The sequence below is a fragment of the Pseudomonas abyssi genome, assembly GCF_003444685.1.
Taxonomy (GTDB): Bacteria; Pseudomonadota; Gammaproteobacteria; order Pseudomonadales; family Pseudomonadaceae; genus Halopseudomonas; species Halopseudomonas abyssi.
On the sequence record NZ_LMAZ01000001.1, the window covers coordinates 55590 to 111279 of the forward strand.

Here is a 55690-nt window from a genome sequence, read left to right on the forward strand (position 1 = left end):
GCTTACCTGGTGCCGTTTTTCTGCATCATGGAGTTTGCGCTGGTGCTGCCCAACACTTCCTTTACCGTGTTTGCCTGGATTCAGACCATCCCCATTATTTCCTATCTGTTGCTTGGGCGGCGCGGTGGTTTCTGGATGTCTCTGGTATTTATCAGTCTTGGCGTGGTGGCTTTTAACGTGCGCTATCTGACCGGTGACAGTGCCCTGCTGCAGATGGTTGTGGTCGCCAATGTGGGCTTCAGCAGTCTGGCCATGATGGTCTTCTCGCATATCTACGAGCGTAGCCGGGTCGATAACGAGCGGCGGCTGATCGAACTGGCCGGTACCGACAGCCTGACCGGACTGGCCAACCGCATGCGCCTGGCTGACGAATTTCGGCGCATTCGCAGCCAGGTGGAGCGCAGTGATCAGGATCTGTCGCTGGTGGTCCTGGACCTGGACTGGTTCAAGCGGCTGAATGATCGCTTTGGCCATGAGGTGGGCGATTGCGCGCTGCAGCACACGGCGCAGCTGTTGGCAGCACGTTTGCGAGACTCGGATCTGCCCTGCCGCATCGGCGGCGAGGAGTTTGCCTTGTTGCTGCCGGGGGCTAGTCTGGCGCAGGCCGCTGAGCTGGCCGACGGGTTGCGCGCCCAGCTGGCACATACGCCGCTGCAGGTAGGGCAGGAGCAGGTGGTGATCACCTTCAGCGCCGGCGTTGCCACCTTGGGCGAGGACGGTGTCGACCTCAGCGCCCTGTTGCGCACGGCAGACCGGCGCATGTACGAGGCCAAGCACAGCGGTCGAGATCAGGTTGTTGCCGCCGGCCAGCGCTACCCGCTGGGTGCCGAGCTGCCGGGGGCCGGGGCGACTGCGCGTGTGGCGGAGGCGGACGATGGCGCGTCGAAGGATGTGTGAGCGCGTCTGCACCGGGGTTGTGCCGGCCTGAGGCTCTTCTACACTGGGGGTAGATTCCTGCTGAGCAGTGAGGAGACGAGCAATCATGTATATCGGTGTGCCGACTGAGATAAAGAACCATGAATACCGCGTGGGGCTGACGCCTGACTCGGTGCGTGAATTGACGGCCCATGGGCACCAGCTGCTGGTGCAATCCGGGGCAGGCAGTGCCATCGGGTTTAGCGATGAGCACTACCGTGAAGCTGGCGCCCGACTGGTGTCACGCGAGCAGGTCTTCAGCGACAGTGAGCTGGTGGTCAAGGTCAAGGAGCCCCAGGCTGAAGAGCGACGCCTGCTGCGTCCCGGGCAAACGCTGTTTACCTATCTGCATCTGGCCCCAGACCCCGCCCAGACCCGCGACCTGCTGGCTTCTGGTGCAACCTGTATTGCCTACGAAACTGTTACCGACGCACAGGGACGGTTGCCGCTGCTGGCGCCGATGTCCGAAGTGGCTGGTCGTATGGCCATTCAGGCTGGTGCCGGCTGTCTGGAGAAGGCACGCGGTGGTCGTGGCGTCCTGCTGGGCGGGGTGCCGGGCGTGCCGGCGGGCCGCGTCGTCATCCTGGGTGGCGGTGTGGTGGGCAGCAATGCGCTGGCCATGGCGGTGGGCCTGGGCGCGCAGGTTATGGTGCTGGACAAGAGTCTAGATGTGCTGCGTCGGCTGGACGCCCAGTATGGCAATCGCATCGAGACCCGCTACGCCACGGCGACGGCGGTGGAGGCGGCGCTGCTGCAGGCCGATCTGGTGATCGGTGCGGTGCTGGTGCCCGGCGCTGCGGCGCCCAAGCTGATCAGCGCCGAGCTGATTCGCGCGATGCCGGCCGGCAGCGTGCTGGTTGATGTGGCGATTGATCAGGGGGGCTGTGCGCAAACCTCAAAGCCAACTACCCACGCGGAGCCGACCTATCTGGTTGACGAGGTGGTGCACTACTGCGTGGCCAATATGCCGGGAGGCGTCGCTCGGACCGCGACCCAGGCGTTGAATAATGCAACGCTGCCCTTTGTGCAGGCGCTGGCCGAGAAAGGTGTGGCGCGAGCGCTGCGCGAGGACGCGCATCTGGCGAACGGCCTCAACGTGAGCCACGGTGCGCTGTGCAACGCCGAGGTTGGCGCGGCGCTGGATATGCCGGTGCAGACGCTGGAAGAGGCGCTGGCCACCCTCGGAAGCGCGTCCTGAGCAAGGCACCGGCAGGCGGCGCTCAGCCGTCTGCCCGGGTGCTCTCGGCGCGCAGGGCGCTGATGCGCTCGTCCTTCGCCTGCCACAGGTCTGAAACCCACTGCTGAAAGGCAGCCCGGTACGCCGGGTCGTCGCTGTAGTTACCCTGCAGCAGCTCGCCGGGCAGCTGACACTCGCGGATATCGACGATGACGCGCGCAACCTGGCCACTGACCAGGCGCCAGAAGCCCGGCGGCTTGGCCTCCGGGTAGACGATGGTGACATCCAGTACGGTGCGCATCTGAGCACCCAGCGCGGCGACTACAAAGGCGATGCCGCCCGCCTTGGGTTTAAGCAGGTGGCGGTAAGGCGACTGCTGTTGCTGTTGCTTGGCTGGCGTGAAGCGCGTGCCTTCCAGGTAGTTGACCACGGTCACCGGCAGGCTCTGGAATTTTTCGCAGGCGCGGCGGGTTATTTCCAGGTCTTTGCCACGGTCTTCGGGGTGGCGGTCCAGGTGCGCCTTGCTGTAGCGCTTCATGAAGGGGTAATCCAGTGCCCAGAACGCCAGCCCGAGAAACGGCACCCAGATCAGCTCGCGCTTGAGAAAGAACTTGAAGTACGGCGTCTTGCGATTGAACGCCTTGACCAGAGCGGGGATGTCTACCCAGGACTGGTGGTTACTGATAACCAGGTAGGAATGTCGGCTGCTGAGCGGTGTATCGCAGCGGATGTCCCAATGGGTGGGGGTAAGCAGGGCAAAAATGGTTTTGTTGCCCTCGGCCCAGGTCTCGGCGATCCACATGACGCCAGCCGAGCAGGCTCGCTGCAGGGGCGGCCACGGCAGCAGCTTGATCAGCCCCAGCAGCAGCATCGGGCCAATACCGATCAGGGTGTTGAGCAATATCAGCAGGCAGGTCAGCAGGCCTGTCATCCAGTGGGGCATGGCGGGTTCCTTGTCGCTGGCAAGCGCCAAGCATAGCGAGTTTTGTGGCCGAGCGGCCAGCCGGCGTTCACCCGTACAGGGGATGGGCAGCGTGGTAAGCGGTTTCTATCGTCAATGTCCGGGGACGCAAGCCCTGCAGACGCGCTGACTAATCCGCCGGAGAGCGCACCGGCACGGCTCTGGAGCAGGTTGTTATGGCGGCGGTGGGTAAGCCCGAGCTGAAATACGCGGCATCGGCTGCGCTATGTGCGGGACTGCGTCAGCGCAGCCTGACCCGGCTGCTGCTGGCGTTGCTCTCGGGGGCGTTGCTGTCGCTGCCCTGGGTTGACGGTGGTCTGTACTGGAGTGGCTGGGTCGGCTGGGTGCCTCTGCTGTTTGCGCTGCATGGCAGCAGCCTACGTCAGGCCACCCTGATCGGCTGGTGCTGCGGTACCGTGTTTTACCTCGGAACGGCCTACTGGATGGTTGACTTCGCCATCCACCTGAAGGGGCTGTCGCTGCCGGTCAGCCTGCTGTTGGCATCGTTGTTCTGGCTTTATGCCGGCGCCTCCCTCGCCGTCGGCTGCCTGCTGTTTCGCCTGATTTCGCGGCGTTTGCCGCAGCTTGATCTGATCAGTTTTCCGCTTGCGATCGTCATGTGCTGCGCGTTGTACCCGACGTTGTTTGACCTGCGCTTCAGTGAAACCCAGGCAGCCTTTTTACTGGCGCTGCAGGGCGTTGACCTGGTCGGCGCGCAGGGGCTCGACATGCTTATGCTGTTGAGCAACATGCTGCTGTTTCAGTGGCTGCAGCGTGATATCGCGGGGGCGAAAGGGGGGCTGGCCGCGGTCGGCGCGACGCTGATACTTGCCTGGTTTGTCTACGGCTGGTTTGCCCTGGGCCACTGGGATCGCCAGGCCGCATCATGGCAAAGCATGCGGGTCGGACTGGTACAGCCCAATGACGCGCCGACCCGGCGTATTCCTGAGCCGCCTGAAGGCTACTCGCGCGAATACCCGGAAGAAATGGAAGCCACGCGCCGGCTGTCGGCGGCGGGGGCGCGCTGGGTGGCCTGGCCGGAGGCGCGCTACAAGGGCTACTTTGACCAGCAAAGCGTGCGTCAGGCCTGGGCAGACCAGATATTGGGCATGTCGTCAGACCTGTTCTTTCATGACGTGGAAACCCGTAACCGGCATGCCTCGCCGATCAGTTACAACACCCTGGGCTGGCTGGGGCAGGATGGCTCGTTAGTGGCTCAGTATCGCAAGATGCAGCGCGTGCCGTTTGGCGAGTACCTGCCGACGTTCTGGACGTTGCCGGGCATCAACTGGCTGACCACCCGGTTTCTTGGCGACTATCTGCGTGAGGTCGGGGAGGGGCAGGAGCATGTCGACTTCCCTATCGAGGGCATGCGCGTAGTGCCCAAAATCTGCTACGAAACGGCCTTTCCCGAATTTATCGCGGAGGCCATCGGCAGCGATGCCGGTGGTAAGGTGCTGCTGTTTGTCTCCCAGGACAACTGGTTCGGCGAAAGCTCTCAACCCTTTCAGCACCGCGCGATGTCGATCGTGCGCGCGGTTGAGAATCGCGTGCCCATGCTGCACCTGATCAACAATGGCCCTTCTGTGGCGGCCCTGCCCAGCGGTCGCGCGATCGCCGGTACGCCGGCCTTCAGTCGTGCCGAAATGCTGGTTGATCTACCCTATTCGCCAACCAGCGGCGGCAGCTTTTTTACTCGTCATGCGCAATACCTGAACGGGGTCTGGTACACGGCGCTGGCCGTCTTGCTGGGCTGCGCGCTGTGGCCGCGTCGGCGGCGCTGAGGCCGTCTGCTCAGGCGAACTGGCCGGCGGTGTAGCCTGAGGACCAGGCCCACTGAAAGTTGAATCCTCCCAGATGCCCGCTGACATCCAGTACCTCGCCAATAAAGAACAGCCCCGGGCAGGTTTTGGCTTCCATGGTTTTGGAGCTGACGTCGTCGGTACTGACGCCCCCCAGGGTGACCTCCGCGGTGCGGTAGCCCTCGGTGCCTGATGGTTTGAGCTGCCAGCCGTTGAGCAGAGCGCCAATCTCCCGCAGCTGGCGGTCCGGCATCTCGGCCAGCGCGGTGTCGTCGTCGGCAGGCCACCAGAGCGTTTGCAGTTCCGCCACCAGTGACTTGGCCAGGTGAATGCCGAGGCGGGTTTTCAGCCGGCTGCGCGGTTGCTGCTGCTTTTCATCCAGCAGCCACCGGGCGGCGTCCAGGCTGGGCAGCAGGTCGATGCGCAGTGTGTCGCCGTTGTGCCAGTAGTTGGATATCTGCAGCATTGCCGGGCCACTCAGGCCGCGATGGGTAAACAGCATCGCTTCGCTGAAATGGCGCCCGTTGCAGCTGACCTCGACATCCAGCGCCAGGCCGGCCAGCCGCTCGCAAACGGCCTTGAACTGGTCGCTGAAGGTAAAGGGCACGAGGCCTGCGTGGCGTGGCGTCAGCTTGAGGCCGAACTGTTCGGCGAGCTGATAGCCGAGACCGCTACCGCCCAGTGTCGGGATCGAGAGGCCGCCGGTGGCGACTACCAGCGACTGGCAGCGAAGGGTAACCGCGCGGCCCTGCTGTTCAACCTGCAGGATGAAACCGCCGCTCTCCTGGCGCGCTACGCTGGTTAGCTCACAGCGGGTACGAATGTCCACCTGGGCTTGCAGGCACTCATACTCCAGCATGTCGAGAATCGGCTTGGCCGAATCGCGGCAGAACAGCTGCTGATGTTTGCGTTCTTCGTAGTCGATGGCATAGCTGCCGACCATCGAGATGAAGTCCCATTGGTTATAGCGTTTGAGTGCCGACTTGCAGAAGTGCGGGTTGGCGGAAATAAAGTTGTCGGCTTCCACGCTGTAATTGGTGAAGTTGCAGCGCCCGCCGCCGGACATCAGGATCTTTTTGCCGATGCGGTTAGCCCGCTCGAGCACCAGCACCCTGCGTCCGCGCTGGCCTGCCGTTGCGGCGCACATCAGCCCGGAGGCGCCGGCGCCGAGTACGATCACGTCAAAGTCGGAGGCTGGCTGGGGCACGTCAGGAGTCCGCGAATGGATGGCTGGAAGCGGCGAATTCTAGCATTGTTGGGGAGCCTGCGTAGAATGCGGCCTTATCGGCTATTGGAGGAAAACGGTATGTCATCGAACCACCGCCCGGGCTCTGCAGACCCCTTGCACGGCGTTACTCTGAAGGCGTTGCTGGAGTGGCTGGTAGAGCACTATGGTTGGGAGGAGCTGGGACGTCGGGTACCCATCAACTGCTTCCTGCATGAACCGAGCATGAATTCCAGTCTCAAGTTTCTGCGTCGCATGCCCTGGGCCAGAGAGAAGGTGGAGGCCCTGTATATCGCCGCTCAGCGCTAAGCCATCCAGCCCAGTGTTGCGGCGCTCAGCAGCAGGTAGCGCCCACCTTTGGCTACGGCCACGATCAGGGTAAAGCGCCAGAGCGGCTCTCGCATGACCCCCGCGACGATGGTCAGCGGGTCACCGACGAAGGGCGCCCAGCTCAGCAGTAGCGACCAGTAGCCCCAGCGGTGGTAGGCCGCCTGGGTACGGGCCAGGCGCTCGGGTGTCAGCGGAAACCAGCGGCGTTGCTGGAAGTGCGTAATGTAGCGCCCCAGCCACCAGTTGAGGATGGCCCCCAGCAGGTTGCCGGCGGTGGCGACCAGCAGAACCGGTAGTGGATCGTAGTGACCGCTCAGCAGCATGGCGACCAGCGCAAACTCCGACTGCAGCGGCAGCACGGTGGCGGCGCCAAGGGCGATCAGGAACAGGCCAATATAACTACTCAACTCCCACATGGCGGCTCCGGCGCGGTTCGGCGCCCCAGCATAGCAGTCGAGGCTGGCGGCTGACCGCGCACCGCCAGATGATTGTGTGTCGTTGTGCGTCTGGGCCGGTGGCATTGCTGGCAGGCGGGTTGATGCCAGGGATTTATTTCTAATTTCCATAAATATCGAATCAATGCTTCACCGTGTCAGGCAAAGCAGGAATAATGGCGCGTTTTTCCCGCCGTACTGGAGTGTGCATGTCCGAGTTGTCTGCAGACCTGACCGATGTTTCCCCCGCTCACCCCGCTGGCTCGTTATCCTGGCTGATCCTGCTGGCGCTGGCCGTGGGCGGGTTTGGCATTGGCACCGGCGAGTTCGTGATTATGGGGCTGATGCCCACCATTGCCGCGGATCTGGCGGTTACCGAGCCGCAGGTTGGGCATGTGATCAGCAGCTACGCCCTCGGTGTGGTGGTTGGCGCGCCGATTCTGGCGATCTTTGGCGCCAGACTGTATCGCCGGCATCTGCTGTTGCTGCTGATGGTGTTTTTTGCACTGGGTAACCTCGCCAGTGCGCTGGCTCCGGACTACCACAGCCTGCTGCTGGCGCGCTTTGTTGCCGGCTTGCCGCACGGCGCCTACTTTGGCGTGGCGGCACTGGTGGCGGCCTCGCTGGTGGCACCGAACAAGCGCGCGGCGGCGGTCAGCCTGGTCATGCTGGGGCTGACGCTGGCGATCCTTCTGGGCAATCCGCTGGCGACCTTGCTCGGGCAGCAAATCGACTGGCGCTATGCCTTTGTTGCCGTGGCAGTCATTGCGCTGCTAACGGTGCTGCTGATCGCGTTGTTTCTACCGCTGGATCGGGGCGTGGTGCGCAGCAATCCGCTGGCCGAATTGCAGGCCTTTCGCCGTATTCAGGTGTGGTACGCGCTGGGTATTGGTGCCATCGGTTTTGCCGGCATGTTCTGTGTGTTCAGCTACCTGGCGGTGACCCTGCTGGAGGTGACCGGTGTCACGCCATTGGTTGTGCCACTGGCGGTGGCGACCTTTGGTGCCGGTACGCTGCTGGGCAACCTGGCCGGGGGCTGGTTGTTTGAGCGGCTGCAGTTTGCTGCGGTAGGGGTGGTGTTGCTCTGGAGTATCGGCGTGCTGCTGCTGTTTCCCTTTGCCGTGCAGACCCTGTGGAGCGCACTGCTGGCGGCATTTTTGGTGGGCACCATGGTGGCGCTGTCACCCCCGCTGCAGACGCGCCTGATGGACGTGGCCGCCGATGCGCAGACGCTGGCCGCCGCCTCCCATCACGCGGCCTTCAACGTAGCCAACGCGCTGGGCCCCTGGCTGGGTGGTCTGGCGATCGGCGCCGGACTGGGCTGGACGGTCACCGGCTATGTTGGTGCGTTGACCGCCGTAGCTGGCCTGGGCCTGTTCCTGCTCTCCTGGCAGCGTCAGCGTCGCCATCCGGAAGAGCTCAGCCCGCCGGTCTGACCTCAGGCGCTGGTCAGGTACTGATCGTTGAAGGCCTTGGCGCGCAGGGCCGCCGGGCGCTGGAACGCAGTGGCGACAAAGTCGGCAAAGCCTGGACGCTCGGGCACCACACCCTCGCTCATCGCCCAGCCCAGCTGGGCTGCCAGGTACAGGTCGGCGGCGGTGAAATGGTTGCCACATAACCAGGGGCCGCCCAGCAGCCCCTGCTGCACCGTGTTCAAGGTGTCTTCAAAGGTGCCAAAGCCGACCATGCGTGTGCGCTCTTCGGGCACCTCCCAAGCAAGCTTGCGGGCGGTAATCGCCTGTTCCAGCGGCCCGGCGGCAAAGAACAACCAGCGCAGATAGGCGGCGCGCCGCGGGTCGTCGACCGGCGGCGCCAACTGGGCGCGGGGGAAGCGATCGGCCAGATAGGCGCAGATGGCGGCACATTCGGTAATCAGCAGGTCGCCGTGCATCAGTGCAGGCACCTTGCCCATCGGGTTGATAGCCCGGTAGTGGTCGCTCTTCATGTCGTCGCCGTAGTCGATCCAGACTGTTTCATACGGCATCTGTAGCTCTTCGAGCATCCAGTGAACGAGACGACCGCGCGATTGCGGGTTGCTGTACAGGGTGAGTCCATGCATGGGTGTTTCTCCTTTTTGGCCAACACCCAGCATAGCCCTTGCGGCGGCGTCAGGTCATGAAAACCTTACCCAGCCCCACCGCGCTGGTCACCAGCAGGGTGACGCCGAGCACGCGGAAGAACTGGCCGCTGTCGTTGTGCAGCATGCGGTTATGAAAGCGCAAGCCAATCAGGTGGCCTACGGTGACGCAGGGCAGCAGCCAGAGATGGTGGATCAGTTGCAGGTCTACGCCGGCCCAGACAAAGGCGGCCATCTTGATCGAGACCAGCACGAACCAGAGTACGAACAGCGTATCGCGCAGTTGTTCGCGGGCAACATGCTGCGCTGCTACAGCAATGATCAGCGGAGCGCCGATCAGCGAAGTGCCGCTGATGTAGCCGCCGAGCATCAGGAACAGGGTATCGACTACCCGGCTGTTGCTGCGAAAGGGGCGGTTGAAGATGTACGACAGGGCGTAGCCTGAGACGATCACAAAGATGATCAGGCTCATGATCTTCGGCGGCAGGGTCAGCAGGCCGAATACCCCGATCAGCTTGGGGACCATCATTACCAGCAGCATATGGCCAAGGTAGCGCCAGTCGACCGAGCCACCTGCGTTGCCCTGCTGCTGCGTTGTCCTGGGTTGTCGCCGGTTGTTCATGATCACCGTTAGCGAGGAGAACAGCAGCAGGTGGGCGGCAATCAGGGGCAGGAATACCAGCGGATCGTCGTGTATCAGCAGCAGGAAGGGGAGTGCCAGTACTGCGCCGCCAAAGCCCAGTCCGGAACGCACAAAACCGCTCCAGACAAAGACCAGACCGATTAATACGTATTGCCAGAGACTCAAGTCGGTCATGGGTGCCCGCCGGATCAACAAAGCCGCTCAGTATACCGATCTTGCTGCCAGGTTGGCGTTGCGCTGCGGCGGACGCTCTGTTGCCCACGCGGATCAACGCGCGATTCAGGCGCTGCGGTCCAGCGCCAGATCGGTATGGCTGTACAGGCGAAAGCTGCGGCTGGTGTCGGCGTAATCCCAGCGCGCCACCGAGCAGGCGTGAAACGGGCCGTCGGTGCTGTGCTCGATCAGATTCACCGAGTTGGGAATGTCGCCGCGCACACGTGACGACAGCGCGGTGCCGGCCTGCGCAGTCCAGGCCTGGCGCCCGCTGGTCTGCCCGTTCAGCGGGCGCACGTAGGGCAGGTGAATGTGCCCGGCGAGCAGCAGGTCCAGCCCGGCATCGACCCAGCGCGGCACCACGGCCTCGCCGCCGATCAGCAGGTTGCTGCGGTCCGAGCTTTCCACCGCGCGCACCGGATGGTGCTGCATGACGAGGCGCAGCTGGCGCGCACTGGCCTGGCGCAGGCGATTCTCAACGCGTTCGATCTGCTCAGCGGTCAGCTCGCCGTTCTTGTGCCGGTCGGCGCGCGAGGAGTTGACGCCGATTACCAGCAGGCGCTCGGTTTCCAGCAGGGGTTCGAGGTCGGCGGCAAAGTTGTCCTGATAGTGGCCATAGGGACGCAGCAGGCGCTTGAAGGGGTTGAACAGCGGCATGTCGTGATTGCCGGGTACCGCCAGCATCGGAATGCCGAGCTGTTCCATGAACAGCCGGGCACGGCGGAACTGATCTGGCCGGGCGCGCTGGGTGATATCTCCGCTGAGCAGCGCCAGGGTGGGCCGCTGTTCCTCTACCAGCTGCATCAGCGCGGTCATGACGGCTTGCTGTTCGGTGCCGAAGTGCGGGTCGGAGAGGTGCAGGATACGGGTCATGCACGCTCCCGCAGACGGTCGTCGCGCGGCACCAGCAGAGGCAGCGGCTGCTCGGCAACGCGAAACTCCAGCGGTGACTGCATCCAGCATATCTCGCCATCCATCGCCACCTTGACGCGCCGACGACGATGGCTGAGGTGTATCCGCAGCCGCTTGAAACCGAAGCTGATGACGTGTTCGTCCTCGCCCATGCGGCTCAGCAGGCCGCGCAGGACCAGCCCGTAGAGCGCCAGTGTGCCAAGTGGGCGTGCGGTCATGGCGACCAGCTCGCCCTGCTGCAGGCGTGTCTGCTCGTGAATGCCGATGTGCTCCAGCTGCAGCTCGTTATTGCCGACCACGATGGTCTGGGTACGCAGCTGGCGTGTTTGTTCGCCATTGTCTAGTTGCAAGTTGAGCTGGCGGTGTGCGCGTAACAGGGTGACCAGTGCTGACCACAGCGCGACCCAGTGGCTGCGTCCGTAGCGCTGCTTGTAGTCTTCACGGTCCTCAAGCAGGTCCGGATACAGACCCAGACTGGCGTTGACCAGAAACACGCGGCCATTGAGCTGACCTACCTGCACCGGCTCGATGACCGCGTCCAGCAGGCAGCGTGTCGCCGTTTCGGTGTCCTGGGAGATGCCGTAGGTACGGCCGAAATAGTTGAAGGTCCCCTGGGGAAGGATGCCGAAGGGTACATCGGCGCCGAGCACCACGTTGCTGACGGCGTTCAAGGTGCCGTCGCCGCCCGCTGCAATCACCGCGCCGCCCTCGCTGCGAGCGCGTTCCAGCGCCTGTTGTGCGGCGCTTTCCAGGCCACTGCCGGAGCCAACCTTGAACAGCTCGTAGCGCCGTCCGGCCGCGTCCAGTACGCGACGGATGCTGTCCTCCACTTCATTGCCGCGGTGATTGCCGGAGCCGGTGTTGAGCACGATAAACAGCGGTGTGTCCGCTGCCAGTGGCGTCCTTGCGGTTGTGGGCATGGTCGGTCTCTAACCTGATGATAAGGTGGGTTTGGGTTTTAGTCCTGATTCGCCGCCGGAAGGTTCAATGTCAGCGCTTCGGCAGGCCAAGCCTTAAGGCTGGGTTAAGGTGGTGAGCGTAACGTCGCGGCCACTTCTCCAAATTGCTTACAGGTACCTGCCATGCACGCGTCGCCACGCCGTTATCACGGCCTTTCCATTGCCCTCCACTGGCTCATGCTGCTGCTCATTGCAGCCGTCTACGCCTGCATCGAGCTCAAGGGAAGCTTCCCGCGTGGCAGTGAACCCAGAGAGCTGCTCAAACAGTGGCATTTTGCGCTGGGCATGCTGGTCTGGGCGCTGGTCTGGGCTCGGCTGTTGGCACGCATGCTGTTGCCAGCGCCACCCGCCACGGTCGCCGCTGGCTGGCAGAACAAGCTGGCAGCGGCGATGCACCTCGCATTGTATGGCCTGATGATTGGCCTGCCGCTGCTCGGCTGGCTGGTGCTCAGTGCGGCGGACAAGACGCAGGTTCTCAGCTTTACGCTACCGCCATTGCTGGCGCCGAACCAGGCGCTGGCCGGTCAGCTAAAGGAGATTCATGAGTGGCTTGGTGTAGCTGGCTACTGGCTGATTGGCCTGCACGCGGCTGCGGCGGTGCTGCACCACTATGTGCTGCGCGACGACACGCTCCGGCGCATGCTGCCGGGCCGGCAGCTGCGCTGACATTGACTTGCCCCTAGGGACCTCAGGGCTGCTGGCGGCAACCGGGTAGCCTGCTCACCAGTAGCGTCAGCGCAATGCCTAGGGTTGCGCCGGTGAACACGTCACTCGGCCAGTGCACTCCCAACGTCAGGCGCGACAGGCCAACCAGCGCGATCCAGCCTAGTGCCAGCCCCCACCAAGTGCGGCTCTGTGCCGGGTATACCCTGCACAGGACAGCGGCCAATGCGCTGGCGCACGCGGCCGTGCCCATGGTGTGGCCACTGGGAAAGCTGAAGCTGGCCAGCTCCAGGGTGTCCCACAGCGCGGGGCGTGGACGGGCAAAGACAGCCTTGAGCAGCACCACCAGCAACGCCCCGCCGAGGCCGCTGAGGCATAGCAGCAGGGCGTCAGCGCGCCTGCCCTGGCAGACTAGCCAGCCGCTCAGCAGGGCGATCAGCGGAGTAAGGAAGAACGCCGAGCCACTATGGGTAAACAAGCCAAAGCCGGACATCAGCAAGGGTGTCAGGCTGGCTCGCAGGCTCAGCAATAGCTGCTGGTCCAGTTCGGCGACCAGGCCGCTCAGCATCAGTGCCGTGCTGATCAGCGCCAATGTGAGCAAAAACAGCGGCAGGTGCAGCGCGGGCATAGGGCCTGCGGGCGCAGTGCCGTCAGCGGGCCGCCGCAGCGCCAACCAGAGGCCGTACCCGGTGGCGAGCAATAGTGGCAGCGTCCATGGGTTGGGCATCGATTATGCGCCGTAGCGGGCTGCCCAGAGGCGGGCAGCGGGTGGATCAGAAGGTGTAGGTGCCGGGTGTCGGGTCCAGCACGGGCGGCAGCGAAGGTGTGAGCGTTGGCTCGGGCGTCGGCCTGGGGGCGGGCGGCGCGACCGGTTCTGGTTCAACGACTGTCAGGTGCTCAGCCAGGGTGGCTTGCCAGAGACGCTCGAACTCGCCAACAAAGCTGTGAAAGCTCTGCGCTTCGGCGCGCTGACGTGCGGAGTCAATGGCTTCCCGGCTGTTCCATACGGTCGCGCGCTGGGATTCGCGCTCGGTGGCCTCGGCGGCTCCGTATACAAAACCGGTGCGGACATCGACCAGCAGGGCTGACGTTGTGGCGCTGACAAAGGCCTGCTTGTTCGGCAAAAAGCCCAGGGTAATAGCCGACAACGGACCCAGTGCCGTGCTCTCGACGTTGAAGCTGGTGTCCAGCGTATAGACCAGCAGCAGATCGGCCTTCAGGCGCGCCGCACCCAGGCGCAGGTCGCGCAGGGTGTTGAGTTCCTGCGGCAGGATCAGGCGGGTCATGGGCGCGACCGCGCTGAGCTGGTCCTGGCTGGCCAGCCGCTGCAGATCATCGGCACTTTCGATATCACGGGTGGTGACCACGCTGAACTGGCCGCTGCCATAGCTGTCTGCTGTCAGCGAGTGGTAGCCGGAGGACTGCACGCGCACGGTAGCCAGGCGCGCGGGAAACTGTACCGCAGGCTCCAGGGACATCAGTGCGCTGATGTCTCCGTCGCCCAGGGCGGCCATATTGACCCCCGCAGCGGGGGTGGTGTAAGTCGCACAGCCTTGCAGGATCGACAGACCCAGCGCAAGGAGGGAGACGAGTATACGTCGGTTCACGGCGTAACGTTCCTTGGGAAATAGAGTGGCGGACCGACTAGGATGTCAGTTGACAGCGGTCTGGCGGACCGCAAATGGTATCGCGTTGAAGGCGGTGCAACAATCTGCAGCAGAATCTTTCTTGGCTCGCCGAGCGGCATTGATGCGCGTGGGGCGCCAAGACACGTACACTAGTCTCTTCGCATGTCGTCAGGGTAACAGCCAGTGAGTGAACTTTTTCGTATCGAACATCGTGCTCCCGACACCTTCAGAAGCGAGACCCGGCGCAGCAGTGTGATTGTTGTGGTGGTCTTCGCGGTGCTCGGTATGGGGTTACCGGCCCTGCTGGTTGCGTTGTTTGGCGGCGCCGATGGCAGCAATTTTGGCTGGAATCTGACCGGCGTCCTGCTGGCGGTCGTATTGACTGTGACCTTGGTGCGCACGGTGTTTCTGAAGCAGCGCTGGATGGCGTCGGCGGCCTATGGTTGGCGGCTCAAGCGCGCGCTGATGCGGGTCACCAACCAGATGCATCAGGTCAAGGACGGGGTACAGGCCGGCGACGAGAACGCGCTGCGGGTGCTGCGTTTCTACCATCTGGGGCTGCAGGAAATGCATCACCTGGAGGGTAACAGCAGCGATATGCTGGAGCTGGTTGCCGAACGCGAGCAACTGCGTAAGACGTTGCTCGCCCGTGGTCTACCTGCAGATCAGCCAGCCCTGTATAGCGAGTGGCTTGAGGCGCTGAAGGCATAAGGGCCGCTGCGGCCGGGTTTGCCGGGCTGAGTTCGGGCCGGCAGCGGTCACTTGGGCGGCATGACTACCCATTCAGGCTCATCAAACTCACCGATCAGGCGGATATCGCAAAAGCGTGCGGCGCCGCGAATGATGTCGGCCACCTCGGCGTTTGGCTTGCCTTCCATCGCGTCGCGCTGGGCCTTGCTGTCCCAGTGGGCGATAGCAATCAGCTTGTCCGGCGATTGCAGGCTGCGGTGCAGCTCGGTGCCCCGCGCACCGGGGGCCTGCTGGATCAGCTCGCTGGCATGTACCCAGGCTTCGGCATAATCCTCGGCGCGGTAGCCGGGCTTGATGGTCACCTCGAATATATATTTCATCTCTTGCTCCCGGGCTCAGCGTCGCGTGCTCTCGATATCGACCAGACGCCCGTCAATAAAGCGCAGCTCGCGGACCATGCCGTTGCTCGGCCCATAGACCCAGTGCTCGACCGTGACGCTGCCTTCGGCCGGGTAACCATCGGGGTCGATATGGCGCGGGGTCAGTTGGCGCGAGTCAGGCTCGCCGCACTGTTCAAGCACTTCGGCCTGCAGGGCGCCGGTCGCTATGATGCCGCGATCACAGCGCATGGTTGCGGCCTGTACGGCCGAGGCAGCTAAGACGCTAATTAGTAACGCAGCAACCTGTCTGGCTGACATTGGCTTTCTCCAGTGCTGAGTATCAATGCTTGTATCATGCCCGTGTTATCCCGCGAGGTCGAATCAGCCAGTAGCGGTATCGGTTGTGCAATCAGTTGGCTCAGCGAAAGCCTGGTAAAGCAGTTTGCTTTAGTCGGAGAGTTGTCGGGCCGAGGCTCGCTGCCCAGGCGGTCGGCACGTGCTCGAACCTGGCAAGCTTTGTGGCTTGCCAGGCGGTGTGGTGAGCTTAGTCGCTGTGGTCGCGGAAGTGCACGGAAATCGATCTGATCTGATCCGACGGCCAGTTTGGAACGTTGATAGTGCGAACTGTACCGTCGCCTCGGCGGGAGTTTAGCGAGATGCTTATTACGCCGTTAGGCTCGCTGGCTGCCGGTAAGTACAGATCTAATCCTGACATGAAAGGGATGGCGTGGAGCACCGGGTCGGGCGTATCCAGTTTGCTTATGCCGTCTGCGTTGCGGTCATGCAGGAAAATATTGCTCAAGCGATTGAGCAGTGGCGCGGTCTGCGCGGTAACTACCAGGGTGCCATTGACTGTCAGTTGATCATTGCGGTCTCCTTGGTCACCCCATAGCTCCATGTCTCGGCTGATGCTGAGGTTGCTGTGCCGCGGGCTGCGGCTGAGCAGCGCACCCACGCCTTTGCCGGGTTCGGAGGTGTTCAGGCGAACCTGGAAGCTGTCCTGATCATAGGGCTCGCGGTAGAAGTAATGGTCAGCATTGGGCGTGCCGGGCCGATGGAGCAGGAATGAGTAGCTGGCTCCCTTGCTGAGCCGCACTGGCCCCCATTGGCCATCACTGTCGATTGCCTGGCTGTATCTTGGCTGACTGCTCAGCTCGCGCCCGCTAGACGGGTCTACCTCGGTAATCTCCAGAATTGTGCCAACTGCGCCGCTATTGGCCGGGAATAGATTGGCTCTGCCTGCAATCCAGACGTCTTCGCCTGCCGCTTCGCTAATGCTTGTTGTTGCCGGTGCTTGGCCATTGAAAAACGCATATACCCGAGCAAAGGAACTGGCTGCGGTTGCGACCTCAATATGGCCTATCGGGTCCTCGGGGTCTGGGTAAACATTGGTCGCGCCGGTCACTTCCTGTGTAACGTATTGGCCCCACATAACCAGATTGGGCACGCCGCCCGGTGGCTCGTCTCCGCCGCGACCATCAAAGTTGACATAGGCGGCGATCTTGGCTGCACGGGCCGGGTCTGCCAGGTAAATGCGGCTTACCTCGGTCCCCATGGAGTGCCCCATCAAGTTGACCTGATCAAAGCCGGTGCTGGCGCGTAGGCTGTCAATTGCTGCGTCGAGCTCCTGGGTGGTCCGGGTGAAGTCGGGTGGGTTTGTGTCGTATTCGTAGGTGGCTAGATGGCTGCGTGGGTAGCCGTTGGCGATAAAGCGCTGGGCTTGAGACTCGAATTGTGAGGCGGACCCGGCGCCACCGTGTACAAAAATGACCGGTCGCAGCGAGAAGTCAATGTCCGAGCCTTGACTCTGCTCCATGTAGTCGCGCAGGTGTAGCCAGGCTGCCAGTCGCGGGCGGGGCTGTCGCGGTGTTGCTCCGAACGTCTCGGCGGCGTTCAGGTAGTCGAGTAATGCCTGCATGGCAGCTTGGAATGCTGCGTCATCATCCAGCGCCAATTCAAATGAGGGGTTTTGCTGTTGGAAGTCGCTTAGTGCGTCGCTGACTGCAGGGCTGAGTTCGATGCCGTTGTTCAGGTTCTCGTCGGCATCCAGGGTCTGTAGCAACCTAGCCACATTGATCACCGCCGGGTGGCTGCTGTCCTCTGCTGCGTCGATGATGTCTTGGGGGCCGATAAGAGCTTGGCCAGGGGCACTGCCCAGCGGCATCCCCGCCAGCGAGAAATACACCCGTTCACCAGGCTTGTAACGAAATTCGCCATCGCTATTGGTTTTACCATTGCCGCTGGCGCTGCGGTACTCAAGGCCGCTGACTGGGCCGTCGATAAAGCGCCCAACTTCTTGATCGCTCCCACTTGAGCCAGAGCCGGACAGGCACCCGCTCAGGGCGAGCGGTATCAGAGCCCATGTGGCTACGCGAATGTGTTGTTGTTTGAACAGGGGGAACATTGCAGCGACCTCCGTTTTTATTGTCGTTATCGTTTTGCTGTGCTGCGCCTGTCAGCGCTTGCTGAGGCGGGAAGACCGGGATGAGATTATGAGGGCGTGACTTGCTAGTCAATATAAAATGATTATTCATTCCGCTTCTGGTTTCGCTGCTCTGCGGATGTGTAAATGGAGGCGATATCTGCGTTGGCGGGCATAGAAAGCACAACGCCCCACACGGCTGGAGCCGTGTGGGGCGTTGTAATGGCGCTCTATACCAGTTGGTAACAGATGCGCGTCTTGAGGTACGGCTTACAGGCCGAACTTGGCCTTGAACTCGCGGCGGCGGCGGTGCAGGACCGGCTCGGTGTAGCCGTTCGGCTGCTTGGTACCCTCAACGCACAGCTCAACGGCGGCCTGGAAGGCAACGCTGTCGTCAAAGTTCGGCGCCATCGGCTTGTAGGCCGGGTCGCTTTCGTTCTGACGGTCAACCACTGCAGCCATGCGCTTCATGGTTTCCATCACCTGCTCTTCGCTGCAGATGCCGTGGCGCAGCCAGTTGGCGATGTGCTGGCTGGAAATACGCAGGGTGGCGCGGTCTTCCATCAGACCTACATCGTTGATGTCCGGAACCTTGGAGCAGCCAACGCCCTGGTCGATCCAGCGTACAACGTAGCCGAGGATGCCCTGGGCGTTGTTGTCCAGTTCCTGCTGGATGTCGGCAGCGGACCAGTCGGTGCTAGGCGCCAGCGGGATGGTCAGGATGTCGTCAACGGAGGCCGGGGTGCGCTTGGCCAGCTCGTCCTGACGCTCGGCCACGTTGACCTTGTGGTAGTGCAGGGCGTGCAGGGTAGCGGCGGTCGGGGACGGAACCCAGGCAGTGTTGGCACCGGCCATCGGATGACCGATTTTCTGCTCCAGCATGGCAGCCATCAGGTCGGGCATGGCCCACATGCCTTTACCGATTTGCGCGCGGCCTTTCAGGCCGGTGGCCAGACCGATGTCGACGTTGTTGTTCTCGTAGGCACCGATCCAGACTGCGCCCTTGATCTCACCCTTGCGGATGAAAGCACCGGCTTCCATAGAGGTGTGGATCTCGTCGCCGGTACGGTCGAGGAAGCCGGTGTTGATAAACACAACGCGCTCGCTGGCGGCCTTGATGCAGGCTTTCAGGTTGATGGTGGTGCGACGCTCTTCGTCCATGATGCCGACTTTCAGCGTGTTGCGGGTCAGGCCCAGCATGTCTTCAACGCGGCCGAACAGCTCGTTGGTGAAGGCCACTTCTTCCGGACCGTGCATTTTCGGCTTAACGATGTAGACCGAACCGGTGCGGGTGTTCTTGCGGCTGGTGTTGCCGTTCAGGTTGTGGATCGCGATCAGGCTGGTAACCGCTGCGTCCATGATGCCTTCCGGCACTTCGTTGCCGTCCTGATCGAGGATCGCATCGTTGGTCATCAGGTGGCCAACGTTACGCACGAACAGCAGCGAGCGGCCGTGCAGGGTCAGGGTGGAACCGTCGGCCTTGGTGTACTCGCGGTCCGGGTTCATGGTGCGGGTGAAGCTGCTGCCGCCCTTGCTGACGGATTCGGCCAGGTCACCTTTCATCAGGCCCAGCCAGTTGGTGTAGACCACGGTCTTGTCGGCGGCATCAACGGCGGCAACGGAGTCTTCGCAGTCCATGATGGTGGTCAGCGCGGACTCCATCAGCACGTCTTTGACGCCGGCAGCGTCGGTCTGGCCGATGTTGCTGGTCGCATCGATCTGGATTTCGAAGTGCAGGCCGTTGTGTTTGAGCAGCACGGCAGTCGGGGCTGCGGCGTCGCCCTGGAAGGCGATGAACTGGGCGGCGTCTTTCAGGCCGGTGGTGCTGCCGTCTTTCAGGGCAACGCTCAGCTGGCCGTCCTTGACGGTGTAGCTGGTGGAGTCAACGTGGGAACCATTGGCCAGCGGAGCTGCCTCATCAAGGAAGGCACGGGCAAAGGCGATGACCTTGTTGCCACGGATTTCGTTGTAGCCCGGGCCCTTGGTGGCGCCGTTTTCTTCGGAGATGGCGTCGGTACCGTACAGTGCGTCGTACAGCGAACCCCAACGGGCGTTGGCGGCGTTCAGGGCAAAACGGGCATTCATGACCGGCACAACCAGCTGCGGGCCGGCCATGGTGGCGATTTCTTCGTCAACGTTCTGGGTGGTAGCCTGGAAGTCAGCCGGCTCGGGCAGCAGGTAGCCGATTTCCTGCAGGAAGGCTTTGTACTCGGCGGCGTTGTGGGCTTGACCGGCGCGGGCCTGGTGCCAGGCATCGATCTGCGCCTGGAAGTCGTCGCGCTTGGCCAGCAGTGCCTTGTTCTTGGGAGCCAGGTCTTTGATCAGGGCTTCTACACCGGCCCAGAAGGCGGCTGCCTCGACACCGGTGCCGGGGATGGCACGCTCGTTGATGAAGTCGTGGAGAACCTTGGCTACTTGCAAACTGCCAACTTGGACGCGATCTGTCATGTTACACCCTCACTGTGCTGACAACCTGCGCGCTACGCGCATCAGGACGTGGAAATTGGAGACGCGGTATGTTACACGATGATCTGTTGCAAAGCATGCCTGACGGGCGCAATTGTGCCGGGGCCACCGCAGATCAGGGAGTGACTCGCGGGTCATACCACCAGACGAGACACTCGATGGATCAGGCTTTTTTTTCTTCCCTTGCCGACTCCCTGCCGCAGCTTGAGCCTGGCCGCGCTGCCGATGAAGCTGCGCGCCGTTATGCGGGTTATTACGGTATCGACTTTCACGACCGCGCGGCCCAGCACCTGGGGCGCATCGAGGTGGACGGTTTCAGCGTTGCCACGCAGATATGGAAGCCGCCGGTGGCCCGCGGCACGCTGCTGATTCTGCACGGCTATTACGATCATATGGGGCTGTATCGGCATCTGATCCAGTGGGCGCTGGAGCAGCACTACGCGGTGCTGGCCTTCGATCTGCCCGGGCACGGCCTGTCGAGTGGCGAGCGCGCCAGTATCGACTGCTTTCTGCGCTACCAGAAAGTACTCGACGGGGTGCTGGAGCAGGCGCTGCTGTGGCAGCTGCCGGCGCCCTGGCACATGCTGGGACAGAGCACCGGTGGTGCGATTTTGATCGACCGTCTGTTGCACGGTGAGCTGCCCGCACAGCTGGGGCGCACGGTGCTGATGGCGCCGCTGGTGCGCCCGCGCCAGTGGCTGTTCTCGCAAATGGGGTTGAAGCTGCTTGGCGGGTTCGTGCAGCAGCTGGGACGACGTTTTACCGATAACTCCACCGATGAGGCCTTTCTCGAATTCATTCGCTCGCGCGATCCGCTGCAGCCCCAGGTGCTGCCGGTGGCCTGGGTGCAGGCGCTGGAGCGCTGGATTCCGCGCATCGAATCGGCCGCCGCGGTAGAGCATCAGCCGCTGATCATTCAGGGGCAGGAAGACGGCACCGTGGACTGGCAGCACAATATTCAGGTGCTGGAGAGCAAGTTCGCCGGCCTGGACACCTTCTATCTGCCGACCGCGCGTCATCATCTGGCCAACGAGCACCAGAGCCTGCGGCAGCAGTATCTGGACTGGCTGGCACCGCGTCTGCTGTCCTGAGCAGATGCGTTTAGCGACGGGTGACGCTAGTCGGCGGCCGGCAGGCTGAGACGCAGGGTGCTCGGCAACGCGGCGTCGAAGCTGACGCTGCCGCCGGCGTTTTCGATCACCCGTCGAACAATCGGCAGGCCCAGCCCTGTCCCGCTGCTGCCCTGTCTACCCTTGCGAAAGCGCTCGAACATCGCCTCCTGGTGGGCCTGCGGCACGCCCTGGCCCTCATCGCCGACGCTGACCTCAACCCATTGCCCGTTACGCCTGGCCTGTAGCCATACCTTGCCCTGGCCGTGCAGCAGTGCGTTCTCCAGCAGGTTGACCAGCGCCTGACGTAACTCCTCGGCCTGTCCATTGCACTGCAGGCCATCCTCTACCGCCACCTCCAACGCACGTTGTTGCTCCTCGAACAGCGGCAGCAGTGATGCCGCTACCTCGCGCACCAGGCGCGACAGTGCGGTGCGCTCGCCCGATGTGGTCATGCGCTGCCCCTCATCCTGCCGTGCCAGTGTCAGCATCTGCTCGACCAGGCGGGTGAGTTGGCGCATTTCCCGTTCCAGCGCTGGCCAGTCCGGGTGGCCGCTGCGGCGCGCGTCCTGCAGGCGCAGGTCCAGCACTGTCAGCGGTGTGCGCAGTTCGTGAGTGGCATCGGCAATAAAGCGCTGGGAGGCGTCGTACGCGCTGGCCAGGCGGTCTAGTGCCCGGTTCGCGGCATCGGCCAGGGGTTGTACTTCTTTTGGCAGGTCGGCCAGCGGGATGCGCTGGTCCGGTGCTTGCGGGCCGATCTCCGCTGCCAGCGCGGTGGCCCGGCGCACGGGGCGCAGAGTCCAGTGCAGCAGGGCCAGAATCAGCCCGGCAGCCAGCAAACCGAGGGGGATGACAAAAAGCACACTGTGACGCAGGCGATCCAGCAGCAGATGGTTGAGCATGGCGCGCTCCGCCGCGTCGTTGCGCGAAACCATCAAGACCGAGCCGTCGGGCAGGGCAACGGGCACATTGATTACCTGCCCGCCAAAGGGGCTCCAGTGCCACCAGCTGTCGTGATCCTCGGGGGCGGGCAGACGCAGACGCCGCGGTCGCGGCATGTAGTCGGCGAAGCTCTGCAGGCTGCCGTCGGGGGCGTAGAGGGTGTACTCCATTTCGCTGCCAGCGTGGTAGCGCGGCAATGCGCTGATCGGTTGGTCGGCACTGTAACCCTCGCTGACCGTGCGCGCCTGCAGCAGCAGAATGCTGCGCCGCAGATCGTCCCGGGTGCCGTAGGTATGCACCGCTGACAGGCTGGAACCCAGTACAAAGACCAGCAGCAGGGCGACGAGGATGCGCAGACGCAGGCTGCGCCGAGATCTTGTCAGCTTGCTGTCAGCTAGCGCTGGCATAGTGGCGCCCGCCAATAATATTGAGAATATTTATCATTTGTATTTTTCATCAGGGGAGTCAGCACGCATGCCAGCACAAAGCACACATCTGCACAAGCGGTTTAGCCCAGCGCTCTTGGCGCTGGCCGTGGCCGCAGCGCCGGCCTTTGCCGAGGAAGATGACAACAGCAACGTGGTCGAGCTCAAGGAGGTCGTGGTCACGGCGGCTGGTTATGAGCAGCAGCTGATCGATGCGCCGGCGTCTATCACGGTCATTACCCAGGAAGACCTGGAAGGCAAATACTACCGCGATGTGACTGACGCTCTGCAGGATATTCCCGGTTTGTCCATCGAAGGGGGCGCTGGCGGCAAGCTGGAAAGCACCAGCATCAATATTCGTGGCCTGGGTGAGAGTTACACGCTGTTCCTGATCAACGGCAAACCGCTGGGCGCCTCCACTGAGGCCTACTACAACGGCTTTGGCAGCGCGACTCAGGTTGGCTGGCTGCCGCCGCTTAACGCGATCGAGCGGATCGAGGTGATTCGCGGCCCGATGTCCTCGCTGTACGGTTCCAGTGCGCTGGCCGGGGTGATCAACATCATCACCAAGGAAGTGGCAGACGCGTGGAACGGGCGCATCAGCTATGACCACCTGCTGCAGGAAAATGACGACGCCGGCACGGCGCGTCAGGCCAACTTCTACCTCAGCGGTCCGCTGGTCGAAGATCGCCTGGGTTTGACCCTGTATGGCTCCAGCTATGAGCGCGACGAGGATGAAATCCAGGGTGGCTACACCGCCAAGGAGCGCATCGATGGCACTGCTCAGCTGAACCTGAAAGTCAATGACGCTAACAGCCTTGAGCTGGAGGGTGGCCGTGCCGAGCACGACAACGAGCGCACCGCCAAGTCCGGCTCCCCGGGAGAGATGAACAACATTCGCACCCATTACGGCCTGACTCACACCTTGCGCTGGGGCGAGCGATTCGAGACGCGCAGCTTCCTGATCGATGAGGAAGTGGAGATCGAGAATGGCAGTGTCGAGTCCGCCTACACCAGCACCCTGGCCAACACCAAGACAGTGCTTCCGCTGGCAAATCAGACCATGACCCTGGGCGCCGAGTACAAGTGGGAAACCACCGATCACGACGCCAGCCGCTTCTACGGTGGCGCCAACAGCCTGTCGCTGGAGCGCTGGCAGCGCGCGCTGTTTATCGAAGATGAATACTATGTCACCGATGATCTGTCGCTAACCGGCGGCCTGCGCTACGACGAAAACGAGCACTATGGTGAAGAGCTGATTCCTCGTCTGTATGCGGTCTACCGCATGACTGACCACTGGGTGCTCAAGGGCGGGGTGAGCGGTGGCTACAAGGCGCCAACGCTGAAACAGGCAGATCCGAACATTGTTGAGAACGCCGCTCGCAGCCGCGCCTTTGACATGGGCAACGCCGACCTCAAACCGGAAAGCAGCATCAACTACGAAGCCGGTCTGATGTGGGACGCGGCTAACGGCATCAACGCTGGTGCGACCGTCTACTACACCGAGTTTGAAGATCAGATCGGCCGCAAGGTGATCTGTGATACCCGCGACGGCTCGGACCCGGTCTGCGAAGTTAACGGGGTGCAGCGCCAGTACATCAACCAGTACACCAACCACGACTCCGCCGAGCTGCACGGGGTGGAGCTGTTCTTCAATGTGCCGCTGGGGCCGGTTGATCTGAAGACCAACTACACCTACTCCGACAGCGAAATCACCGAGTCCAAGGATTCGCCGGAGAGCGTTGGTCAGCCGTTCAACAACCTGCCCAAGCATATGGTCAACGTGGGGGTGGACTGGGCCGCAACCGAGGCGCTGGGCGTTTGGGCCAAAGCCCGATACAAGAGCCGTACGGTGGAGGACTCCAGCAGTCAGCTGCCGTCTTACACCCTGGTTGACGTCGGAGCGCTGTATCGCGTGAGCGACAACTTTGATGTCTATGGCGGGCTCTACAACCTGTTCGACAAGGAAGTGACCGCCGAGGATTACGGCAAGACCCTGGATGGTCGCCGCCTGAACCTGGGTGTTGCTTTCAACTTCTAGGTCGCGGCGCGCCGAGTGGCGTCGGGTCTCAGAGTGCCTGACGCTGTGTGAGCCGGTAGCCCAGCCCGCGCAGGGTTTCAATACTGGCGTCGGCACCTGCCTTCGCCAGTTTGCGGCGCAGTCGTGATACCGCCGCCTCAATGGCATTGGGCGTGACGGCTTGGTCCAGTGCGTACAGGCGCTCCTCCAGATGATCCTTGACCACGACCCGTGGCGCGCAGCGCAGTAGCTCTTCGAGTAACGCCAGTTCGCGCTTGGGTAGCACCAGCGGGCGGGCATCGACCTGCACATCGCGGTGCTGCTCGCAGAAGCTCAGGTTGCCTATGTGCAGGCGGCTGTCGGGGCGCGGCCCCGCGCGACGCAATATGGCGCGCAGGCGGGCTTCGAGCTCGGCCATCTCAAAGGGTTTGAGCAGGTAGTCGTCGGCTCCGGCGTCCAGGCCGGCGATGCGGCTGTCCAGTGCGTCGCGGGCGGTGAGAATCATGCAGGGCAGGTGAAGGTTGCGGCTGCGGCTGCGCTGGCTCAACAGCTGCAGGCCATCCATGTCCGGCAGCCCCAGATCCAGCAGCATGGCGTCGTACTGGCTGAGTTCCAGCATCGCCAGTGCGGCCTTGCCGTCCTCGGCGCTGTCGACGACAAAACCGCTGCGGCGCAAATGGCGACCGAGCAGATCGCGCAGGGAGGGATGGTCTTCGACGATGAGTAGCTTCATAGCCTGGATTTCCTGTCGGCGTGTCAGTCTGTGGTCAGCCGGGTTTACGATAGTGATAGGCATTCTTATTCAGCGCCTGTGCTGGGCGCAAGTCATGGAACCTCCCGATGAGTGATCTTTCTTCGCCGACGCCCTGGCTGTCGGTCGTGGCGCGGCGGCGTATGGATGTCGCGGCACGCTGTCTGTTGGCGGTGCTGGGCGGCTATGTGCTGACCGCGCTTTGCACCGCCAGTCTGGCACGGCTGCTGCCTGGCGAGCCGGCACAGGCGGTGCTGGCGGCAACCCAGCTGTCCTTTCTGATCTACTGCGTACTGGTGATCTGGGCGTTTTCTGCCGGGAGTGCGCTGCGCGCCTGGTTGGTCGCGTTGCTCTGCTGCCTGACGCCGCTGGCGCATCTGCTGTCGGTGGAGGTGTTGTGAACGGCATGGGTTTTCGTCAAAGTAATGCCTGGCTGCACACCTGGGTCGGGTTGCTGCTGGGCTGGTTGCTGTACGCGGTCTTTCTGACCGGCACCCTGAGTTTTTTCCAGGATGAGATCAGTTACTGGATGAAACCCGAGCTGCACGCGGCCACACCGGGCCCGCAGAGCGCCCAGTTGGCGCTGGAGCAGTTGCAACGCCGTGCGCCTGATGCGCAGCTCTGGCAGATCGATTTGCCGGATGAACGCGATCCGGAGCTGCAGGTTCAGTGGTTTGCTCCGGGTGAGCATATCGGCAAAAGGGGAGGCGAGCGGCTGACGTTGGACGCGGCAAGCGGTGAGCCTCTGCAGGTGCGTGAAACGCGGGGCGGGGGCTTTCTTTATCGTTTTCACTTCGAGCTGTATGCCATGCCGCGCCAGACCGCGCGCTGGATCGTCGGCATCGCGACCTTTGTGATGCTGGTGGCCATTGTCAGTGGGGTGGTGACGCACAAGAAGCTCTTCAAGGATTTCTTCACCTTCCGCCCGGCCAAGGGGCAGCGCTCCTGGCTGGATGCCCACAATGCCACCGCCGTGCTGGCGCTGCCTTTTCATTTCATGATCACCTACAGCGGCTTGTTGCTGTTCATGTTCATGCTGATGCCCTGGGGTGTGCAGAGCCAGTATCAGGGCAACATGCAGGCGTTCTTCGGCGAGCTGCGCAGTCGCGGTGAGCCTATGGCCCAGGTGGTTGCCGAGCCCGCTGCGCTGACCCCGTTGGCGTCGCTGCTGGAGCAGGCTGACGCACGCTGGGAGCGCGGGGTGGCAAGCATCCGCATTACCCGGCCCAACACCTCGGCGGCGCAGATCGAGCTGCGCGCGCAGGGCGGTGACAGCCTGCTGCACCGGGGCGGTGCCGAGCGACTGCTGTTCGATGGCGTCAGCGGCGCTGCACTGGAGCAGCCGGCAGACAGCGCGCCGGCGGTGGCCAGTGCGGTTTATAATGTGTTCTCCAGCCTGCACCTGATCCGCTTTGCCGGCCCGCCGCTGCGCTGGCTGTTCTTTGTCAGTGGCCTGCTGGGCACGGCGATGATCGCTACCGGCCTGGTGCTGTGGGTGGTCAAGCGGTTGCCGCAGCGTATCAAGGCCGGGCATACACCACTGGGGCATCGCCTGGTTGAGGTGCTGAACGTTGGCACCATCGCCGGTTTGCCCTGCGCCATCGCGGCCTATTTTCTGGCTAACCGGCTGCTGCCGGCACAGTTGTCGGGCCGGTTGGACTGGGAGATCAATGCGTTCTTTCTGGTCTGGGCGCTGTGCCTGCTGCATCCGCTGCTGCGTACGTCGCGGCAGGCCTGGTTGGAGCAGCTGGCAGTTGGGGCCCTGCTGTTCGCTAGTCTGCCGCTGCTCGGTCTGCTGACGGCTCACAGTGGGCTGCTCAGTAGCTTTGGGCGCGGTGACTGGCTGTTGGCCGGCATGGACCTGACCCTGCTGGCAACCGCGACGGGGTTGGCGTTTGCTACCTGGAAACTGGCCCGACACCAGCCGCTCGTGCGCGTTGCCCGCCCGCGCCCTGCGCCACGTCAGAAGGAGGTCGCGCTGTGATTCTGTTGACGCTGTTGCTGTGTCTGCTGGGCATGGCCTGTCTCTGCCTGGCCATGCCCAGGCATTTTGAGGCGGCCTGTGGGGGCAAGCCGGCCGCCGCTCAGGGGCGAGCACTGCGGCTGCTCGGCTGGGGGCTGTTGCTGCTGGCGCTCTGGCCTGCTGTGCGTGCGGCGGGCCCGTCGGTGGGGCTTGCGCTCTGGGCTGCCGCGCTAACGCCGGCGGCGGTGCTCAGCTTGCTGCTGCTCAGTTACCGACCGCGCTGGCTGGCGCCGTTACTGCTGCCGTTGCTGGTTTGGGCGCCCGGAGCGGAGCGCGGGCGCAAGTAGGCCTATGGGCCGGGTGAGCTATCAGGGATTCAGCGCGTCGCGCGCCGCTGCGCTGCTGGCCCGGAAGAACGCCTGGCCGCTGTCGGTTTCGCTCCAGTCTGCGTAGGCATTGAGCTGCGCATCTGTCAGGTCGCGATAAACGTAGGCCAGCGTCTGCGGCAGATTGGGTTCCATCTGCGCGCGGATGCTGCCGCGGCGCTGGTTGGCCAGGCCGTCCGGGATGGTCAGCAGGCCGCCAAGCATGTCGTTGGCACTTTGCGTGGCCAGGCTGGCCAGCGCGAGGGAAACCTCCTCGCCCATATCCAGCGCCGGCAGCTGCTGGCCAAGGCGTTGCAGTGTGGCTTCGCGCTCGGCGCTGAGGGTCAGCGGTGGCAGGCCGTTCTGCATCCGGCTGACTTCTGCTGGAGAGGTGGCGCGGGTCTCGGCAGCAACCACTGCCTGGCCCAGCTCTGAGCGATAGAACTCGCGGGCGTCGGTCAGCTGCTCATCGGACAGGTTGACCGCCAGGCTTGCCATGGCACGGGCGTGCATGCGCTCGGGCTCAAAGCGTTCGTTGCTTTTGCGCAGCAGGTTCTCGGCGACGGCAGCCGGCAGTTGTGCAGCATAGCGGCTGCGCGCTTTTTCCAGCGCCTGCTGAAAGTGCGCCTGATGGGTTTCCATGCCAGAGGCACGGTACAGCTGGGAGGTGTCGGCCTGAGCGCTCATGCCGAAGCTGAGCAGGCTGACAAACAGGGCACCGCAAGTGGCGCGCAGTAAAAGTCGGGTCATGGTGGTCTCTGTTGAAGTGCGGGAGCTACATAACAGCCGCGTGAAATATCTTGCCTGCAACCGGCATTGGCATAACAATGCGATGTTGCCTTCGTTGCTGCTCACTCGGGCGGATGTTCATCCGTGCGCGTGATTAGGCCCTCCGTATCAGTGACGAACAGGCGTCCTTCCCTTTGAGTAGTGTCACTATGCCCGAGTTCCCTTTGGTGCCGGCCCGTCGCTTCGTGAGCATGGCCGATGAGTTGGCCGAGCGCGGCTGGTCGGTACAGGAGCAATTGTTGCCTGAGCCTCTGGCGCAGGCGTTGGAGTCTGATTGTCGTGCCCTGTGGCAGCAGGATGACCTGAGCCCGGCCGCCATCGGGCGGGGTGACGGCCAGCTGGTGGCGCCTGGCATTCGTGGTGATTACACGCGCTGGCTGGATGACTGTCCGCAAACCTCCGCCGGTCGCACCTACCTGGCGCTGATGGACGGCGTGCGCGAAACCCTCAACCGCAGCCTGTTTCTGGGGCTGGATACCTTTGAGACCCACTATGCCTTGTACCCGCCGGGTGCAGGGTATCAGCGCCATCTCGACCGTTTTCAGGATAACCCGCTGCGTACCATCTCGGTGGTAAGCTACCTGAATACGGCCTGGCAGCCGGGTGATGGCGGTGAGCTTCGTCTTTACCTGCCGGACGGCGAGGTGGATGTGGCGCCTCGCGCCGGCACTGTCGTGGTCTTTACCAGTGCCGACATCGAGCACGAAGTGTTGGCTTCGCGCTTTGAGCGCGCCAGCCTGACCGGCTGGTTTCGCCGTCGCCCGGATAATCCGCTGCTGCGCTGACCCCCCAGTCGCGCAGCGTCGACAGGAGTTTGCGTGGAAAAAATTCTGGTCAGCGCCTGCCTGCTTGGGCAGCGCGTTCGCTATGACGGCGGCGGTTTTCAGCCGCTGCAACAGCTGCTGGCGTGGCAGGCGCAGGGGCGTCTGGTGGTCGTCTGTCCTGAAGTGGTGGGTGGATTACCAACGCCGCGCGCGCCGGCGGAAATTCCGGGCGGGCAGGGCGCGCTGGTACTGAACGGCGAACGGCCCGTGCGCACCGATCAGGGCGAGGATGTGACCGAGGCCTTTGTTCGCGGTGCCGGGCAGGCCGTGGCTCTGGTACGTCAGCACGGCATCCACTACGCGCTGCTCAAGGCGCGCAGCCCTTCCTGTGGCAATGTCGAAAATTACGATGGCAGCTTTTCTGGTGTGCGGGTCAGCGGTGAAGGGGTTACCGCGGCTGCGCTGCGGCAGGTGGGGGTGCGGGTTTTCAATGAAGAGCAGGTCGCTGAGCTGGCGGCGTTGCTTTGAGTTGGCCGCAGTCCATGAGCGGGGCTGTGCGGCGTAGCGAGCGAAAACCAGCAGGAGTGCAGGCACCAGAGGCGCGGACACGCCTTTGGCTTAGTCCGCCCTACCGCGCCGTGCCTTCTCAGAGCGGTTGATCGTGCTACCAGTCTTGGTTTTGGCAGCGAAACGCCCGGCGAGAATCCTGCTATTACGCGGAAAAAAGGGACGCAACCCTGTGGTTGCGCCCCTTTTTGCGTTGCTGCGAGCTGCTTAGAACAGTACGCGAACGCGGATGGTGCCTTTGACCTGCTGGATTTTCTCCAGTGCCAGGTCCGAGTACTCGGCGTCGACGTCGATGACGACGTAGCCGACTTTCTCGTTGGTCTGCAGGAACTGACCGCAGATGTTGATACCGTTGGCGGCGAACACCTGGTTGATCTCGCTCATGACGCCCGGCACGTTCTCGTGGATGTGCAGCAGGCGATGCTTGCCCGGGTGCGACGGCAGCGCCACTTCCGGGAAGTTGACCGACGTGATGGAGGTGCCGTTGTCGCTGTAACGTACCAGCTTCTCGGCGACTTCCAGACCGATGTTGGCTTGCGCTTCCATGGTCGAGCCGCCAATGTGCGGGGTCAGGATGCAGTTCTGGAACTCGCGCAGCGGGCTGACAAATTCTTCACCGTTGGCGCGTGGCTCAACCGGGAACACGTCGATAGCGGCGCCGCTCAGGTGCTTGTCGCCCAGTGCGGCGGCCAGCGCGTCGATGTCGACCACGGTGCCGCGGGCGGCGTTGATCAGGATGCCGCCCTGCTTCATGGTGCGGATTTCCTTCTCGCCGATCATCCATTTGGTCGCGGCGGTTTCCGGTACGTGCAGGGTGACGATGTCGGCTTCGGCCAGCAGTTCTGCCAGCGAGCCTACCTGCGTAGCATTACCCAGCGGCAACTTGGTCACCACATCGTAGAACAGTACCTGCATGCCCAGGCCTTCAGCCAGCACGGACAGCTGCGTACCGATCGAGCCGTAGCCGATGATGCCGAGCTTCTTGCCGCGGATCTCGAAGGAGCCCGTTGCGCTCTTGCTCCAGCCACCTTCGTGACAGGCAGCGTTCTTTTCCGGAATGCCGCGCAGCAGCAGGATTGCCTCGGCCAGCACCAGTTCGGCAACCGAGCGGGTGTTGGAGTAGGGGGCGTTGAATACGGCTACGCCACGACGCATGGCCGCGTCCAGGTCTACCTGGTTGGTGCCGATACAGAAGCAGCCAACCGCGACCAGTTTGTGCGCCTGCGCAAAGACCTCTTCGGTCAGTTGGGTGCGCGAGCGAATGCCGACGAAATGGGCGTCGGCAATGGACTCCTTCAGCTGCTCTTCAGGCAGCGAGCCGGTGTGGTACTCGATGTTGGTGTAACCGGCTGCCTTCAGTGTGTCAACGGCGGTCTGGTGTACGCCCTCGAGCAGCAGGAACTTGATCTTGCTTTTGTCCAGCGAGGTGTTGGCCATGGTGTGAGTTACCCGGGTGCTGATATCGGAAAGTCCGAGCAGGCCACTTTGGTCACAGATGACAGAAGGGGCCTGGTTCGGAAGTCGCGTATGCTAGCATAATCTGCCTTTTTTGATGCCCGTGAACGCATGAAATGTGTTCAGGCACTGCATGAATTCCCTTTGAGAGCTCGCCATGACCCCAGATGCTGTGATTGCAACCCTCAAGACACTGGTCGACCCGGACAAGGTGCGGGTGGACGCCGAGTCCCTCGACAATTGGGGCAAGGACTGGACCAAGCACTTTGCGCCGGCCCCTCTGGCGATTGTTTTTCCCAAGACGGTCGAGCAGGTGCAGGCGGTGGTGCGCTTTGCCAATGAGCAGAAGCTGGCGTTGGTGCCCTCTGGCGGTCGTACCGGTCTGTCGGCTGCTGCCGTGGCCGCCAACGGCGAGATCGTGGTGTCGTTCGATTACATGAATCAGATTGGCGAGTTCAATGCGTACGACCGCACCGTGGTCTGCCAGCCCGGCGTTGTCACCGCGCAGCTGCAGCAGTTTGCCGAGGAAAAGGGGCTGTACTACCCGGTGGACTTCGCTTCCGCCGGTTCCAGCCAGATTGGTGGCAATATCGGCACCAATGCCGGCGGTATCAAGGTGATTCGCTATGGTATGACCCGCAACTGGGTGGCCGGCCTGAAAGTCGTTACCGGCACCGGCGAGCTGCTGGAGCTGAACCGTGACCTGATCAAGAACGCCACCGGCTACGATCTGCGTCAGCTGTTTATCGGCGCCGAAGGCACGCTGGGTTTTGTGGTTGAGGCGACCATGCGTCTGGAACGCGCACCGAAGAACCTGACCGCGATGGTGCTGGGCACGCCGGACTTTGATTCGATCATGCCGGTGTTGCACGCCTTCCAAGACAAGCTGGATCTGACCGCCTTCGAGTTCTTCTCCGACAAGGCGATGGCCAAGATCATGGGCCGTGGCGATGTGCCCGCGCCGTTCGAAACCGAGTGCCCGTTCTACGCGCTGCTGGAGTTCGAGGCGATCAGCGAAGACATCGCCAACGACGCGCTGGCGACCTTCGAGCATTGCGTCGAACAGGGCTGGGTGCTCGATGGCGTCATGAGCCAGAGTCAGCAGCAGCTGGAAAACCTGTGGAAGCTGCGCGAGTTTATCTCCGAGACCATCTCCCACTGGACGCCCTACAAGAACGACATCTCCGTCACCGTCGGCAAGGTGCCGGCCTTCCTGCATGACATCGACAATATCGTTGGCGAGCATTACCCGGATTTCGAGATCGTCTGGTTCGGCCATATTGGCGATGGCAATTTGCACCTGAATATCCTCAAGCCGGAGAACCTGTCCAAGGACGAGTTCTTCGCCAAGTGCGCCACGGTCAACAAGTGGGTGTTCGAGATCGTCGAGAAGTACAACGGCTCGATCTCCGCCGAGCACGGTGTTGGCATGACCAAACGCGACTACCTGACCTACAGCCGCAGCCCGGCCGAGATTGCCGTGATGAGGTCGATCAAGGCGGTATTCGACCCCAACGGCATCATGAATCCGGGCAAGATATTTAACTGACAGCGGCAAGCGGCAAGCGGCAAGCGGCAAGCTTCAAGCAAAACCAAAAGCAAAGCCTCAAGCGAAAAGCGACAGGCGAAAGCAAAGCGGTATGTAACAGCCAGGGCGGGAGCAGGGTATATGACCTACCAGCATCAGTATGTGGACGGCAGTGTGATCGATCTGCCGATGGGCAAGGTGGTGTGTGTCGGGCGCAACTACGCCGAGCACGCCCGCGAACTGAACAACCCGGTGCCAACCGAGCCACTGCTGTTTATCAAGCCGGCCACCTCGGTAGTGCCAATGACGCCGCCGATCGAGCTGGTGCAGGGCCGTGGGCCGGTGCACTACGAAACCGAGATTGCCCTGCTGATCGGTGCGCCCTTGAGCGGCATGGTCAGTGAAGAAGAGGCAGAGGCGGCAATTGTTGGTGTTGGTCTGGCGCTCGACCTGACCCTGCGTGAATTGCAGGATCAGTTGAAGGGCAAGAGCCACCCGTGGGAGCGTGCCAAGTGCTTCGACGGTGCCTGCCCGCTGTCGCCCTTTGTGCCGAAAGCCGAGGCGGGTGATCTGCATGCGCTGGCCCTGCAACTGGATATCAACGGTGAGCGCCGCCAGTACGGCACGGCTGCCGAGATGATTACGCCGATTGTGGCGCTGCTGCGGCATATCGCTACCCAGTTCACTCTGCTGCCGGGGGACGTGGTGATCACCGGGACCCCTGCCGGTGTAGGAGTACTCAAGCCAAACGATGCGCTGAGTCTGGCGATCCCGGGCCGGTTGCAAATCGACACGCGTATCGCCGGATGAACCTGCGGCGCTGGCGCCGGTCCCAGCAGGGCTGTCAACGTCTGGAGCGCCGATGAAAAAGCTGCTGTTTGCCCTTGTTCTGCTGCTGGTGCTGGGCGGTGCCGTGCTCCATTACCTGCATTTGGACGTGCTCTGGTGGCACAGCTGGCGGATGCAGCAGGCGCCAGCGCATCATGACTCGCTCGCGCTGGACCGCTATCGCGTGGATATTCAGGCGCAACCCATCGAGGGGCTGGACGACGATGTGTCGGCCCTGACCTTCAATCCGCAGACCGGCACGCTGTTTGCGGTGCTTAACGGTGAGCCGCTGCTGGTCGAGCTGTCGGCTGAGGGCCAGTTGCTGCGCAAGGTGCGCATCAACGGTGTGCAGGACATGGAGGGGCTCACCTATGTGGCGGGAAGCCGCTTTGTTATCGCTGAGGAGCGCACCCAGCGGCTGATCGAGATCGAGATTGCCGATGACGCTACAGAGCTGGACGTCACTGGAGCGCCCAGCCTGACCATCGGGCTTGATCTCAATGGCAACAAGGGCTTTGAGGGCCTGTCCTGGGATCAGCGGCAGCAGCGTTTGCTGGTAGTCAAGGAGCGCGACCCGCTGCGCGTGCTGGCGGTCACCGGCTTTGTCAGCGCGCCGCCGGGCGCTCCGATCGCCATTCGTATCGAGGAACTGAAATCCCCTGACTCGCCTTGGTTGTTCATGCGCGACCTGTCTTCCCTGAGCCTGCACGATGACACCGGGCATCTGCTGCTGCTCAGCGACGAGTCAAACATGCTGGTCGAGTACGACGAAGACAGCCACCCTCGCAGTCTGCTGGGGTTGTGGCGCGGCATGCACGGCCTGGAGCACACGGTGCCACAGGCCGAAGGCTTGGCGATGGATGAGCAGCGGCGGCTGTATCTGGTCAGCGAGCCGAACCTGTTCTATCGCTTTGTGCCGGGTGAGTAGCGCGCCCGGGTCTGCTGCCTCAGCTGCGTTCGATGCTGCGTACACCCTGAGGCGTGCCCAGCAGCAGCACATCGGCCGGGCGGGCGGCGAACAGTCCGTTGCAGACCACACCGACAATGGCGTTGAGGTCGGCTTCCAGTTGCTTGGGGTTAACAATCGACATGTTGTAGACGTCGAGGATGACATTGCCGTTGTCGGTCACGCAGCCTTCACGGTAGACCGGGTCGCCACCGAGCTTGACGATTTCGCGGGCTACATGGCTGCGCGCCATCGGGATGACTTCGACCGGTAGCGGGAAGTTGCCGAGCACCGGTACCAGCTTGCTCTCATCGGCGATGCAGATGAAGGTGTCGGCAACCGCGGCAACGATTTTCTCGCGGGTCAGGGCTGCGCCGCCGCCCTTGATCAGCTCCAGGTTTTCGTTGCTTTCGTCGGCGCCGTCGACATAGAAGTCCAGCTGCGGCACGCCGTTGAGGTCGTAGACCGTGATGCCGTGGCTTTTCAGGCGCTCGGCAGTGGCTTCGGAGCTGGCGACGGCGCCGTCGAAGGCCAGCTTGTGTTTGGCCAGAGCGTCGATAAAGCAGTTGGCGGTGGAGCCGGTACCAACGCCGACAATGCTGTTTGCATCCAGATGCGGCAGTAGACGCTCAACGGCGGCCTGTCCTACCGCCTGTTTCATTTCGTCCTGGGTCATCTTGGCTCCTCATCGCGGGCTGTGCAAAAGCGCGATTATACGGTGCAGCACGGGGCGCGTGTAGTCGCGGGGGCTGTGATTCGCTAGACTTGCGCCTTTCCCATTTCCCCGATCAGTTGACCTCACCCATGCTGGAAACCTACGTCAAGAAGATCCTCTGCTCTCCGGTTTACGATGTGGCGGTGGAAACCCCGGTGCACCCCGCGCCCTTTCTCTCCGAGCGGCTGGGCAACAGCGTGCTGCTCAAGCGCGAAGACCTGCAGCCGGTGTTCTCCTTCAAGATTCGCGGTGCCTACAACAAGCTGGCGCAGTTGACCGACGAACAGCGTGCTTGCGGTGTGGTGGCGGCGTCTGCCGGCAACCATGCCCAGGGCCTGGCCTACGCTGCTCGTCATATGGGCGTGAAGGCGACTATCGTGATGCCGCGCACCACGCCCGAGATCAAGGTCAAGGCGGTGCGCGCACGCGGCGGCAAGGTGGTGTTGCACGGCGACGCCTTTGATGAGGCGCTGGCCTATTCGCAGAAGCTGGTTAAGGAAAAGGGCTTCGTCTATATCCACCCTTACGACGACCCGGACACCATTGCCGGTCAGGGTACCGTGGCAATGGAAATTCTGCGTCAGGTGCAGGGTCCGCTGAATGCGATCTTCGTCCCGGTCGGTGGGGGCGGCCTGATCGCCGGTATCGCCGCCTACGTAAAGTATCTGCGCCCGGACATCAAGGTGATCGGCGTCGAACCGCAGGATTCAGCCTGTCTGCAGGCCGCCATGGCCGCCGATGAGCGGGTGGTGCTCGGCCAGGTGGGGCTGTTTGCCGACGGCGTAGCGGTGGCGCAGATCGGTGAGCACACCTTCGAGGTCTGTCGCCGGTATGTTGATGAAGTGATTACCGTGACCACCGACGAGATGTGCGCCGCGATCAAGGATATTTACGACGATACCCGTTCCATCTGCGAGCCGGCGGGTTGCCTGGGCGTTGCCGGGATCAAGAAATATGTCGAGCGCGAGGGCTGCAGTGGTCAGGTGCTGGTGGCCATCGACTCCGGCGCCAACATCAACTTTGATCGTCTGCGTCATGTGGCCGAGCGTGCCGAGATCGGCGAGAAACGGGAAGCTCTGCTGGCGGTGACCATTCCGGAAAAGCCCGGCAGCTTCAAGCACTTCTGCGAAGCCATCGGCAAGCGCGCGATTACCGAGTTCAACTATCGCTATCACACCGGCAGCGAGGCGCACATCTTCGTGGGTGTGCAGACTCACCCTGAACTCGATCCGCGCGACAAGCTGGTCAGTCAACTGGCCGAAGATGGCTTTCCGGTGCTGGATCTGACCGACAACGAGCTGGCCAAACTGCATATTCGGCACATGGTCGGTGGGCACGCCGAGCACGTAACCGACGAACAGGTGTTTCGCTTCGAGTTTCCGGAGCGTCCGGGCGCGCTGTTCAACTTCCTCAACAAGCTGGGCGGGCGCTGGAATATCTCGATGTTCCACTACCGTAACCACGGCGCAGCCTATGGTCGCGTCGTCGCCGGCCTGCAGGTACCGGCAAGTGAGCGCCATCTGCTGCCGGCGGCGCTCGATGGCATCGGTTACCAGTACTGGGACGAAACCGATAACCCGGCCTACCGACTTTACCTGGGCTGAGCCTCTTCGGGCTTGCTCAGCTGCGAGCGGTTGCGTCCAGCGGCCTTGGCCTGGTAAAGCGCGGTGTCGGCCTGGTGGACCAGGTCGTGCGGGCTCCATTGCGGCTGGGGTATCAGGCTCGCAGCGCCGATGCTGACCGTCAGGCGTCCGTGCTCCACGGTGGTGTGCGGGTGGCGGATATTCAGCTTGGCGATGGCGTCATGAATCCGCTCGGCAACCTGCAGGCATTGGCTGGCGCCCGCGCCGGGCAGAATGACGGCAAACTCCTCCCCGCCGTAGCGGCATACGCAATCCCCTTCACGCATCAGGCAGCTGTTCAGCGCCGTGGCAACCTGTTGCAGCGCATCGTCCCCGGCCTGGTGCCCCAGCTCATCGTTGAAATGCTTGAAATGATCGACATCCAGCATCAGCAGTCCAAGCGGCGTTTGCTCCCGGCGTAGGCGTCGCCATTCGCTGATCAGCGTCTTGTCAAAGTAGCGCCGGTTGAACAGGCCGGTCAGTCCGTCCTGGTGGGATAGCTGCTGCAGGCGTGCCGCCAGCTGCAGCTGCTCACTGTTGTCGCGCCCCACGCAGATGAGGTAGTCCCGGCCCAGGCGGCGCAGGTGGCGCACACTGACTTCCAGCGGCCGATTCTGGCCATCGCGTCTTATCACCCGTTTCTGAAAGATGGCGTCGCCCTGGCTGTGAATCATGCTGCTCAGTTCTTCCAGCCACTTGATGGCACCCGGCATCACGTCATTGGGTGCTATGCGCAGGATCTCAAGCAGCTCTGCTTCGCTGTAGCCCAGACTTTGCCAGCAGGTACGGTTGAGATAGACGACCTCAAGCGGCTCCAGCCCGAGTATGAACAGGGCGTCGTGGCTGTGATCGGTCATATCGTGGATCAGTTTCAGGCGTGCCTGGTTGTGCTGCAGGCTTTCCTCGGTGTCCTGGCGACGCTTTACCTCGGCCTGCAGTTGATGATTACTGCGTGCCAGTTGCTGACTGCGCTGGGCGCCGCGCACAGTCAGTAATAGCGAGATGCACAGCAGCAGTGCGGCCAGCGCGCCGGAGACCACAACCATCAGCGGCAGGTGTGTGGTGGTGCTGGCGAGCAATTGATGAGTGGGCTGCATGACCAGCGCAAAATTGCTGTTGTCCGCCAGGGTGACCGGGCTGCTCACGCGCCACGGGGCCGCCTGATAGTCGCTCTCGGAGCGGTACAGTGCCACGCCTTGCTCCTCGAAGCGCAGGCTGCGATCTGCTGCCTGCAGCTCGCTGAGCAGATCGTTGATCAGAACTTCGACGCGAAAGATGCCCAGCAGAAAGCCGTCAAAGCGACGTACGTCGCCGCTGATGCGGTGCAGCGGTATGTAGTAGGCAAGCCCCAATCCGCCCTGCACCAGCTCGAAGGAGTTGCTCAAGCGCGGTTGGCCGCTGTCACGGGCCGCCAGCAGCAGCGGATAGTTGGGGTGATCGGGTTTATAGGTCAGGCCAATGGCGGCCTCGTTGCCATTCAGTGGTTCGATCCAGCGCATGCGAAAGCTGGCATCCATCCACTCGATGGCCTGAAAGTTGTGATAGTCGCGTAGCAGCTGGCTCGCGTTGCGGGTCCACAGGTCTCGGTTTTCGCGGTGCTGCGGCCAGCGTTCGGCGAGGCGCAGCAAGGTGGCGGCCTGCTGTTCGAAGCGGGTCTGAATCTGGTGGGCGAGGGCATCAGCCTCGATCTGCAGGCGGGCACGGGCTTGCTCTTGCTCCGCGTTCAGCAGCGCCTGCCACAGCAGATACAGCGCCAATGCCAGGATGCAGAATAATGCGAGAATCAGTCGCGGAAACTGTTTGATTGGCGCAGGTATGGCTGTAGCGGGCATGGCAGTTCTCTGGACGGCAGAGGCTGGGCTGTTGCTGTTCTGGCACCAGGTTGCAAGCAGCCTGCCCGGCCACCAGCAAAGCCTATACCTGCGTCACCACCCACCCCTGTGGCGGTTCTGCGTGTTGTCGCCCTGCCTCGTTAGCATAGTGATAGCACAGTGCTTGCAGCCAGGCCAGTGCTCAGCCGCGCGCAGCCGCCAACATAATCTGCCATTGGTCTGGTTTCACCGGCATGACCGACAGACGGTTGCCTCGCCGCAGCAGGGCCAGATCCTCCAGACCGGCCAGCTCGCGCAGCTGGTCGAGGCTGAACAGGCGCGGGAACTTTTCTTCGAAGGCGACGTCCACCGCGACCCAAGGAAGGCGATCCTCGCTGGCCCGGGCGTCGTGATACGGGTTGTTCGGGTCAAGCGCTGTGCGGTCAGGGTAGGGCGAGCTGGTGATGCGGCCGACGCCGGCCAGACCTGGCGGTTGGCAGCTGGAGTGATAGAAAAGAAAGCTGTCTCCGGGTTGCATCTCTCGCATGAAGTTGCGCGCCTGATAATTGCGTACTCCATCCCAGACGCCTTGCTGCAGGTGCTGCAGGTCGTCGATCGCGAAGGCGTCAGGCTCAGACTTGAGCAGCCAGTAGGCCATGATGTGTTCCCCGATTGTTGACAAGTTTGTGACAAAGGTGTAGGAAAACGGTTGATACGCAGCGACAATTAGTCTCATTCAGGGGGCGCTGCGCAATTCATATTATTAGATTGCCATTATCGTCAGGAGGCAACGCGTGCGACGCAAACCAGATTTGCTTTGGGTATTGGTTATTGTTTTCGGGTTGGGAGTGGTGACCACGGGGTATACCCAGAGTTACCTTGATCGCAGCGCTGAGACGCACATGCAGCGCGCGCCCTGATCAGGGCCTGCGATCGGTGACAACGGCGTCGAGTGGGATATCCCAGCTCGCGCCATCCAGATGTTCAACCTGTTGGCAGTGGTGCGCCAGGCCCAGTAGGCGAGGCCTGCGCGTGTGGGTGCGCCAGCGTCGCCAGGCGAAGGCCCGGTCATAGAAGCCGCCCCCCATGCCCAGACGGTTGCCCGCAGCATCAAACCCCACCAGGGGCAAAAACACCAGATCAAGACGCCAGGCCCTGGCTTGCAGGGCGCGCTGTGTCTGCGGCTCGCGGATGCCGAAGCGGTTGCGCTGCCAGCGCTGTCCTTTGACCAGGCGCTGAAAACGCATGGCTGTGGCGGGCCAGCGGCTGAGCACCGGCAGGTAGCAGTGTTTGCCCAGGCGCCGTGCGAGCCGCATCAGCGGAGCGGGGTCGATTTCACCGTCGTTGGCCAGATAAAAAGCGATATGCCGGGCGCGAATGAACCGCAGATCCTGTGCCATGGTGCGCTGCAGACGACGTGCAGCGGCACGTTGCTGGGCGCGGCTGAGGGCGCGGCGCCGCTGGCGCAGTTGACGGCGTAATTGGGTGCGGGAAACAGGCGGGTTCATGCTGAAAGGAGTCCCCAGAGTGCCGCTGCCGGGTTAGCCCTTGAACCCGAAAGTTCAAGGCGGAGATTACGGCGATACCTCAGGCTTTCCGTCATGCGGACGTGCACACTGGCACCGCGCGTAGTCCCCTGGTACAGGAGTATCGGCTCAGGGACATCTCCGGCTGGCCAACACCCCAGGGATGGGAGTCACTATACAGAAGTTTGTCGCTGACTTCGATGGCTGTCTGCTCTTGCCCGCTGCGCGCGGGCCGGGCTCAGCTCTGGTGCCCTTCCAGGGCCTGATCTAGGCGCTTGACCAGCTCGCTGATCTGGGCTTGTTGAGCACTCAGGTCGGCATTTTTCTGGTGGCTGCCTGTCAGCATGTCATGGCTGATGTTCAGCGCGGCCATGACGGCTATACGCTCGACGCCCACCACCTTGCCGCTGTTGCGGATGTCGCGCATGGTGGTGTCCAGGTGGCGCGCTGCCTGCTCCAGATTGGAGCGCTCTTCCGGCGGGCAGCTGACGCGATATTCCTTGTCGAGGATGTGCAGGGTGACGGTCAGGGGTTGGCTCATGAGTCGTGCTCCAGGGATTTGAGTCGCAGAATCATGGCTTCGACCTTCTGACGGGCCAAATCGTTCTTTTCAATTAACTGCAGGCGTTCATCGCGCCACAGACGCTCCTGCGCCTGCAGGTGCTGATTCTGCAGTTTCAGCTGGTCGCACAGATCAATCAGCTGGCTGATGCGCTGGGTCAGTGCCTGGATATCCAAATCGTCCATTGCCGCCATTCTGTCTTCCCGGGGGTTGAGCCACTATAGAGGCGCCCTGCAGGGTGGTCAAACCCGCAGCCGGTGGCTGCGTGGGGCGGTTGGTCTGCGCTGCATCAGCGGCCCGGGCGGTAGATTTAAACCGCTGCGCACAGGCACAATAGCCCCATTGGGTTCACCCGCTGCAACGCGGTGCCGGCGACAGCATACCTGTATCCGCGCCGCTCGGCAGCGACTGTTTTTCGTGGGAGCACCGCATGGCCTTGATGCACGCTGTATTTGACTATGACCGTTACGCGCAGATCTGCAGCGATCTGGCTGCCGTGGGTCGTCCGCCTGAGCTGCACGGCCACCTGGTCGGTCGTCTGAGCGCGGGTTCGCGCCTGGATCACACCACCTGGCTGAATGTTGCCCAGGAGTTGCTGGATGGGCGCGGCAGCCTGTCCGAGGCGGGTAAGGTAGCGCTGATCCAGCTCTACGATGCCAGTCTCGCCGAGCTGGCCGGTAGCGGCTTCAGCCTGACCTTGCTGCTGCCCGACGATGACGCCGGGATAGACCTGCGCACCGCCGCGCTGGGGCAATGGTGTGATGGCTTTCTGGCCGGCTTTGGCCTGGTCGAACGCAGCGCACAGCTGAGCGAGGAGGCTGATGGCGTGCTGCGTGATTTCGCCGCCATCGCGCAGGTACAGTCCGATCTGGATGATTCGGAAGGCAACGAGGTCGACTTCATGGAGGTCATGGAATACGTGCGCATGGCCACGCTGATGGTGTTCAGCGAATGTCAGAGCAATGATAAGCAACAGGACGCCCCGCCCGCCGCACTGCATTGATCGAGGTGAAGATGCGAATCAGCAAGCAGGAATATGCCCGCCGCCGCAAGGCGCTGATGAACCAGATGGAAGCCAACAGCATTGCCGTGCTGCCGGCGGCCCAGGTGTTTATCCGCAACCGTGATGTCGAGCACAATTATCGCCAGGACAGCGACTTTCAGTATCTCACCGGCTTCCCTGAGCCAGAGGCAGTGGCTGTCTTGATTCCCGGCCGCGAGCATGGCGAGTACGTGTTGTTCTGCCGTGAAAAGGACAAGGAACGGGAGCTGTGGGACGGCTATCGAGCCGGACAGGAGGGCGCGGTCGTCGAATACGGCGCCAACGACGCTTTCCCCATCAGTGATATCGACGACATTCTGCCCGGGCTGATCGAGGGCCGCGAGCGTGTCTATTACGCCATGGGCGCCAACGCCGAGTTTGATCGTCGGCTGACCAACTGGATCAACCTGATTCGCAGCAAGGCGCGCCTCGGTGCCCAGCCGCCCAAAGAGTTTGTTGCGCTGGATCACCTGTTGCATGACATGCGCCTGTACAAAAGCGCCGGCGAGCAGAAGGTCATGCAGGCCGCGGCCGATATTTCCGCCGAGGCCCATGTGCGGGCCATGCAGTTCTGTCGCCCGGGCTGCTACGAGTATCAGCTGGAGGCCGAGCTGCAGCACTGCTTCATGCATCACGGCAGTCGCTCACCGGCCTATTCATCCATTGTCGCCGCCGGCAAGAATGCCTGCATCCTGCATTACACCGAGAATACTGCGCAGGTGCGCGATGGCGACCTGGTGCTGATTGATGCGGGCTGCGAGCTGGATTGCTACGCCAGCGACATCACTCGTACCTTCCCGGCCAGCGGCACTTTCAGCCCCGAGCAGCGTGCCATTTACGACATCGTGCTGGCGGCGCAGGAGGCGGCTATGGCGGTGATCGGCCCGGGGCACAGCTGGAACGAATCGCACGATGCCAGCGTGCGCGCCATTACGGCCGGGCTGGTGGAGCTGGGTCTGTTGCAGGGCGAGGTTGACGAGTTGATCGCCGGCGAGGCCTATCGCCGCTTCTATATGCACCGCCTCGGCCACTGGTTGGGCATGGATGTGCACGACGTGGGTGAATACCGCGTGGGCGGCGTTTGGCGCCAGCTGGAGCCGGGTATGGTGATGACCGTGGAGCCCGGCATTTACATCTCGCCGGATGACGACAGCGTACCACGCAAATGGCGCGGCATCGGCGTGCGGATCGAAGATGACGTGGTCGTGACCAGGACAGGCTACGAGGTGTTGACCGCCAAGGTGCCCAAGGACCCGGACGAGATCGAGGCGCTGATGGCAGCTGCGCGCCAGGCCGAGGCCGAGCCGGCGTGAGCCGCCGCATCAGTATTGTCGGCGGTGGCATGGTCGGCGCCAGCCTGGCGCTGGCTCTGCAACCGTTGGCGACACGGCACGGCTGGCGTATCGAATTGATTGAGGCGCACCCGCCGGTCAGCGGTGAGTTGCAACCCAGTTTTGATGCACGCTCCACGGCGCTGTCCCACGGTAGTCGGCTGCTGTTCGAGCGGCTGGGCGTGTGGGCCGGCGTGCAGGCCGAGGCGGCGCCCGAGCCGATCAGACAGATCCATGTCTCCGACCGCGGTCATCCGGGTGTCACCCGTCTGCATGCCGAGCAGGAGCGGGTGCCGGCACTCGGCTACGTTGTCGAGAACGCGCAGCTGGGCCGGGCGCTGCTAGGCGCGCTGGACGAGCGGGTGGTGAAGTGGCAGGCGCCGGCGCGGGTGGTGCGCGCTGAACCCGCTCGCACTGGCTGGTTGCTGCAGGTAGAGCAGGATGGGCAGGTGCACGAGCAGGCGACCGATCTTCTGGTGCTGGCTGACGGCGGCCGTTCGGGCCTGCTGGAGCAGTTGGGTATCCACCGCCAGGTGCGCCCTTACGGGCAGACCGCGATTATTGCCAATATCGCCAGCAGCCAAGGGCATGAGGGTGTTGCCTATGAGCGTTTCACCGAGAGCGGCCCGCTGGCGCTGCTGCCGATGTCCGGCGGGCGCAGTGCACTGGTCTGGACCCAGCCCGAGGCGCAGGCTGACGACGTGATGGCGCTGTCTGATGCAGCCTTTTTGCACGCGCTGCAGGACGCCTTCGGTTTTCGCATGGGCGCGCTCAAGCGCGTCGGTGCACGCCACAGTTACCCGCTCAGCCTGATCGAGGCCGAAGAGCAGGTACGCACCGGGCTGGTGGTGCTGGGCAACGCAGCGCACAGCCTGCATCCGATCGCTGGTCAGGGCTTCAATCTCAGCCTGCGGGATGTGCTGGCGCTGGCCGATACGCTGTCCAGCGCCGCGCCCGATCAGTCACCGGGTGAGTTGGCGCTGCTCAACGGCTATCTGCAGCGCCAGCGTCGGGATCAACAGCAAACCATTGCCTTCAGTGACGGGCTGACGCGCCTGTTCAGCAACCGTCGTCCGGTGCTGGCGGCCGGGCGCAACCTCGGGTTGCTGGGGATGGATATCGTCGCGCCGCTCAAATCAGTGTTTGCCCGGCAGGCAATGGGACTCAAGGGATAGGGCATGCAAAGCGGACAATTTGATCTGATCGTCGTCGGGGCCGGTATGGTCGGCTCGGCACTCGCCTGTGCGCTGGCGGGCAAGGGGCTGCGCCTGGCGCTGCTGGACGCCCAGCCGCTGGCGGCGTTGCCTGAGCCGCGCAGCGCCTCGGGTTACGACCCGCGGGTCAGTGCGCTGAGCGCGGCTTCTGAGCAGATCCTGCGCGCTGTCAATGCCTGGCAGCGGATTCCCGCAGAGCGCCTTTGCGCCTACCGGCACATGTGTGTCTGGGATGCCGAGGGCACCGGTGAGGTGCGCTTTGATGCTGACGCGCTGAGTGAGCCGCGGCTGGGGCATATCGTCGAGAACGGGCAGGTACAGAACGCACTGCTGGCTCGCCTGCAGGAGACCGATGTGACCTTGCTGGGCGAAAGCCGGGTGCAAGGCCTGGTGCGCGAAGACGAAGGCTGGCGGCTCAACCTGGACGATGGCCGGCAGCTGCGCGCGCCGCTGGTGCTGGGCGCCGATGGCGCACGCTCCCGGCTGCGTGAGCTGGCCGGCTTTGCCATGCGCGAGTGGGACTATCTGCACCACGCGGTAGTGACCACGGTTGAGCTGGACCGGCCCCATCAGGACACCGCCTGGCAGCGCTTTTTGCCCAGCGGCCCACTGGCCTACCTGCCGTTGCCGTCGCGCGACGGCCGGCATTTCTGCTCGATTGTCTGGTCGCTACTGCCAGACGCCGCCGAGAAGGTCATGGCGCTGGACGATCAGGCCTTCTGCCTGGCCCTGACTGACGGGCTGGAAGAGCGGCTTGGCACGGTGCAAGCGGCTGATCCGCGGGTCTGTATTCCGCTGCGCCAGCGACATGCCAAACGCTACGTGATGCCGGGGCTGGCGTTGCTGGGTGACGCCGCCCACAGTATTCATCCGCTGGCCGGGCAGGGCGTCAACCTCGGTTTTCTCGATGCTGCCCAGCTGGCCGATGTGCTGCTGGCCGCCTGCGAGCGTGGCGAGAACATCGCGGATCTGGCGGTGCTGGAGCGCTACGAGCGTGCGCGCATGGGCAACAATCTGGCAGTGATGGCTGCGATGGAGGGCTTCGAGCGCCTGTTTCATGCTGACGCCTTGCCGCTGCGCTGGTTGCGCAACACCGGCATGCAGTTGTTTGAGCGTGCGCCGTTGCTGAAGGCTCGGGTCATGCGCCAGGCAATGGGGCTGGATGGCGAGCTGCCGAGCCTGGCACGCTGAGTCGACAGACGCTGGTCAGTATCTGTCTGGCAACATCTGGCGACGTAATGAGTCGCAACGCCGCATTGCCAGTTAAAACAGGAATTATTATCATCCGCCATCCACACGCAACGGAGCGACCTTTCATGTCTGTGATCCGCAAGCTCGCCGCCCTCGGGTTGGCCGTCAGCACCTTGGGTGGCGTCGCCCAAGCCGAAGAGTTGGTAGTCTATTCGGCCCGTCAGGACCATCTGATCAAGCCGGTATTCGATCTCTATACCGAGAAGACCGGCACCACCTTCAAATACATCACCGACAGTGAGGCGCCGCTGCTGGCGCGTCTGAAGGCCGAGGGGGCCAACACCCCGGCTGACCTGTTGATCACCGTTGATGCCGGTAACCTCTGGCAGGCCGAGCAGCAGGGTGTTCTGCGCGCCGTCGACTCCGCGACCATCAGTGCCAACATTCCGGCCAAATACCGCTCCGCTGATGGCTACTGGACCGGCCTGTCGTTGCGCGCGCGGACCATCGCCTACTCTACCGAGCGGGTTGATCCGTCCGAGCTGAGCACCTACGAGGCGCTGGCAGACGAAGACTGGGCGGCGCGCCTGTGCCTGCGTACCTCGCGCAAGGTCTACAACCAGTCGCTGACCGCAACCATGATGGAAAGCATCGGCGTTGAGCGCACCACCGAGGTGCTGCAGGGCTGGGTCAACAACCTGGCGACGCCGGCCTTTGGTGATGACACCGCGCTGCTCAATGCCATCGCTGCGGGCCAGTGTGACGTGGGTATCGTCAACAGCTACTACTTCGGTCGTCTGGAAAAGGCTGATCCGTCCTTCCCGGTCAAGCTGTTCTGGCCGAACCAGCAAGACCGCGGTGTGCACGTGAATATTTCGGGCGCAGGTGTAACTGCACATGCCAAGCACCCGGATGAGGCCGTTGCCTTCCTCGAGTGGCTGACCACCGAAGAGGCGCAGCGCGTGTTTGCTGATGTGAACCAGGAATTCCCGGCCAACGAGTCGGTTGCTCCCTCCGAGGAGGTGGCCTCCTGGGGTGACTTCAAGCGTGACGACGTCAATGTCGAGGTGGCTGGCCGCCGCCAGGCCGAGGCCATCATGCTGATGGATCGCGTCGGCTGGCACTGATTCACCGCCGTTTTGCCGATATACTGCACGCCCGGCTCTGCTGGGCGTTGTTGTTCCTGTCGCTGATCCGTGGAGTCTGAGTGCCGCTTCCGTCCATTGTTTCCAAGCCCCAGTGGCGCGCTGTTGCCTACGCTGGCGCCGTGCTGGTGTTGCTGCCGCTGCTGGTCTTGGCGCTGAGCTGGAACTCGCTGGACAGCACCATCTGGAATCACCTGCTGGAAACCCAGATGGCCCGCCTGCTGGGCAATACGCTGGTGCTGGCCATTGGCGTGATCGTCGGGGTCGTGCTGCTGGGTGTCAGCCTGGCCTGGCTGACCAGCCTGTGTAACTTCCCTGGTCGGCGCTGGCTGGACTGGGCGTTGATGCTGCCCTTCGCCGTGCCGGCGTATGTGCTGGCCTTTGTCATGATCGGCATTCTGGACTTTGCCGGGCCGCTGCAAACCACGTTGCGGGGCTGGCTAGGCAGCGACTTTCGCATGGTCTCCATCCGCTCCACCGGTGGTGTGATTTTTGTGCTGGTGCTGGTGTTCTATCCCTACGTCTACATGCTCGCCCGGGGCGCGTTTCTGGCGCAGGGGCGCGGTCTGATGGAGGCCGCGCGGATTCTCGGGCACAGCCCCTGGCAGGCCTTCTGGCGGGTGGCGTTGCCGATGGCGCGGCCGGCTATCGGTGCCGGCGCGGCGCTGGCCGTCATGGAAACGCTGGCTGACTTTGGTGCGGTCTCGGTGTTCAACTACGACACCTTTACCACGGCGATCTATAAAACCTGGTACGGCTTCTACAGCCTGCAGACGGCGACCCAACTGGCCAGCCTGCTGTTGCTGTTTGTGCTGCTGGCGCTGTATGCCGAGCGGCGAGCACAGGGCAGCAAGCGCTTTCCCGGCAGCGACAAGCCGCGCCAGGGGCCGCTGTTTCAGCTGCGCGGTGTGCGCGGCTGGCTGGCCACCGGCTATTGCCTGCTAGTGCTGGCGGTGGCATTTATCATTCCCCTTGTGCAGCTGTTCTACTGGCTGTTCACCAGCGGCAGTGACTTTGACGAGCGCTATTGGTCGCTGATCCGCAATACCCTGACCCTTGGCGGCATCGCCGCCGTGACCACGGTGGTGGTGGCGATGCTGCTGGTGCTGGCGCGACGTCTGCAGCCCATTCGTCGGGTGCGCTCGGCGGTGGCGCTGGCCAACCTCGGCTACGCGCTGCCCGGCTCGGTGCTGGCGGTGGGTATCATGTTTGCCTTCAGCGTGGCGGATAATCAGCTGGTGGTGCCGCTGCAGCGCTGGCTGGGAGTCGAGTCGCCCGCTCCCTTGCTGCTGGGTAGCCTGTTTGCCCTGCTGCTGGCCTACCTGATTCGCTTTATGGCGGTGGCCAGCGGGCCGCTGGATACTGCGCTCGCGCGTATCCGGCCGGCCTTGCCGGAAGCGGCGCACAGCCTTGGGCACTCGGGAGTCAGCGTGTTCTGGCGCGTCTATTTGCCGCTGTTGATGCCGGGGCTGCTCAGCGCCGGCCTGCTGGTGTTTGTCGACGTACTCAAGGAAATGCCCGCCACCCTGTTGATGCGCCCCTTCGGCTGGGACACGCTGGCCGTGCGCATCCACAGCCTGACCGCTGAAGGCAACTGGCCGGAAGCGGCACTACCAGCCATTACGCTGGTGGCAACCGGCCTGTTGCCGGTGATCGTGTTGATCCGCCGTTCGGCCCAGTCGGTCGGTCGCGGCAACGCGCACTGATCGGCGGGCTGCACAGCGACCGGGTTTGCGGCTACAATTCGGCCTTTGCAACCCCCCGAACCGAAGGATGGCGCAATGGCCCTGCGGACTCCCCTGTACGACCAGCACCTTGCTGCTGGCGCCAAGATGGTCGATTTTGGCGGCTGGGATATGCCAATCAACTATGGCTCCCAGCTGGAAGAACACCATCAGGTACGTCGTGCCGTTGGCATGTTTGATGTGTCGCACATGACCGTGGTCGATGTCGATGGCAGCGAAGCGCAGGCTTACCTGCAATACCTGCTGGCCAACGACGTAGCGCGTCTGAAGACCCCGGGCAAGGCCCTCTACAGTGGCATGCTGAACGAGCAGGGCGGTGTGATCGACGACCTGATCGTCTACCTGGCCGGCGACGGCTACCGTGTGGTGGTTAACGCCGCGACCCGCGAGAAGGACCTGGCTTGGATGAGCAAGCAGGCCGACTCCTTTGCCGTAAACCTGACCGAGCGTAGCGAGCTGGCGATGATCGCGGTTCAGGGCCCGCAGGCACTGGAATTGGTCAAATCGGTGGTCAGCGATGACCGCGCTGCACTGATCAGCGATCTCAAGCCCTTCCAGGGCTTGCCGTCTGGCGACTGGTTTATCGGTCGTACCGGTTATACCGGCGAAGACGGTCTGGAGATCATGCTGCCGGCCGAGCAGTCCGCCGATTTCTGGCAGGCGCTGCTGGCCGCCGGCTGCAAGCCCTGCGGGCTGGGTGCGCGTGACACCCTGCGTCTGGAGGCCGGTATGAACCTGTACGGCTCCGATATGGACGAAAGCATTTCCCCGCTGGCCGCCAACATGGCCTGGACCATCGCCTGGGAGCCGGCCGAGCGCGACTTTATCGGTCGTCAGGCGCTGGAAGCCCAAAAAGCTGCGGGCGATCAGCCCAAGCTGGTGGGTCTGGTACTGGAAGAGCGCGCGGTGCTGCGCGGCCATCAGAAAGTCATCGTCGACGGTGTCGGCGAAGGCGAAATTACCAGCGGTACCTTTTCCCCGACGCTGGGTTACTCCATCGCGCTGGCCCGTGTGCCCCGTGCGACCGGCAGCAGCGCCAAGGTCGAGATTCGCGGCAAGCTGCTGGCTGTGCGCGTGGTCAAGCCCAGCTTCGTGCGTAACGGCCAGTCGGTCATCGAATAAGTATTGATTCAACTTCCGAGGATATTCCCATGAGCAACATTCCTGCCGAACTGCGTTACGCCTCCAGCCACGAGTGGACCCGTCTGGAAGCCGATGGCACCGTGACCGTCGGTATTACCGACCACGCTCAGGACCTGCTGGGTGACGTGGTGTTTGTCGAATGCCCCGAGGTCGGTCGCGAAGTCGCTGCCGGTGAAGAGTGTGCGGTGGTCGAGTCGGTCAAGGCCGCTTCCGACATCTACGCGCCGATCAGCGGCGAAATCATTGCGGTCAACGAGGCGCTGGCCGACTCCCCCGAGCTGGTCAACAGCGCGCCCTACGGCGATGCCTGGTTCTTCAAGATCAAGCCCAGCGACGCTGCCGAGCTGGACAAGCTGATGGATGCGGCCGCCTACGGCGCCTCCATCTGATCGCTATTCGCTGGTTGTTGTGCTGAAGCCCTGATTCGCGTCGGGGCTTTTTGCTTTCACACTTTGCACAGGTACACCCCATGAGCCACACCCCGAGCCTCGTCGAGCTGGAACAGACCGACGCCTTCATTCGCCGCCATATCGGCCCCGACGCCGCAGAGCAGCAAGCCATGCTGTCGACTCTGGGCGCCGACACACTGGAGGCGCTGGTCGCACAGACCGTGCCGCAAAGCATTCTGCGCAATGACCTGCTGCCGCTGGACGGCCCGCGCAGCGAGGCCGAGGTGCTGGACTATCTGAAGCAGGTTGCCGGCCGCAACCAGATCTTCACCTCCTGCATCGGCATGGGCTACCACGGCACGCTGACGCCGACCGTGATCCTGCGCAACGTGCTGGAAAACCCGGGCTGGTACACCGCCTACACCCCGTATCAGCCGGAAATTGCCCAGGGCCGGCTGGAGTCGCTGCTGAACTTCCAGCAGCTGACCATCGACCTGACCGGCATGGAGCTGGCCAGCGCCTCGCTGCTGGACGAAGCCACCGCCGCAGCCGAAGCCATGGCCCTGGCCAAGCGGGTTGCCAAGAGCAAGAGCAACCTGTTCTTTGTTGATCAGGATTGCCATCCGCAGACCATCTCCGTGGTGCTGACCCGCGCCGAGGCCTTCGGCTTCGACGTGGTGGTCGACGACGTCAGCACGCTGGGCGAGTACGAGGTGTTTGGTGCGCTGTTCCAGTATCCGACGACCTGGGGTGAGATCCGCGACCTCAAGCCGCTGATCGAACAGGTTCAGGCGCAGAAAGGTCTGGCCTGTGTGGGCGCCGACCTGCTCGGCCTGACCCTGCTGACCCCGCCGGGTGAGCTGGGCGCTGACGTGGTCTTCGGCTCGGCGCAGCGCTTCGGTGTGCCGATGGGCTACGGCGGACCGCACGCGGCGTTCTTTGCCACCCGCGATGCCTACAAGCGCGCCATGCCGGGCCGTATTATCGGCGTATCCGTGGATACCCGCGGCAACCGCGCCCTGCGTATGGCGCTGCAGACTCGCGAGCAGCACATTCGCCGCGAGAAGGCCAACTCCAACATCTGTACCGCGCAGGTGCTGCTGGCCAACATCGCCAGCTTCTACGCGGTCTATCATGGCCCGCAGGGCCTCAAGCAGATCGCCGAGCGGGTGCAGCGCTTTACCGCGATTCTGGCTGAAGGCCTGAGTGCGCAGGGTATCGAGCGTCGCAACGCGACCTTCTTCGACACCCTGACCCTGAAGGTGCCGGGCAAGGCCCGCGAGATACTTGAACGCGCCCGCGCCGCGCGCATCAATCTGCGCGTGATCGATGCCGATCACCTGGGCGTCAGCCTGGATGAAACCACTACACGTGCGACCATTGATCAGCTGCTGGCGGCCTTCGCCGGCGCCGCGCACGGTCAGGATGTCGCCGCGCTGGATACCAAGGTCAGCGTTACCGAGATGGGCATTCCGGCGGCTCTGCGTCGCACCTCCGCCTATCTGACTCACCCGGTGTTCAACAGCTACCACTCGGAAACCGAGATGCTGCGCTATATCAAGTCGCTGGAGAACAAGGATCTGGCGCTGAACCACGCGATGATCCCGCTCGGCTCCTGCACCATGAAGCTGAACGCCACCACCGAGATGATTCCGATCACCTGGCCGGAGTTTGGTCAGCTGCACCCGTTTGCCCCGCTGGCGCAGGCCGAAGGCTACAAGCAGATGATCGACGAGCTGGAAGCCATGCTGCGTACCATCACCGGCTTCGACGCCATCTGCATGCAGCCGAACTCCGGCGCGCAGGGTGAGTACGCCGGTCTGCTGGCGATCCGCAAGTTCCACGAAAGCAACGACGAGGCGCACCGTAACGTCTGCCTCATCCCGACCTCGGCGCACGGTACCAACCCGGCCTCGGCGATGATGGCAAGCATGCGCGTGGTGCTGGTCAACTGTGACGATCAGGGCAACGTGGATGTGGCGGATCTGCGCCAGAAGGCGGCCGACAACGCCGATAACCTGTCCTGCCTGATGATCACCTACCCGTCGACCCACGGTGTCTATGAGGAAGGTATCCGCGAGATCTGCGAGATCATTCACCAGCACGGTGGCCAGGTGTACATGGACGGCGCCAACCTCAATGCGCAGGTCGGTCTGACCCGTCCGGCCGACATCGGCGCCGACGTATCGCACATGAACCTGCACAAGACCTTCTGCATTCCGCACGGTGGCGGCGGCCCGGGTATGGGCCCGATCGGCGTCAAGGCGCACCTGGCGCCCTTCGTTGCCAACCACCCGGTGGTGCCGCTGGATGGCCCGAACCCGGAGAACGGTGCGGTCAGTGCGGCGCCGTGGGGCAGCGCAAGCATCCTGCCGATCAGCTGGACCTACATCGCCCTGATGGGCGCTATCGGTCTGCGTCAGGCTACCTCGGTCGCCATCCTCAACGCCAACTATCTGGCCAAGCGTCTGGGCGATGCTTACCCGGTGCTGTACAGCGGTCGTAACGGCCGGGTGGCGCACGAGTGCATCATCGACATCCGTCCGCTCAAGGCGGCCTCGGGTATCAGTGAAGAAGACGTGGCCAAGCGTTTGATGGACTTCGGCTTCCACGCGCCGACCATGTCCTTCCCGGTGGCCGGCACCTTGATGATCGAGCCGACCGAGAGCGAGTCCAAGGCCGAGCTGGATCGCTTTGTCGACGCGATGCTGACCATTCGTGCCGAGATCCGCAAGGTCGAGCAGGGCGAGTGGACGGCAGAGGACAACCCGCTGCACAACGCGCCGCACACCCTGGCTGACATCACCGGCGCCTGGCAGCGTGCTTACAGCCGCGAGGAAGCGGTGTTCCCGCAGCCCTGGGTCGCGGCCAACAAGTTCTGGCCAAGCGTGAACCGGATCGACAACGTGTACGGGGACCGCAACCTGTTCTGCGCCTGCCCGCCGATCGAAGCCTACGAGGGCTAAGATCGGGCCTGTCAGGAGAGTGGGGCGCTGCCCTCTTTCTCCTGCTGGGCTCTGTCCAGCATCATCTCCACTTCTACGCCGCCTTCCGCGCGGTTATGCAGGCTCACCCGGCCGCGGTGCAGTCTGGCGATTTCCCTGACAAAACTCAGCCCCAGACCGGTGCTCTTGCGCTGGCCGTCCGGCCGCGGCAGGGAATAGAAACGCTCAAACACCCGATCCAGGGCGTAGTCCGGTACGGCCGGGCCGTCGTTGCACACGCGCAGGCTCAGTGCCGTGCCGCTGGTACTGATTTGCAGGGTGATGGCGCCGCCGGGCAGGCTGAACTCGATGGCGTTATCCAGCAGGTTGCTGATCGCCTGTTCGAGCAGAAAACGGTCGCCGGCGAGCCGACTGTCGACGTTGCACTCAAGGTGCAGCGTCAGCTCCTTGCGTTCGGCCAGCGGGCGCTTGGCTTCCAGCTCGAGCGCGGCAATCTCGGCCAGATCCAGGCTCTCGGTCTGCTCCAGCGCCTGACGTTTTTCCACCCCGGCCAGCGATAGCAGGCGGTCAACCAGGCGCTGCAGACGACTGGACTCGCTGTCGATATTGGCCAGAAAGCGCGCGCGCATGGGCTCCGGCACGTCTGCTTCCTGCAGCAGCTCGGCGGCGCCGCGGATGGCCGATAGCGGCGACTTCATTTCATGCGTCAGGGTGTGCACGTATTGCTCGACGTAGGCCTTGCCGTCGATTTCGCGGCGCATGGCCTCGGTGGCGGCGGCCAGCCTTGCCAGCTCCTTGTCGGCCAGTTGCGGTGGACTGACCCGCTCACCGTGGCGCACCCGTTCGACGTAATCGACCAATTGGCGCACCGACCGCGTCAGCCAGAACGCCATACCGGCACCGAGCAGCAGCGCGCCAAACAGGATGATGCCGCCGCGTTGCCAGAAGTAGCCGTGCGCCAGGGTGATGAAGGGGTGCAGGCTGGCGTTGGGTTTGCCGAGGGTCAGTACACCGGCCAGCTGGCCGCCCTGATACACCGGCGCGGCGATGTACATCAGACTGCTGGTGTCGTCTTCGGGGTCGATGCGTGTGGTGCGCGCGCCGTACTCGCCGCGCAGGGTCAGTGATACGTCGCGCCACTGTGAATAGTCTTCGCCGATCTGCTGCGGATCGGTGTGGTACAGCACGCTGCCGTTCAGATCCGTCAGGTAGATCACCAGTTCGGTGCCGGTCTTGTGCCGGGACCAGATCTGCGCATCGAGCTGGCGCGCCAGGTAACGATCGATGGCGGTGGCAAACGGACTGTCTGCGGCAAAGCCCTCCTGCCAATGCTGTTCGGCGATTTCGGCCAGCAGGTTGGCACTGTCGACCATCACCTCCTCGCTGGCCTGGCGTACGGACGAGGGCACCTGATTGAGGATGCTGTTGAGAAACAGCACCGTGGCCAGCCCGGCGATCAGAAACCAGCCAAGAAGCAGCCGGGTAGTGAGGCTCATGGGTGGGCGTCCGGCAGCTGCGGGTTGATGCTGTAACCAAGGCCGCGGTGGGTGACGATCGGGTCGTGGCCGGGCAGGATGCGTTTGAGCTTGGTGCGAATGCCCTTGATGTGGGTGTCGATCACCCGGTCGAGACTGGCACCAGGATCGGCCCAGACGGCTTCCATCAACTGATCACGGCTGAGAACGTGCTCGGGACGGCGCAGCAGGGTGCTGAGAATCAGATACTCGTAGCGGGTCAGCTCCAGCCACTGCTGGTGGTAGCGAATGCGCCGCCGCTCGGCGTCGTGTAGAAACAGCTCGGCGGGCGCCGGTTGCTCGCTGGCGACAGGCTCGGCGCGGGTGCGACGCAGAATGGCGCGCACCCGGGCGGAAATCTCCCGCGGGCTGAACGGTTTGACCACGTAGTCGTCGGCGCCGATTTCCAGCCCGACGATGCGGTCGACTTCTTCCTTGCGTGCGGTCAGAAACATGATTGGCAGGGCGGAAAACTGGCGGATGCGGCGACAGACTTCAAAGCCGCTTTCGTCGGGCAGGCCAACGTCCAGCACCAGCAGGTCGACCGGGTTGTCGCGCAGCCATTGCATGCCCTCGCCAGCCAGACCGCACCAGTGGACGTCGAAGCCTTCGGTGCTCAGGGCATACACCAGCGCATCGGCGATGGCGGGCTCGTCTTCGATAATCAGAATCCTGTCCGGCATGGTCTGCTCTGTCCGTGAATCGTCCGCCGATTGTGGCGGTTTCGCTAGGGTCTGTTGACGTTTCGTTCGCCCGCCTGCCGGAGGCCATTTTTTTGGCCAGGCAAGGCGGAGGATGCGTAGTGTAGTTGATCTACACAAGCGACCGACAACGTAGCATGGCCGAAAAATGGCCCCGGCCCCTCGGGTTGCGCCTGTAAGGCCGCCACTCGGCGTCGCTCGTCGCTTATTTGGAATGACCAAACTGCGCTCCTTGCTTCTTGATTGGCGGCCTTACAGGCAGCAACAGGCGGGTGAACGAAACGTCAACAGACCCTATGGCCAGTGCAATCACGAGGCGGGTGCCTCCAGCCAGGCGGTGACCACGTAGCGTAGCGGGCCACCGCTGGTGAGGGCGCGGAACGGGTAGCAGGTGACCAGCCGCAGTTCGGCGCGCTCGTATTGCAGAATCATTGGCTCATTCCGACTATCAACAATGCGCTGGCTGGCGACCCGGTAGCGGTACTCTTGGCCGTCGGCAGCCTGCAGGGTGAGCACCTGACCGGTCTGCAGGTGTTCGACAAAGGCGAAGTGGCTGTCCTGGTGGCCGGCCAGCAGCAGGGTGCCTGTGCCGCCCGGCATGACGCCGTTATCCAGTTGCCCCGGGCCGAAGGCCAGGGCCTGCCCGCTGACGCTGTCCAGCACGTAGCGGGCCTCGCCGCCCGGGGTGGTCAGTTTAGCCACCGGCCAGGTATCGGCCCAGGGCCAAGGTTTGCTCGGCGTGCCC

Annotated in this window: 53 protein-coding genes and 1 other RNA gene (2 of these 54 only partly in view); 27 read left to right on the plus strand and 27 right to left on the minus strand. The window is 63.1% G+C overall.

What is annotated here, in order from left to right; all coding sequences use genetic code 11:
* Both ASB58_RS00265 and ald read left to right on the plus strand, forming a co-directional pair.
* Nucleotides 1-897 carry the 3' portion of a GGDEF domain-containing protein gene (locus ASB58_RS00265; protein WP_118128936.1) on the plus strand. Its footprint begins 213 nt before the window's first position, so only the last 897 of its 1110 coding nucleotides appear in the window; its start codon lies beyond the left edge, outside the window; it ends in the stop codon at nucleotides 895-897.
* 85 nt (nucleotides 898-982) lie between these two features.
* Entirely contained in the window at nucleotides 983-2113 is a 1131-nt protein-coding gene (gene ald / locus ASB58_RS00270) for an alanine dehydrogenase (protein WP_096003780.1), read from the plus strand.
* Between the two features lie 22 nt (nucleotides 2114-2135).
* Here ald and ASB58_RS00275 read toward each other — a convergent pair whose 3' ends face one another.
* Nucleotides 2136-3035 (minus strand): 1-acylglycerol-3-phosphate O-acyltransferase, YihG family, encoded by a 900-nt coding sequence (locus ASB58_RS00275; RefSeq protein WP_118128937.1) that lies wholly within the window; start codon nucleotides 3033-3035, stop codon nucleotides 2136-2138.
* A gap of 194 nt (nucleotides 3036-3229) precedes the next feature.
* On the opposite strand from ASB58_RS00275, the gene lnt reads away from it, so the two are divergent.
* Entirely contained in the window at nucleotides 3230-4837 is a 1608-nt protein-coding gene (gene lnt, locus ASB58_RS00280) for an apolipoprotein N-acyltransferase (protein ID WP_118128938.1), read from the plus strand.
* Between the two features lie 10 nt (nucleotides 4838-4847).
* On the opposite strand, the gene ASB58_RS00285 is transcribed toward lnt, so the two are convergent.
* Nucleotides 4848-6062 carry a BaiN/RdsA family NAD(P)/FAD-dependent oxidoreductase gene (locus tag ASB58_RS00285; protein ID WP_118128939.1) on the minus strand — a complete coding sequence of 405 codons (1215 nt, stop codon included), beginning with the start codon at nucleotides 6060-6062 and terminating at the stop codon, nucleotides 4848-4850.
* 99 nt (nucleotides 6063-6161) lie between these two features.
* On the opposite strand from ASB58_RS00285, the gene ASB58_RS00290 reads away from it, so the two are divergent.
* Entirely contained in the window at nucleotides 6162-6389 is a 228-nt protein-coding gene (locus tag ASB58_RS00290) for a VF530 family protein (RefSeq protein ID WP_118129956.1), read from the plus strand.
* On the opposite strand, the gene ASB58_RS00295 is transcribed toward ASB58_RS00290, so the two are convergent.
* Nucleotides 6386-6826: a YqaA family protein gene (locus ASB58_RS00295; RefSeq protein ID WP_118128940.1), complete on the minus strand. Its 441-nt coding sequence runs from the start codon at nucleotides 6824-6826 to the stop codon at nucleotides 6386-6388. The genes ASB58_RS00290 and ASB58_RS00295 overlap by 4 nt on opposite strands.
* Nucleotides 6827-7062: 236 nt before the next feature.
* On the opposite strand from ASB58_RS00295, the gene ASB58_RS00300 reads away from it, so the two are divergent.
* Nucleotides 7063-8280 carry an MFS transporter gene (locus ASB58_RS00300; RefSeq protein WP_407920662.1) on the plus strand — a complete coding sequence of 406 codons (1218 nt, stop codon included), beginning with the start codon at nucleotides 7063-7065 and terminating at the stop codon, nucleotides 8278-8280.
* Nucleotides 8281-8282: 2 nt separating this feature from the next.
* Here the strand turns inward: ASB58_RS00300 and ASB58_RS00305 are convergent, their stop codons facing one another.
* From ASB58_RS00305 to ASB58_RS00320, 4 genes are all read right to left on the minus strand, one after another.
* The gene (locus ASB58_RS00305) at nucleotides 8283-8903 is read right to left on the minus strand and encodes a glutathione S-transferase family protein (RefSeq protein WP_096003787.1); all 621 of its coding nucleotides are present in this window, start codon (nucleotides 8901-8903) and stop codon (nucleotides 8283-8285) included.
* Nucleotides 8904-8952: 49 nt separating this feature from the next.
* Complete coding sequence (locus ASB58_RS00310) at nucleotides 8953-9738, minus strand: sulfite exporter TauE/SafE family protein (protein WP_118128942.1); 786 nt, start codon at nucleotides 9736-9738, stop codon at nucleotides 8953-8955.
* A 105-nt stretch (nucleotides 9739-9843) separates the two neighbouring features.
* On the minus strand, nucleotides 9844-10650 hold the full coding sequence (locus tag ASB58_RS00315) for a metallophosphoesterase family protein (RefSeq protein WP_118128943.1): 807 nt from the start codon (nucleotides 10648-10650) through the stop codon (nucleotides 9844-9846).
* A complete protein-coding gene (locus tag ASB58_RS00320) occupies nucleotides 10647-11609 on the minus strand; it encodes a diacylglycerol/lipid kinase family protein (RefSeq protein WP_118128944.1) in 963 nt (320 codons plus the stop codon). The genes ASB58_RS00315 and ASB58_RS00320 overlap by 4 nt, the downstream gene beginning before the upstream one ends.
* Before the next feature lie 162 nt (nucleotides 11610-11771).
* Here ASB58_RS00320 and ASB58_RS00325 point away from each other — a divergent pair, with 162 nt between their 5' ends.
* Nucleotides 11772-12314, plus strand: coding sequence for a cytochrome b (locus ASB58_RS00325; RefSeq protein WP_118128945.1), 543 nt, complete (start codon nucleotides 11772-11774; stop codon nucleotides 12312-12314).
* A gap of 22 nt (nucleotides 12315-12336) precedes the next feature.
* Here ASB58_RS00325 and ASB58_RS00330 read toward each other — a convergent pair whose 3' ends face one another.
* Nucleotides 12337-13038, minus strand: coding sequence for a phosphatase PAP2 family protein (locus ASB58_RS00330; RefSeq protein WP_118128946.1), 702 nt, complete (start codon nucleotides 13036-13038; stop codon nucleotides 12337-12339).
* A gap of 46 nt (nucleotides 13039-13084) precedes the next feature.
* Nucleotides 13085-13918, minus strand: coding sequence for a hypothetical protein (locus tag ASB58_RS00335; RefSeq protein ID WP_118128947.1), 834 nt, complete (start codon nucleotides 13916-13918; stop codon nucleotides 13085-13087).
* A gap of 204 nt (nucleotides 13919-14122) precedes the next feature.
* Between ASB58_RS00335 and ASB58_RS00340 the strand changes: the two genes are divergently transcribed.
* Nucleotides 14123-14650 carry a DUF3087 family protein gene (locus ASB58_RS00340; protein ID WP_118128948.1) on the plus strand — a complete coding sequence of 176 codons (528 nt, stop codon included), beginning with the start codon at nucleotides 14123-14125 and terminating at the stop codon, nucleotides 14648-14650.
* A 47-nt stretch (nucleotides 14651-14697) separates the two neighbouring features.
* Here ASB58_RS00340 and ASB58_RS00345 read toward each other — a convergent pair whose 3' ends face one another.
* The 4 genes from ASB58_RS00345 to ASB58_RS00360 all read right to left on the minus strand — a co-directional run bounded on the left by ASB58_RS00345 (nucleotide 14698) and on the right by ASB58_RS00360 (nucleotide 19879).
* Nucleotides 14698-15009: an antibiotic biosynthesis monooxygenase family protein gene (locus tag ASB58_RS00345; protein WP_096003794.1), complete on the minus strand. Its 312-nt coding sequence runs from the start codon at nucleotides 15007-15009 to the stop codon at nucleotides 14698-14700.
* Between the two features lie 15 nt (nucleotides 15010-15024).
* Nucleotides 15025-15258, minus strand: a complete 234-nt coding sequence (locus ASB58_RS00350; RefSeq protein WP_235827144.1) for a DUF2845 domain-containing protein — start codon at nucleotides 15256-15258, stop codon at nucleotides 15025-15027.
* A gap of 295 nt (nucleotides 15259-15553) precedes the next feature.
* Nucleotides 15554-17413 (minus strand): alpha/beta fold hydrolase, encoded by a 1860-nt coding sequence (locus tag ASB58_RS00355; protein WP_118128950.1) that lies wholly within the window; start codon nucleotides 17411-17413, stop codon nucleotides 15554-15556.
* A gap of 288 nt (nucleotides 17414-17701) precedes the next feature.
* On the minus strand, nucleotides 17702-19879 hold the full coding sequence (locus ASB58_RS00360; RefSeq protein ID WP_118128951.1) for a malate synthase G: 2178 nt from the start codon (nucleotides 19877-19879) through the stop codon (nucleotides 17702-17704).
* A gap of 176 nt (nucleotides 19880-20055) precedes the next feature.
* On the opposite strand from ASB58_RS00360, the gene ASB58_RS00365 reads away from it, so the two are divergent.
* Entirely contained in the window at nucleotides 20056-20988 is a 933-nt protein-coding gene (locus ASB58_RS00365) for a phospholipase BipL (protein WP_096003797.1), read from the plus strand.
* A 26-nt stretch (nucleotides 20989-21014) separates the two neighbouring features.
* Here the strand turns inward: ASB58_RS00365 and ASB58_RS00370 are convergent, their stop codons facing one another.
* Nucleotides 21015-22355, minus strand: coding sequence for a sensor histidine kinase (locus ASB58_RS00370; protein WP_118128952.1), 1341 nt, complete (start codon nucleotides 22353-22355; stop codon nucleotides 21015-21017).
* 67 nt (nucleotides 22356-22422) lie between these two features.
* Here ASB58_RS00370 and ASB58_RS00375 point away from each other — a divergent pair, with 67 nt between their 5' ends.
* Entirely contained in the window at nucleotides 22423-24414 is a 1992-nt protein-coding gene (locus ASB58_RS00375) for a TonB-dependent receptor domain-containing protein (RefSeq protein WP_118128953.1), read from the plus strand.
* Between the two features lie 28 nt (nucleotides 24415-24442).
* Here the strand turns inward: ASB58_RS00375 and ASB58_RS00380 are convergent, their stop codons facing one another.
* Nucleotides 24443-25126, minus strand: coding sequence for a response regulator (locus ASB58_RS00380; RefSeq protein WP_118128954.1), 684 nt, complete (start codon nucleotides 25124-25126; stop codon nucleotides 24443-24445).
* Between the two features lie 107 nt (nucleotides 25127-25233).
* On the opposite strand from ASB58_RS00380, the gene ASB58_RS00385 reads away from it, so the two are divergent.
* The 3 genes from ASB58_RS00385 to ASB58_RS00395 are packed head-to-tail and all read left to right on the plus strand — an operon-like array spanning nucleotide 25234 to nucleotide 27454.
* Complete coding sequence (locus ASB58_RS00385) at nucleotides 25234-25545, plus strand: hypothetical protein (protein ID WP_118128955.1); 312 nt, start codon at nucleotides 25234-25236, stop codon at nucleotides 25543-25545.
* Between the two features lie 5 nt (nucleotides 25546-25550).
* Nucleotides 25551-27128, plus strand: a complete 1578-nt coding sequence (locus ASB58_RS00390) for a PepSY-associated TM helix domain-containing protein (RefSeq protein ID WP_235827145.1) — start codon at nucleotides 25551-25553, stop codon at nucleotides 27126-27128.
* On the plus strand, nucleotides 27125-27454 hold the full coding sequence (locus ASB58_RS00395; RefSeq protein WP_118128957.1) for a DUF3325 domain-containing protein: 330 nt from the start codon (nucleotides 27125-27127) through the stop codon (nucleotides 27452-27454). Before ASB58_RS00390 ends, ASB58_RS00395 begins: the two co-directional genes overlap by 4 nt.
* A gap of 21 nt (nucleotides 27455-27475) precedes the next feature.
* Here ASB58_RS00395 and ASB58_RS00400 read toward each other — a convergent pair whose 3' ends face one another.
* A complete protein-coding gene (locus ASB58_RS00400; protein ID WP_118128958.1) occupies nucleotides 27476-28222 on the minus strand; it encodes a DUF2059 domain-containing protein in 747 nt (248 codons plus the stop codon).
* A 188-nt stretch (nucleotides 28223-28410) separates the two neighbouring features.
* On the opposite strand from ASB58_RS00400, the gene ASB58_RS00405 reads away from it, so the two are divergent.
* Nucleotides 28411-29046 carry a 2OG-Fe(II) oxygenase gene (locus ASB58_RS00405; protein WP_118128959.1) on the plus strand — a complete coding sequence of 212 codons (636 nt, stop codon included), beginning with the start codon at nucleotides 28411-28413 and terminating at the stop codon, nucleotides 29044-29046.
* A 33-nt stretch (nucleotides 29047-29079) separates the two neighbouring features.
* Nucleotides 29080-29553 (plus strand): 2-thiouracil desulfurase family protein, encoded by a 474-nt coding sequence (locus ASB58_RS00410; protein ID WP_118128960.1) that lies wholly within the window; start codon nucleotides 29080-29082, stop codon nucleotides 29551-29553.
* A gap of 246 nt (nucleotides 29554-29799) precedes the next feature.
* Here ASB58_RS00410 and serA read toward each other — a convergent pair whose 3' ends face one another.
* Complete coding sequence (gene serA / locus ASB58_RS00415; protein ID WP_096003807.1) at nucleotides 29800-31029, minus strand: phosphoglycerate dehydrogenase; 1230 nt, start codon at nucleotides 31027-31029, stop codon at nucleotides 29800-29802.
* A gap of 175 nt (nucleotides 31030-31204) precedes the next feature.
* On the opposite strand from serA, the gene ASB58_RS00420 reads away from it, so the two are divergent.
* From ASB58_RS00420 to ASB58_RS00430, 3 genes are all read left to right on the plus strand, one after another.
* Nucleotides 31205-32596 carry a D-2-hydroxyglutarate dehydrogenase gene (locus ASB58_RS00420; protein ID WP_118128961.1) on the plus strand — a complete coding sequence of 464 codons (1392 nt, stop codon included), beginning with the start codon at nucleotides 31205-31207 and terminating at the stop codon, nucleotides 32594-32596.
* A gap of 120 nt (nucleotides 32597-32716) precedes the next feature.
* Nucleotides 32717-33385 carry a fumarylacetoacetate hydrolase family protein gene (locus ASB58_RS00425; RefSeq protein ID WP_118128962.1) on the plus strand — a complete coding sequence of 223 codons (669 nt, stop codon included), beginning with the start codon at nucleotides 32717-32719 and terminating at the stop codon, nucleotides 33383-33385.
* Nucleotides 33386-33437: 52 nt separating this feature from the next.
* Nucleotides 33438-34331, plus strand: a complete 894-nt coding sequence (locus ASB58_RS00430) for an SdiA-regulated domain-containing protein (RefSeq protein WP_118128963.1) — start codon at nucleotides 33438-33440, stop codon at nucleotides 34329-34331.
* 19 nt (nucleotides 34332-34350) lie between these two features.
* Here ASB58_RS00430 and rpiA read toward each other — a convergent pair whose 3' ends face one another.
* A complete protein-coding gene (gene rpiA / locus ASB58_RS00435; protein ID WP_118128964.1) occupies nucleotides 34351-35025 on the minus strand; it encodes a ribose-5-phosphate isomerase RpiA in 675 nt (224 codons plus the stop codon).
* Between the two features lie 128 nt (nucleotides 35026-35153).
* Between rpiA and ilvA the strand changes: the two genes are divergently transcribed.
* Nucleotides 35154-36668: a threonine ammonia-lyase, biosynthetic gene (gene ilvA, locus ASB58_RS00440; RefSeq protein ID WP_096003812.1), complete on the plus strand. Its 1515-nt coding sequence runs from the start codon at nucleotides 35154-35156 to the stop codon at nucleotides 36666-36668.
* Here the strand turns inward: ilvA and ASB58_RS00445 are convergent.
* From ASB58_RS00445 to ASB58_RS00470, 6 genes are all read right to left on the minus strand, one after another.
* Entirely contained in the window at nucleotides 36656-38518 is a 1863-nt protein-coding gene (locus tag ASB58_RS00445) for a diguanylate cyclase (RefSeq protein ID WP_118128965.1), read from the minus strand. The genes ilvA and ASB58_RS00445 overlap by 13 nt on opposite strands.
* Nucleotides 38519-38699: 181 nt before the next feature.
* Nucleotides 38700-39155, minus strand: coding sequence for an EVE domain-containing protein (locus tag ASB58_RS00450; RefSeq protein WP_096003814.1), 456 nt, complete (start codon nucleotides 39153-39155; stop codon nucleotides 38700-38702).
* Nucleotides 39156-39417: 262 nt separating this feature from the next.
* Nucleotides 39418-40005 carry a 5-formyltetrahydrofolate cyclo-ligase gene (locus tag ASB58_RS00455; protein WP_118128966.1) on the minus strand — a complete coding sequence of 196 codons (588 nt, stop codon included), beginning with the start codon at nucleotides 40003-40005 and terminating at the stop codon, nucleotides 39418-39420.
* A 7-nt stretch (nucleotides 40006-40012) separates the two neighbouring features.
* Nucleotides 40013-40190: non-coding RNA, 6S RNA (gene ssrS / locus ASB58_RS00460), on the minus strand.
* 71 nt (nucleotides 40191-40261) lie between these two features.
* Entirely contained in the window at nucleotides 40262-40564 is a 303-nt protein-coding gene (locus ASB58_RS00465) for a cell division protein ZapA (RefSeq protein ID WP_065335685.1), read from the minus strand.
* Nucleotides 40561-40770, minus strand: a complete 210-nt coding sequence (locus ASB58_RS00470) for a TIGR02449 family protein (RefSeq protein ID WP_065335686.1) — start codon at nucleotides 40768-40770, stop codon at nucleotides 40561-40563. Before ASB58_RS00470 ends, ASB58_RS00465 begins: the two co-directional genes overlap by 4 nt.
* Before the next feature lie 245 nt (nucleotides 40771-41015).
* Between ASB58_RS00470 and ASB58_RS00475 the strand changes: the two genes are divergently transcribed.
* From ASB58_RS00475 to gcvP, 9 genes are all read left to right on the plus strand, one after another.
* Nucleotides 41016-41588 (plus strand): UPF0149 family protein, encoded by a 573-nt coding sequence (locus tag ASB58_RS00475; RefSeq protein WP_235827147.1) that lies wholly within the window; start codon nucleotides 41016-41018, stop codon nucleotides 41586-41588.
* 11 nt (nucleotides 41589-41599) lie between these two features.
* Nucleotides 41600-42940 carry a Xaa-Pro aminopeptidase gene (pepP, locus tag ASB58_RS00480; RefSeq protein ID WP_118129958.1) on the plus strand — a complete coding sequence of 447 codons (1341 nt, stop codon included), beginning with the start codon at nucleotides 41600-41602 and terminating at the stop codon, nucleotides 42938-42940.
* On the plus strand, nucleotides 42937-44133 hold the full coding sequence (ubiH, locus tag ASB58_RS00485) for a 2-octaprenyl-6-methoxyphenyl hydroxylase (protein WP_118128967.1): 1197 nt from the start codon (nucleotides 42937-42939) through the stop codon (nucleotides 44131-44133). The genes pepP and ubiH overlap by 4 nt, the downstream gene beginning before the upstream one ends.
* Nucleotides 44134-44136: 3 nt before the next feature.
* Nucleotides 44137-45363: an FAD-dependent monooxygenase gene (locus tag ASB58_RS00490; RefSeq protein WP_118128968.1), complete on the plus strand. Its 1227-nt coding sequence runs from the start codon at nucleotides 44137-44139 to the stop codon at nucleotides 45361-45363.
* A 125-nt stretch (nucleotides 45364-45488) separates the two neighbouring features.
* Nucleotides 45489-46490, plus strand: coding sequence for an extracellular solute-binding protein (locus ASB58_RS00495; RefSeq protein ID WP_118128969.1), 1002 nt, complete (start codon nucleotides 45489-45491; stop codon nucleotides 46488-46490).
* Nucleotides 46491-46570: 80 nt separating this feature from the next.
* Entirely contained in the window at nucleotides 46571-48214 is a 1644-nt protein-coding gene (locus ASB58_RS00500; RefSeq protein WP_118128970.1) for an ABC transporter permease, read from the plus strand.
* 75 nt (nucleotides 48215-48289) lie between these two features.
* Nucleotides 48290-49375, plus strand: coding sequence for a glycine cleavage system aminomethyltransferase GcvT (gene gcvT / locus ASB58_RS00505; protein WP_118128971.1), 1086 nt, complete (start codon nucleotides 48290-48292; stop codon nucleotides 49373-49375).
* A gap of 29 nt (nucleotides 49376-49404) precedes the next feature.
* Entirely contained in the window at nucleotides 49405-49785 is a 381-nt protein-coding gene (gcvH, locus tag ASB58_RS00510) for a glycine cleavage system protein GcvH (RefSeq protein WP_096003821.1), read from the plus strand.
* Nucleotides 49786-49865: 80 nt separating this feature from the next.
* Entirely contained in the window at nucleotides 49866-52751 is a 2886-nt protein-coding gene (gene gcvP, locus ASB58_RS00515) for an aminomethyl-transferring glycine dehydrogenase (protein WP_118128972.1), read from the plus strand.
* A gap of 11 nt (nucleotides 52752-52762) precedes the next feature.
* On the opposite strand, the gene creC is transcribed toward gcvP, so the two are convergent.
* The 3 genes from creC to ASB58_RS00530 all read right to left on the minus strand — a co-directional run.
* Entirely contained in the window at nucleotides 52763-54226 is a 1464-nt protein-coding gene (gene creC / locus ASB58_RS00520; protein WP_118128973.1) for a two-component system sensor histidine kinase CreC, read from the minus strand.
* Nucleotides 54223-54927, minus strand: coding sequence for a two-component system response regulator CreB (gene creB / locus ASB58_RS00525; RefSeq protein WP_118128974.1), 705 nt, complete (start codon nucleotides 54925-54927; stop codon nucleotides 54223-54225). The genes creC and creB overlap by 4 nt, the downstream gene beginning before the upstream one ends.
* Before the next feature lie 327 nt (nucleotides 54928-55254).
* A protein-coding gene (locus tag ASB58_RS00530; protein WP_118128975.1) for a class GN sortase crosses the window boundary here: on the minus strand, nucleotides 55255-55690 show its 3' portion. The gene runs 131 nt beyond the window's last position; 436 of the gene's 567 nt are visible here — the last part of the coding sequence; the start codon falls outside the window, past its right edge; the stop codon is at nucleotides 55255-55257.

What these genes read in the sequence shown, in the direction of transcription:
- ald (WP_096003780.1), top strand. Translation starts at nt 983, where the DNA reads ATGTATATCGGTGTGCCGACTGAGATAAAGAACCATGAATACCGCGTG.
- ASB58_RS00275 (WP_118128937.1), bottom strand. Translation starts at nt 3,035, where the DNA reads ATGCCCCACTGGATGACAGGCCTGCTGACCTGCCTGCTGATATTGCTC.
- lnt (WP_118128938.1), top strand. Translation starts at nt 3,230, where the DNA reads ATGGCGGCGGTGGGTAAGCCCGAGCTGAAATACGCGGCATCGGCTGCG.
- ASB58_RS00290 (WP_118129956.1), top strand. Translation starts at nt 6,162, where the DNA reads ATGTCATCGAACCACCGCCCGGGCTCTGCAGACCCCTTGCACGGCGTT.
- ASB58_RS00295 (WP_118128940.1), bottom strand. Translation starts at nt 6,826, where the DNA reads ATGTGGGAGTTGAGTAGTTATATTGGCCTGTTCCTGATCGCCCTTGGC.
- ASB58_RS00305 (WP_096003787.1), bottom strand. Translation starts at nt 8,903, where the DNA reads ATGCATGGACTCACCCTGTACAGCAACCCGCAATCGCGCGGTCGTCTC.
- ASB58_RS00310 (WP_118128942.1), bottom strand. Translation starts at nt 9,738, where the DNA reads ATGACCGACTTGAGTCTCTGGCAATACGTATTAATCGGTCTGGTCTTT.
- ASB58_RS00315 (WP_118128943.1), bottom strand. Translation starts at nt 10,650, where the DNA reads ATGACCCGTATCCTGCACCTCTCCGACCCGCACTTCGGCACCGAACAG.
- ASB58_RS00320 (WP_118128944.1), bottom strand. Translation starts at nt 11,609, where the DNA reads ATGCCCACAACCGCAAGGACGCCACTGGCAGCGGACACACCGCTGTTT.
- ASB58_RS00325 (WP_118128945.1), top strand. Translation starts at nt 11,772, where the DNA reads ATGCACGCGTCGCCACGCCGTTATCACGGCCTTTCCATTGCCCTCCAC.
- ASB58_RS00330 (WP_118128946.1), bottom strand. Translation starts at nt 13,038, where the DNA reads ATGCCCAACCCATGGACGCTGCCACTATTGCTCGCCACCGGGTACGGC.
- ASB58_RS00345 (WP_096003794.1), bottom strand. Translation starts at nt 15,009, where the DNA reads ATGAAATATATATTCGAGGTGACCATCAAGCCCGGCTACCGCGCCGAG.
- ASB58_RS00350 (WP_235827144.1), bottom strand. Translation starts at nt 15,258, where the DNA reads ATGCGCTGTGATCGCGGCATCATAGCGACCGGCGCCCTGCAGGCCGAA.
- ASB58_RS00355 (WP_118128950.1), bottom strand. Translation starts at nt 17,413, where the DNA reads ATGTTCCCCCTGTTCAAACAACAACACATTCGCGTAGCCACATGGGCT.
- ASB58_RS00360 (WP_118128951.1), bottom strand. Translation starts at nt 19,879, where the DNA reads ATGACAGATCGCGTCCAAGTTGGCAGTTTGCAAGTAGCCAAGGTTCTC.
- ASB58_RS00365 (WP_096003797.1), top strand. Translation starts at nt 20,056, where the DNA reads ATGGATCAGGCTTTTTTTTCTTCCCTTGCCGACTCCCTGCCGCAGCTT.
- ASB58_RS00370 (WP_118128952.1), bottom strand. Translation starts at nt 22,355, where the DNA reads ATGCCAGCGCTAGCTGACAGCAAGCTGACAAGATCTCGGCGCAGCCTG.
- ASB58_RS00375 (WP_118128953.1), top strand. Translation starts at nt 22,423, where the DNA reads ATGCCAGCACAAAGCACACATCTGCACAAGCGGTTTAGCCCAGCGCTC.
- ASB58_RS00380 (WP_118128954.1), bottom strand. Translation starts at nt 25,126, where the DNA reads ATGAAGCTACTCATCGTCGAAGACCATCCCTCCCTGCGCGATCTGCTC.
- ASB58_RS00385 (WP_118128955.1), top strand. Translation starts at nt 25,234, where the DNA reads ATGAGTGATCTTTCTTCGCCGACGCCCTGGCTGTCGGTCGTGGCGCGG.
- ASB58_RS00390 (WP_235827145.1), top strand. Translation starts at nt 25,551, where the DNA reads ATGGGTTTTCGTCAAAGTAATGCCTGGCTGCACACCTGGGTCGGGTTG.
- ASB58_RS00400 (WP_118128958.1), bottom strand. Translation starts at nt 28,222, where the DNA reads ATGACCCGACTTTTACTGCGCGCCACTTGCGGTGCCCTGTTTGTCAGC.
- ASB58_RS00405 (WP_118128959.1), top strand. Translation starts at nt 28,411, where the DNA reads ATGCCCGAGTTCCCTTTGGTGCCGGCCCGTCGCTTCGTGAGCATGGCC.
- serA (WP_096003807.1), bottom strand. Translation starts at nt 31,029, where the DNA reads ATGGCCAACACCTCGCTGGACAAAAGCAAGATCAAGTTCCTGCTGCTC.
- ASB58_RS00420 (WP_118128961.1), top strand. Translation starts at nt 31,205, where the DNA reads ATGACCCCAGATGCTGTGATTGCAACCCTCAAGACACTGGTCGACCCG.
- ASB58_RS00425 (WP_118128962.1), top strand. Translation starts at nt 32,717, where the DNA reads ATGACCTACCAGCATCAGTATGTGGACGGCAGTGTGATCGATCTGCCG.
- ASB58_RS00430 (WP_118128963.1), top strand. Translation starts at nt 33,438, where the DNA reads ATGAAAAAGCTGCTGTTTGCCCTTGTTCTGCTGCTGGTGCTGGGCGGT.
- rpiA (WP_118128964.1), bottom strand. Translation starts at nt 35,025, where the DNA reads ATGACCCAGGACGAAATGAAACAGGCGGTAGGACAGGCCGCCGTTGAG.
- ilvA (WP_096003812.1), top strand. Translation starts at nt 35,154, where the DNA reads ATGCTGGAAACCTACGTCAAGAAGATCCTCTGCTCTCCGGTTTACGAT.
- ASB58_RS00445 (WP_118128965.1), bottom strand. Translation starts at nt 38,518, where the DNA reads ATGCCCGCTACAGCCATACCTGCGCCAATCAAACAGTTTCCGCGACTG.
- ASB58_RS00450 (WP_096003814.1), bottom strand. Translation starts at nt 39,155, where the DNA reads ATGGCCTACTGGCTGCTCAAGTCTGAGCCTGACGCCTTCGCGATCGAC.
- ASB58_RS00455 (WP_118128966.1), bottom strand. Translation starts at nt 40,005, where the DNA reads ATGAACCCGCCTGTTTCCCGCACCCAATTACGCCGTCAACTGCGCCAG.
- ASB58_RS00465 (WP_065335685.1), bottom strand. Translation starts at nt 40,564, where the DNA reads ATGAGCCAACCCCTGACCGTCACCCTGCACATCCTCGACAAGGAATAT.
- ASB58_RS00470 (WP_065335686.1), bottom strand. Translation starts at nt 40,770, where the DNA reads ATGGACGATTTGGATATCCAGGCACTGACCCAGCGCATCAGCCAGCTG.
- ASB58_RS00475 (WP_235827147.1), top strand. Translation starts at nt 41,016, where the DNA reads ATGGCCTTGATGCACGCTGTATTTGACTATGACCGTTACGCGCAGATC.
- pepP (WP_118129958.1), top strand. Translation starts at nt 41,600, where the DNA reads ATGCGAATCAGCAAGCAGGAATATGCCCGCCGCCGCAAGGCGCTGATG.
- ASB58_RS00490 (WP_118128968.1), top strand. Translation starts at nt 44,137, where the DNA reads ATGCAAAGCGGACAATTTGATCTGATCGTCGTCGGGGCCGGTATGGTC.
- ASB58_RS00495 (WP_118128969.1), top strand. Translation starts at nt 45,489, where the DNA reads ATGTCTGTGATCCGCAAGCTCGCCGCCCTCGGGTTGGCCGTCAGCACC.
- gcvT (WP_118128971.1), top strand. Translation starts at nt 48,290, where the DNA reads ATGGCCCTGCGGACTCCCCTGTACGACCAGCACCTTGCTGCTGGCGCC.
- gcvH (WP_096003821.1), top strand. Translation starts at nt 49,405, where the DNA reads ATGAGCAACATTCCTGCCGAACTGCGTTACGCCTCCAGCCACGAGTGG.
- gcvP (WP_118128972.1), top strand. Translation starts at nt 49,866, where the DNA reads ATGAGCCACACCCCGAGCCTCGTCGAGCTGGAACAGACCGACGCCTTC.
- creC (WP_118128973.1), bottom strand. Translation starts at nt 54,226, where the DNA reads ATGAGCCTCACTACCCGGCTGCTTCTTGGCTGGTTTCTGATCGCCGGG.
- creB (WP_118128974.1), bottom strand. Translation starts at nt 54,927, where the DNA reads ATGCCGGACAGGATTCTGATTATCGAAGACGAGCCCGCCATCGCCGAT.